This window comes from Blastococcus sp. SYSU D00820 (assembly GCF_054050695.1).
On record NZ_JBJGZW010000033.1, the window covers coordinates 1 to 47,971 of the forward strand.

46 protein-coding genes are annotated in these 47,971 nt (G+C 75.1%); 22 read left to right on the plus strand and 24 right to left on the minus strand.

The features are described 5' to 3' along the window. Window positions 1-381 precede the first annotated feature (381 nt). Together ACI79R_RS22280 and ACI79R_RS22285 are read right to left on the minus strand one after the other, a co-directional pair. Window positions 382-1,011 carry an alpha-ketoglutarate-dependent dioxygenase AlkB gene (locus ACI79R_RS22280; RefSeq protein WP_456575869.1) on the minus strand — a complete coding sequence of 210 codons (630 nt, stop codon included), beginning with the start codon at window positions 1,009-1,011 and terminating at the stop codon, window positions 382-384. Between the two features lie 39 nt (window positions 1,012-1,050). Then, on the minus strand, window positions 1,051-3,276 hold the full coding sequence (locus ACI79R_RS22285) for a RecQ family ATP-dependent DNA helicase (protein WP_456575870.1): 2,226 nt from the start codon (window positions 3,274-3,276) through the stop codon (window positions 1,051-1,053). A 67-nt stretch (window positions 3,277-3,343) separates the two neighbouring features. Between ACI79R_RS22285 and ACI79R_RS22290 the strand changes: the two genes are divergently transcribed. Beyond that, window positions 3,344-4,162 carry a PHP domain-containing protein gene (locus tag ACI79R_RS22290; RefSeq protein ID WP_456575871.1) on the plus strand — a complete coding sequence of 273 codons (819 nt, stop codon included), beginning with the start codon at window positions 3,344-3,346 and terminating at the stop codon, window positions 4,160-4,162. Between the two features lie 2 nt (window positions 4,163-4,164). Here the strand turns inward: ACI79R_RS22290 and ACI79R_RS22295 are convergent, their stop codons facing one another. Then, window positions 4,165-4,605, minus strand: coding sequence for a hypothetical protein (locus ACI79R_RS22295; RefSeq protein WP_456575872.1), 441 nt, complete (start codon window positions 4,603-4,605; stop codon window positions 4,165-4,167). Window positions 4,606-4,725: 120 nt separating this feature from the next. On the opposite strand from ACI79R_RS22295, the gene ACI79R_RS22300 reads away from it, so the two are divergent. The 3 genes from ACI79R_RS22300 to ACI79R_RS22310 all read left to right on the plus strand — a co-directional run bounded on the left by ACI79R_RS22300 (window position 4,726) and on the right by ACI79R_RS22310 (window position 7,788). Beyond that, window positions 4,726-5,679, plus strand: a complete 954-nt coding sequence (locus ACI79R_RS22300; protein ID WP_456575873.1) for a carbamate kinase — start codon at window positions 4,726-4,728, stop codon at window positions 5,677-5,679. Between the two features lie 11 nt (window positions 5,680-5,690). Continuing rightward, window positions 5,691-6,794, plus strand: a complete 1,104-nt coding sequence (gene bar, locus ACI79R_RS22305; RefSeq protein WP_456575874.1) for a barbiturase — start codon at window positions 5,691-5,693, stop codon at window positions 6,792-6,794. A gap of 184 nt (window positions 6,795-6,978) precedes the next feature. Next, window positions 6,979-7,788 carry a mycofactocin-coupled SDR family oxidoreductase gene (locus tag ACI79R_RS22310; protein WP_456575875.1) on the plus strand — a complete coding sequence of 270 codons (810 nt, stop codon included), beginning with the start codon at window positions 6,979-6,981 and terminating at the stop codon, window positions 7,786-7,788. Window positions 7,789-7,832: 44 nt separating this feature from the next. Here the strand turns inward: ACI79R_RS22310 and ACI79R_RS22315 are convergent, their stop codons facing one another. Then, window positions 7,833-8,255, minus strand: coding sequence for an organic hydroperoxide resistance protein (locus tag ACI79R_RS22315; RefSeq protein ID WP_456575876.1), 423 nt, complete (start codon window positions 8,253-8,255; stop codon window positions 7,833-7,835). 316 nt (window positions 8,256-8,571) lie between these two features. On the opposite strand from ACI79R_RS22315, the gene ACI79R_RS22320 reads away from it, so the two are divergent. Then, window positions 8,572-9,156, plus strand: a complete 585-nt coding sequence (locus tag ACI79R_RS22320) for a zinc-ribbon domain-containing protein (RefSeq protein WP_456575877.1) — start codon at window positions 8,572-8,574, stop codon at window positions 9,154-9,156. Here the strand turns inward: ACI79R_RS22320 and ACI79R_RS22325 are convergent. Genes ACI79R_RS22325 through rpsD form a run of 3 tightly spaced genes read right to left on the minus strand, consistent with a single transcriptional unit; the run spans window position 9,143 to window position 10,944 of the window. Continuing rightward, a complete protein-coding gene (locus tag ACI79R_RS22325; protein WP_456575878.1) occupies window positions 9,143-9,709 on the minus strand; it encodes an RNA 2'-phosphotransferase in 567 nt (188 codons plus the stop codon). The two genes, ACI79R_RS22320 and ACI79R_RS22325, sit on opposite strands and share 14 nt — an antisense overlap. After that, window positions 9,706-10,299 carry a hypothetical protein gene (locus ACI79R_RS22330; protein WP_456575879.1) on the minus strand — a complete coding sequence of 198 codons (594 nt, stop codon included), beginning with the start codon at window positions 10,297-10,299 and terminating at the stop codon, window positions 9,706-9,708. The genes ACI79R_RS22325 and ACI79R_RS22330 overlap by 4 nt, the downstream gene beginning before the upstream one ends. 42 nt (window positions 10,300-10,341) lie before the next feature. After that, entirely contained in the window at window positions 10,342-10,944 is a 603-nt protein-coding gene (gene rpsD / locus ACI79R_RS22335; RefSeq protein WP_456575880.1) for a 30S ribosomal protein S4, read from the minus strand. Window positions 10,945-11,013: 69 nt separating this feature from the next. Between rpsD and ACI79R_RS22340 the strand changes: the two genes are divergently transcribed. After that, a complete protein-coding gene (locus ACI79R_RS22340; protein WP_456575881.1) occupies window positions 11,014-11,766 on the plus strand; it encodes a DUF2470 domain-containing protein in 753 nt (250 codons plus the stop codon). 96 nt (window positions 11,767-11,862) lie between these two features. Beyond that, window positions 11,863-12,939 (plus strand): PP2C family protein-serine/threonine phosphatase, encoded by a 1,077-nt coding sequence (locus ACI79R_RS22345; protein ID WP_456575882.1) that lies wholly within the window; start codon window positions 11,863-11,865, stop codon window positions 12,937-12,939. A 6-nt stretch (window positions 12,940-12,945) separates the two neighbouring features. Here ACI79R_RS22345 and ACI79R_RS22350 read toward each other — a convergent pair whose 3' ends face one another. Together ACI79R_RS22350 and ACI79R_RS22355 are read right to left on the minus strand one after the other, a co-directional pair. Further along, window positions 12,946-14,361 (minus strand): DUF1116 domain-containing protein, encoded by a 1,416-nt coding sequence (locus ACI79R_RS22350; protein WP_456575883.1) that lies wholly within the window; start codon window positions 14,359-14,361, stop codon window positions 12,946-12,948. Next, window positions 14,358-15,854 carry an FdrA family protein gene (locus ACI79R_RS22355; RefSeq protein ID WP_456575884.1) on the minus strand — a complete coding sequence of 499 codons (1,497 nt, stop codon included), beginning with the start codon at window positions 15,852-15,854 and terminating at the stop codon, window positions 14,358-14,360. The genes ACI79R_RS22350 and ACI79R_RS22355 overlap by 4 nt, the downstream gene beginning before the upstream one ends. 174 nt (window positions 15,855-16,028) lie before the next feature. Here ACI79R_RS22355 and ACI79R_RS22360 point away from each other — a divergent pair, with 174 nt between their 5' ends. The 5 genes from ACI79R_RS22360 to ACI79R_RS22380 all read left to right on the plus strand — a co-directional run bounded on the left by ACI79R_RS22360 (window position 16,029) and on the right by ACI79R_RS22380 (window position 22,178). Beyond that, window positions 16,029-17,558 carry a uracil-xanthine permease family protein gene (locus ACI79R_RS22360; RefSeq protein ID WP_456575885.1) on the plus strand — a complete coding sequence of 510 codons (1,530 nt, stop codon included), beginning with the start codon at window positions 16,029-16,031 and terminating at the stop codon, window positions 17,556-17,558. Beyond that, window positions 17,555-18,448 carry an FAD binding domain-containing protein gene (locus tag ACI79R_RS22365; RefSeq protein ID WP_456575886.1) on the plus strand — a complete coding sequence of 298 codons (894 nt, stop codon included), beginning with the start codon at window positions 17,555-17,557 and terminating at the stop codon, window positions 18,446-18,448. Before ACI79R_RS22360 ends, ACI79R_RS22365 begins: the two co-directional genes overlap by 4 nt. Before the next feature lie 76 nt (window positions 18,449-18,524). Next, the gene (locus ACI79R_RS22370) at window positions 18,525-19,040 is read left to right on the plus strand and encodes a (2Fe-2S)-binding protein (protein ID WP_456575887.1); all 516 of its coding nucleotides are present in this window, start codon (window positions 18,525-18,527) and stop codon (window positions 19,038-19,040) included. Between the two features lie 40 nt (window positions 19,041-19,080). Next, entirely contained in the window at window positions 19,081-21,504 is a 2,424-nt protein-coding gene (gene cutA, locus ACI79R_RS22375) for an aerobic carbon-monoxide dehydrogenase large subunit (RefSeq protein WP_456575888.1), read from the plus strand. Further along, window positions 21,501-22,178: a CoxG family protein gene (locus ACI79R_RS22380; protein ID WP_456575889.1), complete on the plus strand. Its 678-nt coding sequence runs from the start codon at window positions 21,501-21,503 to the stop codon at window positions 22,176-22,178. Before cutA ends, ACI79R_RS22380 begins: the two co-directional genes overlap by 4 nt. A 4-nt stretch (window positions 22,179-22,182) precedes the next feature. Here ACI79R_RS22380 and ACI79R_RS22385 read toward each other — a convergent pair whose 3' ends face one another. Together ACI79R_RS22385 and ACI79R_RS22390 are read right to left on the minus strand one after the other, a co-directional pair. After that, window positions 22,183-22,575 (minus strand): VOC family protein, encoded by a 393-nt coding sequence (locus tag ACI79R_RS22385; protein ID WP_456575890.1) that lies wholly within the window; start codon window positions 22,573-22,575, stop codon window positions 22,183-22,185. Then, entirely contained in the window at window positions 22,572-22,865 is a 294-nt protein-coding gene (locus tag ACI79R_RS22390) for an ArsR/SmtB family transcription factor (RefSeq protein WP_456575891.1), read from the minus strand. Before ACI79R_RS22390 ends, ACI79R_RS22385 begins: the two co-directional genes overlap by 4 nt. Before the next feature lie 53 nt (window positions 22,866-22,918). Between ACI79R_RS22390 and ACI79R_RS22395 the strand changes: the two genes are divergently transcribed. Further along, window positions 22,919-23,842 (plus strand): SDR family NAD(P)-dependent oxidoreductase, encoded by a 924-nt coding sequence (locus ACI79R_RS22395; RefSeq protein WP_456575892.1) that lies wholly within the window; start codon window positions 22,919-22,921, stop codon window positions 23,840-23,842. 36 nt (window positions 23,843-23,878) lie between these two features. Next, window positions 23,879-24,529, plus strand: a complete 651-nt coding sequence (locus tag ACI79R_RS22400; RefSeq protein ID WP_456575893.1) for a maleylpyruvate isomerase family mycothiol-dependent enzyme — start codon at window positions 23,879-23,881, stop codon at window positions 24,527-24,529. Between the two features lie 19 nt (window positions 24,530-24,548). Here the strand turns inward: ACI79R_RS22400 and ACI79R_RS22405 are convergent, their stop codons facing one another. From ACI79R_RS22405 to ACI79R_RS22430, 6 genes are all read right to left on the minus strand, one after another. Beyond that, window positions 24,549-25,202, minus strand: a complete 654-nt coding sequence (locus ACI79R_RS22405; RefSeq protein ID WP_456575894.1) for a hypothetical protein — start codon at window positions 25,200-25,202, stop codon at window positions 24,549-24,551. Between the two features lie 216 nt (window positions 25,203-25,418). Then, window positions 25,419-26,495 (minus strand): alkene reductase, encoded by a 1,077-nt coding sequence (locus ACI79R_RS22410; RefSeq protein ID WP_456575895.1) that lies wholly within the window; start codon window positions 26,493-26,495, stop codon window positions 25,419-25,421. Between the two features lie 279 nt (window positions 26,496-26,774). After that, window positions 26,775-27,950, minus strand: coding sequence for a DUF222 domain-containing protein (locus ACI79R_RS22415; protein ID WP_456575896.1), 1,176 nt, complete (start codon window positions 27,948-27,950; stop codon window positions 26,775-26,777). Window positions 27,951-28,079: 129 nt separating this feature from the next. After that, complete coding sequence (locus tag ACI79R_RS22420) at window positions 28,080-29,519, minus strand: MFS transporter (protein WP_456575897.1); 1,440 nt, start codon at window positions 29,517-29,519, stop codon at window positions 28,080-28,082. 171 nt (window positions 29,520-29,690) lie between these two features. After that, the gene (locus tag ACI79R_RS22425) at window positions 29,691-30,452 is read right to left on the minus strand and encodes a hypothetical protein (RefSeq protein WP_456575898.1); all 762 of its coding nucleotides are present in this window, start codon (window positions 30,450-30,452) and stop codon (window positions 29,691-29,693) included. Window positions 30,453-30,479: 27 nt separating this feature from the next. Then, a complete protein-coding gene (locus tag ACI79R_RS22430) occupies window positions 30,480-31,349 on the minus strand; it encodes an ABC transporter ATP-binding protein (RefSeq protein WP_456575899.1) in 870 nt (289 codons plus the stop codon). A gap of 187 nt (window positions 31,350-31,536) precedes the next feature. Here ACI79R_RS22430 and ACI79R_RS22435 point away from each other — a divergent pair, with 187 nt between their 5' ends. The 3 genes from ACI79R_RS22435 to ACI79R_RS22445 all read left to right on the plus strand — a co-directional run bounded on the left by ACI79R_RS22435 (window position 31,537) and on the right by ACI79R_RS22445 (window position 34,688). Further along, complete coding sequence (locus ACI79R_RS22435; protein ID WP_456575900.1) at window positions 31,537-32,673, plus strand: sensor histidine kinase; 1,137 nt, start codon at window positions 31,537-31,539, stop codon at window positions 32,671-32,673. Window positions 32,674-32,749: 76 nt separating this feature from the next. Then, on the plus strand, window positions 32,750-33,421 hold the full coding sequence (locus ACI79R_RS22440) for a response regulator transcription factor (RefSeq protein WP_456575901.1): 672 nt from the start codon (window positions 32,750-32,752) through the stop codon (window positions 33,419-33,421). A gap of 79 nt (window positions 33,422-33,500) precedes the next feature. After that, complete coding sequence (locus ACI79R_RS22445) at window positions 33,501-34,688, plus strand: EAL domain-containing protein (protein WP_456575902.1); 1,188 nt, start codon at window positions 33,501-33,503, stop codon at window positions 34,686-34,688. 13 nt (window positions 34,689-34,701) lie between these two features. On the opposite strand, the gene ACI79R_RS22450 is transcribed toward ACI79R_RS22445, so the two are convergent. Then, window positions 34,702-35,253 (minus strand): GNAT family N-acetyltransferase, encoded by a 552-nt coding sequence (locus ACI79R_RS22450; RefSeq protein WP_456575903.1) that lies wholly within the window; start codon window positions 35,251-35,253, stop codon window positions 34,702-34,704. A 72-nt stretch (window positions 35,254-35,325) separates the two neighbouring features. Here ACI79R_RS22450 and ACI79R_RS22455 point away from each other — a divergent pair, with 72 nt between their 5' ends. Both ACI79R_RS22455 and ACI79R_RS22460 read left to right on the plus strand, forming a co-directional pair. Further along, window positions 35,326-36,150 (plus strand): SDR family oxidoreductase, encoded by an 825-nt coding sequence (locus ACI79R_RS22455; RefSeq protein WP_456575904.1) that lies wholly within the window; start codon window positions 35,326-35,328, stop codon window positions 36,148-36,150. Between the two features lie 55 nt (window positions 36,151-36,205). Then, window positions 36,206-37,294, plus strand: coding sequence for a winged helix DNA-binding domain-containing protein (locus ACI79R_RS22460; RefSeq protein WP_456575905.1), 1,089 nt, complete (start codon window positions 36,206-36,208; stop codon window positions 37,292-37,294). Window positions 37,295-37,304: 10 nt separating this feature from the next. Here the strand turns inward: ACI79R_RS22460 and ACI79R_RS22465 are convergent, their stop codons facing one another. After that, entirely contained in the window at window positions 37,305-39,038 is a 1,734-nt protein-coding gene (locus tag ACI79R_RS22465; RefSeq protein WP_456575906.1) for an ABC transporter ATP-binding protein, read from the minus strand. Between the two features lie 187 nt (window positions 39,039-39,225). Between ACI79R_RS22465 and ACI79R_RS22470 the strand changes: the two genes are divergently transcribed. Continuing rightward, window positions 39,226-39,636: a MarR family winged helix-turn-helix transcriptional regulator gene (locus ACI79R_RS22470; RefSeq protein WP_456575907.1), complete on the plus strand. Its 411-nt coding sequence runs from the start codon at window positions 39,226-39,228 to the stop codon at window positions 39,634-39,636. A gap of 49 nt (window positions 39,637-39,685) precedes the next feature. Here the strand turns inward: ACI79R_RS22470 and ACI79R_RS22475 are convergent, their stop codons facing one another. The 5 genes from ACI79R_RS22475 to ACI79R_RS22495 form a co-directional block, all read right to left on the minus strand. Continuing rightward, window positions 39,686-40,018, minus strand: coding sequence for a thioredoxin family protein (locus ACI79R_RS22475; RefSeq protein ID WP_456575908.1), 333 nt, complete (start codon window positions 40,016-40,018; stop codon window positions 39,686-39,688). Window positions 40,019-40,095: 77 nt separating this feature from the next. Then, on the minus strand, window positions 40,096-41,328 hold the full coding sequence (locus tag ACI79R_RS22480) for a hypothetical protein (protein WP_456575909.1): 1,233 nt from the start codon (window positions 41,326-41,328) through the stop codon (window positions 40,096-40,098). After that, complete coding sequence (locus ACI79R_RS22485) at window positions 41,325-42,293, minus strand: hypothetical protein (protein ID WP_456575910.1); 969 nt, start codon at window positions 42,291-42,293, stop codon at window positions 41,325-41,327. Before ACI79R_RS22485 ends, ACI79R_RS22480 begins: the two co-directional genes overlap by 4 nt. Beyond that, window positions 42,239-42,553: a hypothetical protein gene (locus ACI79R_RS22490; RefSeq protein WP_456575911.1), complete on the minus strand. Its 315-nt coding sequence runs from the start codon at window positions 42,551-42,553 to the stop codon at window positions 42,239-42,241. Before ACI79R_RS22490 ends, ACI79R_RS22485 begins: the two co-directional genes overlap by 55 nt. Next, window positions 42,550-43,803, minus strand: coding sequence for a hypothetical protein (locus tag ACI79R_RS22495; protein WP_456575912.1), 1,254 nt, complete (start codon window positions 43,801-43,803; stop codon window positions 42,550-42,552). Before ACI79R_RS22495 ends, ACI79R_RS22490 begins: the two co-directional genes overlap by 4 nt. Before the next feature lie 94 nt (window positions 43,804-43,897). Between ACI79R_RS22495 and ACI79R_RS22500 the strand changes: the two genes are divergently transcribed. Both ACI79R_RS22500 and ACI79R_RS22505 read left to right on the plus strand, forming a co-directional pair. Further along, window positions 43,898-45,982 carry a hydantoinase/oxoprolinase family protein gene (locus ACI79R_RS22500; RefSeq protein WP_456575913.1) on the plus strand — a complete coding sequence of 695 codons (2,085 nt, stop codon included), beginning with the start codon at window positions 43,898-43,900 and terminating at the stop codon, window positions 45,980-45,982. Then, entirely contained in the window at window positions 45,979-47,862 is a 1,884-nt protein-coding gene (locus ACI79R_RS22505) for a hydantoinase B/oxoprolinase family protein (protein WP_456575914.1), read from the plus strand. Before ACI79R_RS22500 ends, ACI79R_RS22505 begins: the two co-directional genes overlap by 4 nt. The last annotated feature ends 109 nt before the right edge of the window (window positions 47,863-47,971 follow it).

Sequence of the window (47,971 nt, forward strand, 5' to 3'; positions counted from 1 at the left end):
AGCCAGGATCAAACTCTCCGTAGATGAATTTGAAATCCATGGCCGAGAACCGAGAGCTGACACTCTCGATATCAATCAACCAAAGGAATCCCTCACCACAACCCCAAAAGGGCCACAGTGCGGGGGTTACATACTTGGCACTGACTTTCGGCACGCTGTTGAGTTCTCAAGGAGCGGACGCGCGGGAACTCCGGCCTTTCGGCCTTCGTTCGAGGCGGTTCCTCCAATGTACACCGTGCTCCGCAGCAGTCGACCTCGGGGGTCTGACCGGCGGTTGACCAGGCTGGCGGCCCGGTCCGTTCTCGCTCGGTGCAGGGAGAACATTACACGGCCTCCGGGGGGTCGTGCAGGGGGGGCCCCGTGGTCTCCGCCACGTCCCCCTCAGGCCACGCCGGCGGGCCGGAACTGCACGCTGACCCGCGGCCCCACGGGCTTCGAGGTCTTGGGGATGCAGTGCTCCCAGGTGCGCTGGCACGAGCCGCCCATGACCACGAGGTCTCCATGGCCCAGCGGGAAGCGCAGGCTCTCCCCGCCACCCACCGGCCGGAGCATGAGCGGGCGCGGGGAGCCGAACGAGACGATCGCGACCATCGTGTCCGCGCTCCGCGCGCGCCCCAGGCGGTCGCCGTGCCAGGCCACGCTGTCGCGGCCGTCCCGGTACAGGCACATGCCGGCGCTCACGAAGGGCTCGCCGAGCGCGGGGCCGTAGTACCGGTCGAGGGCCTCGCGCGCCTCGGTGAGCAGCGGGTGCGGCAGGGTCTCGCCGCGGCCGTACCAGCGCAGCAGCCGGGGCACCGCCACCTCGCGCTCGTACATCTGCCGGCGGTCGGCCCGCCAGCCGATGTCACCGAGCAGCACCTCGAGCACGGCGTCGGAACCGCTGACCCAGCCCGGCAGGTGATCCACCCAGGCGCCGCGGCTGAGGGAGTGCCGGACCACCCGCCCCGCCAGTGGCGTGAGCGTGGCCTCCTCGGCGAGGTCCCACATCGACGGCTGGTGCGCGAGCGACATGGGAGGAGGCTACGCCGGATCGAACGGGTGTTCGACCCCTCAGGCGGTGAGCGCCAGGGCGAACGGCAGCACCCGGGACGCGCCGGCCAGGCGGAGCTCGCGGCCGGCGACGGTCATCGTCCACCGGGAGTCCGCGAGGTCGTCGACCAGCAGCACGGGCACCGGACCGAGCTCGGCGAGGCGCTCGCGCAGCTCCGGGCCCACCACGATCCGCTGCCACACGCCGGCCAGCCGGAAGGCGCTGTTGCCGCCGGGCCCGCCGGTCGGCCCGCCGGACGCCGGCGACAGCTCGCCCAGGTACGGCAGCCGCCCCAGCCGGGCCAGCCCCTGTGCCACCCCGGTCACCAGCCGCGGCCGGCGCCGCGAGGGGACGGCGACCACGGCAGCCGGGCGCTCGGCCCAGTCCCAGGCGCCCAGCACGCGCGCGCACGCACGGAGGAGCTCGTCGTCCGGAGGGACGTCGGACACGGTGCGCTGCACGGGCACGTCGAAGGCGGCGTCCGGATCCTCCTCGATGCCGGGTGCCTCGAGGTCGAGGGTGACCGTGCCCCCCACGCCGTCGTCACCGAGCAGCGTGCGCAGGCGCTGCCCCCAGCCCAGGTCGGTGAGCCGGGCGACGGCCCGGCCCGGGTCGATCTGCTCGGCGGGCGCGATCTTGCCCTTGACCGCGACGCCGAGTCGGTCGGCACCGGTCGGCCACTGGGCGCGGGGCGCCAGCTCGACACCGGGCCGGTCGAGCGCGGCCGACGCCTTGTCGGCGGCCCCGGCCGGGATCTCCGTCGGGTACCAGGGCCCGGCGCAGACGTCGCAGCGGCCGCAGGGCGCGGCGGTCGGGTCGTCGAGGGCGGCCTGGAGGAAGGCCATGCGGCACTCGGCCTCGTCCACCGGCCGCGCGTAGGCGATCATCGCCCGCTGCTCGGCCTCGCGGGTGCGCGCGACCCGGGCGTAGCGGTCGGCGTCGTAGACCCACGGCCGGCCGGTGGAGCGCCAGCCGCCCTGGACCCGCTCCACCGCCCCGTCGACGGCGAGCACCTTGAGCAGCAGCTCCAGCCGCGACCGCCGCACGTCCGCGACGGTCTCCAGCCGCGCCACCGACCACGCCTGGCCGTCGGCCATCGCGGAGAGGACGGCGGCCGCGTGGTCCTCCCGGGGCATCGAGGAGGTGGCGAACCACTGCCAGATCGCGAGGTCCTCCGGGCCGGGGAGCAGCAGCACGTCGGCCTTCTCCACCGCGCGGCCGGCGCGGCCCACCTGCTGGTAGTAGCTGACCGGCGAGGACGGCGCCCCCAGATGGACGACGAACCCGAGGTCGGGCTTGTCGAACCCCATGCCCAGCGCGGAGGTGGCCACCAGTGCCTTGACCCGGTTCTCCCGCAGCGCCTCCTCGGCGTCCTTGCGGTCGGCGTCGTCGAGCCGGCCGGTGTAGGCACGCACCTCGTGGCCGGCGTCGCGCAGCAGCGCCGCGGTCTCCTCCGCGGCGGCCACGGTGAGCGTGTAGACGATGCCGCTGCCCGGCAGGTCGCCCAGGTGGGCGGCCAGCCAGGCCAGCCGGGCGCGGTCGGTGGGCAGCCGCAGCACGCCCAGGCGCAGCGAGTCGCGGGCCAGCGGGCCGCGGACGGTGGTCACCTCGACCCCGCCGGCGCCCAGCTGCTCGGCGACGTCGGCCACCACCCGCTCGTTGGCCGTCGCGGTGGTGGCGAGCACCGGCGTGCCCGCGGGCAGGGTGCCCAGCAGGTCGCGGATGCGGCGGTAGTCGGGGCGGAAGTCGTGCCCCCAGTCGGAGACGCAGTGCGCCTCGTCGACCACCAGCAGCCCGCAGCGGGCCACGAGCCCGGGCAGCTGCTCCTCGCGGAAGCGGGGGTTGGTCAGCCGCTCCGGAGAGACCAGCAGGACGTCGACGTCGTCGGCGGCCAGCCGCGCGGCGACGTCGTCCCACTCCGTGGCGTTGGCGCTGGAGATCTCGACGGCCTTGATGCCGGCCCTGGCCGCGGCCCCGACCTGGTCGCGCATGAGCGCGAGGAGGGGGCTGACCAGCAGGGTCGGCCCAGCGCCGCGGCGGCGCAGCAGCGCCGTGGAGACGAAGTAGACCGCCGACTTGCCCCATCCGGTGCGCTGCACGACCAGCGCCCGCTGCGAGCGCTCGACCAGCGCGGCGACCGCGGCGTCCTGCCCCTCGCGGAAGATTGCGTCGGGGCGGCCGGTGAGCTCGCGGAGGATCTGCAGCGCCTCGTCGGCGAGCGGGGACGGCGGCGCGGCGGTGCTCATGCCCCCGACAGTAGGCAGCGAGGGTGACAGGCGGCCCGCCCACGGCGAGGGGGAGGATGGGCCCACGATGCTGCCGCCCGACAACCACGTGCACACCGGCTGGTCCTGGGACACCCCGTCCACCGCGACGATGGCGAAGGCCTGCGAGCGGGCGGTGGCGCTGGGCCTGCCGGCCATCGCGTTCACCGAGCACCTGGACTTCACCGTCTGGGACCCCGACGACCGGGCCACCGACGAGGGCCTGGTCGAGCGGCACGCCTCACGGCACGCGGAGATCGACGTCCAGGGGTACTTCGCCGAGCTCGCCGAGGTGCGCGAGCGCTTCCCCGGACTCCGGATCTGGGCCGGGGTCGAGACCGGCGAGCCGCACCTGTTCGCCGCGAGCGTCGCGGCCCACCTGCGCGACGCCCCGGTCGACCGGGTCCTGGGCTCGCTGCACTCCCTCTCCCAGGACGGCCGGCTCTACGGCGTCGGACACCTGCTGTGGCAGGACGCCGACGGCACGATGCGCCGGTACCTGACCGAGCTGGTCGACATGATCGAGTCCAGCGACGTCTTCCAGGTGCTCGCGCACTGCGACTTCCCGCGCCGGTACTGGCCCGGCGGCACGCACCGGTACGTGGAGAAGGACTACGAGGAGGAGTACCGGGCGGTGTTCCGCGCGCTGGCCGGCACCGGCCGCGCGCTGGAGGTGAACACCAGCAGCCCGCTGGCCTCGGTGGACCAGGTGCGCTGGTTCCGCGAGGAGGGCGGGGAGGCGGTCAGCTTCGGCAGCGACGCGCACGCGCCGGCCGCGGTCGGGCAGCGGTTCGAGCTCGCCGTCGACGTCGTCGAGACCGCCGGCTTCCGGCCGGGGCGCGACCGGTTCGACTTCTGGCGGCGCTGAGGTCAGCCGGCCATCCGGTCGAGCGCGGCGCGCCACAGCCGCGGGAGCACGAAGGGGGCGACCAGCCCCTGCACCAGCAGCACGGCCCGGCCGCGCAGCCCCCGGCCGGCGGAGTGGTGCATCGACGTGTCGACCCGGCTGCCGCCGCCCTCCCGCGGGCGGATCCGGATCTCGCCGGCGCCCCGGTCGCAGTGGTCGCTGTCGAGCAGCGTCCAGGTGATCCGGTCCGGGGTCGGCCACTCGTAGCGCAGGAGCACCCAGAACGGCACCCCCGCGCTGCCCTCGCGGACGACGGCCCAGCCCTCCCCCTGCTCGCGGACCTCGTACTTCGCCGGGTCGAGGGTCTTCGACCACACCTCGAGCCGGCGGTCGCCGACGTCGGTGAACGCCTCGAGCACCTGTGCCGGGGTGGCCCGGGTGTCGAAGCCGAAGCGGACGCGCATCCGCGCCTCCTTCCACGGCCCCCGCTGCCCGGATGGTCCCGCCGACGCCCCCTTCGGGCGAGAGGCGCTCGACCCGGGCAACTACTTCACCGCTAAGAGAAACGCCGCTAGGGTCGCGCCGTGACCAGCCCGCGCCGCGTCGTCGTCGCCCTCGGGGGCAATGCGATGACCGGCCCCGACGGCTCGGCCACGCCCGGTGCCCAGCGGGCCGCGCTCGCGGTCGCCGCGGGGCACGTCGCCGAGCTGGTCGCCGCCGGCGTCGAGGTCGTGGTGACGCACGGCAACGGCCCCCAGGTGGGCAACCTGCTGGTCAAGAACGAGCTGGCCGCGCACGAGGTGCCGCCGGTGCCGCTGGACTGGTGCGTCGCCCAGACCCAGGCGACCATCGGCTTCACCCTCGCCGACGAGCTGGACGCCGCCCTCGCCGCCCTCGGCCTGCCGCAGCGCACCGCCCCGCTGATCACCCGCACGCTCGTCGACGCCGGCGACCCGGGCTTCACCCGCCCCACCAAGCCGGTCGGCCGCTACCTGCCCCGCGAGCAGGCCGAGCGGTTCACCGCCCTGGGCCAGGTCTGGGAGGACCGCGGACCCCGCGGCTGGCGCCGGGTGGTCGCCTCCCCCGAACCGCGGGCGGTCGTCGACAGCCCGGCGGTGCACGCGCTGGCCGCGGCCGGCTTCGTCGTCGTCTGCGCCGGGGGCGGCGGCATCCCGGTGGTGGACGACGGCAGCGGCGGCGCGCTGCGCGGCGTCGAGGCGGTCGTGGACAAGGACCTCACCGCGGCCGTCCTCGCCCGCGACGTCGAGGCCGACACGCTGGTCCTCGCCACCGACGTGCCGGCCGTGATGGTCGGCTTCGGCACGCCGTCGGCCCGACCGCTGGGCCGGGTCACCCCCGCCGAGCTGCGCGACCTCGCCGCGGCCGGCCAGTTCGCCAGCGGCAGCATGGGCCCCAAGGTGGAGGCCGCGCTGCGCTTCGTCGAGGGCGGCGGCACCCGCGCCGTCGTCACCACGCTCGAGAGCATCACCGACGCCGTCACCGGGGACGACGCCGGCACCGTTGTGTCCCGCCACTGAGAGGAAGCCCTGTGCCCGCACCGATCGAGGTCCGCAAGGTCCCGCTGCACAACGTCAGCGACGCCTCCGAGCTGGCCAAGCTCATCGACGAGGGCGTCATGGAGGCCGACCGGGTCGTCGCCGTCATCGGCAAGACCGAGGGCAACGGCGGCGTCAACGACTACACCCGGATCATCGCCGACCGGGCCTTCCGCGAGGTGCTGCTGGAGAAGGGCAGCCGCTCGAAGGAGGAGGTCGCGCAGGTCCCGATCGTGTGGTCCGGCGGCACCGACGGCGTCATCAGCCCGCACGCGACGATCTTCGCCACCCTGCCCGAGGACGCGGTCGAGAAGACCGACGAGCCGCGGCTGACCGTCGGCTACGCGATGAGCGACGTGATCCTGCCCGAGGACATCGGCCGCATCGCCATGGTCGAGAAGGTCGCCGAGGGCGTGCGGCGGGCGATGGAGGCCGCGGGCATCACCGACCCGGCCGACGTCCACTACGTGCAGACCAAGACGCCGCTGCTGACCATCGAGACCATCCGCGACGCCAAGGCCCGCGGCAAGGACACCTACTACGACGAGCCGCACGGCTCGATGGACCTCTCCAACGGCACCACCGCGCTGGGCATCGCCGTCGCGCTCGGCGAGATCGAGATGCCGCGGCAGGAGCAGGTCATGCGCGACCTGTCGCTCTACAGCGCCGTCGCCTCCTGCTCCTCGGGCGTGGAGCTCGACCGGGCGCAGATCGTCGTCGTCGGCAATGCCCGCGGGCACGGCGGCAACTACCGCATCGGCCACTCGGTGATGAAGGACGCGCTCGACCAGGACGGCATCTGGGACGCCATCCGCCAGGCCGGTCTCGACCTCCCCGAGCGGCCGCACGTCAGCGACCTCGGCGACCGGCTGGTCAACGTCTTCCTCAAGTGCGAGGCCGACCCGACCGGCTACGTCCGCGGCCGGCGCAACGCGATGCTCGACGACTCCGACGTCTTCTGGCACCGGCAGATCAAGGCCACCGTGGGCGGCGTCGCCGCCTCGGTGACCGGCGACCCCGCGGTGTTCGTGTCGGTGGCCGCGGTGCACCAGGGCCCGTCGGGCGGCGGTCCGGTGGCCGCGATCGTCAAGGCCTGAGGACGCCGGTGACCGGGTGGGCGCAGCGCACCGCCCGGTCACCGGAACGGCCCCCTCCCGGGAACCGCGCCGACGTGGTTGGGTGACCCACGCCACGATGCACCCAGTGCAACGTGCGCGCCCCGCCGTCCGGCCGGGGTGCCCACCGGCGCGCACGGCGCCGTGACCGACGGGAGATGAGCCGATGGCAGGCCGACTCGAGGGCAAGGTCGCCTTCATCACCGGTGCCGCGCGCGGGCAGGGCCGGGCGCACGCGGTCCGCATGGCCAGCGAAGGCGCGGACATCATCGCGCTGGACAACAACAAGCGCGCCGCGAGCACCGCGTACGACGGCCCCACCGCCGCCGACCTGGAGGAGACGGCGCGCCTGGTCGAGGCGCAGGGCCGCCGGATCGTCGCCCGCGAGGCCGACGTCCGTGACCTCGAGGCGCAGCAGGCGGTCGTCCGGGAGGGCGTGGCCGAGCTCGGCCGGCTCGACATCGTGGTCGCCAACGCCGGCATCTGCTCGGCCAACCCCTCGTGGGAGATCACCGTCGAGCAGTGGCAGGAGACGATCGACATCAACCTGACCGGCGTCTTCTACACGGCCAAGGCCACCGTGCCGCTGCTCATCGAGCAGGGCCAGGGCGGCTCGATCATCATCACCAGCTCGGTCGCCGGCCTGCGGGGCCTGCCGTTCCTCGGCCACTACGTGGCCAGCAAGCACGCCATCGTGGGCCTGGCCAAGACGATGGCCAACGAGCTGGGGCAGCACAACATCCGCGTGAACACGCTCCACCCGCACGGCGTCGCCACCGGCATGGACGTCTCCGACCTGCGGCCGTTCCTCGCCGAGCACGCGAGCACCCTGGCGCCGATCTTCATGCAGACCCTGCCCGAGCCGGTGTCGCAGCCGGAGGACATGGCCGCCGCCGTCGCGTGGCTGGCCTCCGACGACGCCCGGCACGTGACCGGCATCCAGCTGCCGGTCGACCTGGGGACGATGATCCGCTGACCGTCGCCGGCGCCGGGGTCAGGCCGCCCCCGGCGCCGAGCGGGTCAGCCGACGGTCGCCGAGAGCGTCACCGGCACGTTGCCGCGGGTCGCGTTGGAGTAGGGGCAGACCTGGTGGGCGGCCTCGACCAGCCGGTCGGCGGTCTCCTGGTCGACGCCGCCGAGCTCCACGTGCAGCGCGACCTCGAGGCCGAAGCCGCCGGCGTCGTTCCGGCCGATGCCCACCTCGGCCGTGACCGCGGAGTCGCTGATCGGCGCCTTCTGCTGGCCGGCGACGAGCTTCAGCGCCGAGTGGAAGCAGGCCGCGTACCCGGCGGCGAACAGCTGCTCCGGGTTCGTCGCGCCCCCGGCGCCGCCCATCTCCTCCGGAACGGCGAGGTCGAGGTCGACCAGCCCGTCGGAGCTGCGGGCGTGCCCGTTGCGGCCGTCACCGGCGGCGGTGGCGACGGCGGTGTAGATCGCGGCCATGCGAGGACCTCCAGGAGTCGGGAGAACGAACGTTCCGTCTGCAGCCGATCACAGGTGCTCGCAGCTCTTCCACGCCGAGGGGCTGCGCGGGGTCGGCGTCGACCGGATCGTCCCGGCGGCCGCCACCGCGCAGCTGCGCGACCTCGCCGCGGCGATCGGTGACGAGGTGTGCTCCGGCCGGTGCGGCGAGCACCCTGCGCGCCGGGGTCGAGGACCTGCTGCCGGGCTGACCGGCACCGCGTGTCGCCACGCGGCACCGGCCGGCGTCCCGGACCATCCGCCGTGCTGCCGTGTCACCGAGCGTGGAGGTCCCGCCGTGCCCTGTCCCGTCTGCGGCACGCCGGCTCCGCCCGGCGCCCGGTACTGCGCCCGCTGCGGAACCGGGCTGCCCCAGCCCGCGCCCGGCTTCCCGGCCACACCGGCGCCCCAGGTGAGCTGGGCGACGCCGGCGCCACCACCGGTGCCGGCCGCACCGCGCCGCCGCCTGTGGCCGTGGCTGGCCGCCGCCGCCGTCCTCCTCCTCCTCGCCGGCGGCGGGGTGACCGCCTGGCTGCTGCTGCGCTCCCCCGATCCGCTGCAGATCGCCCAGGACCTGGAGGCGCGGCGGGCCGAGGCGTGGGCTCGGCAGGACGTCGACCTGCTGCGGAACTACTACGCCGACCCGGTCGACGCCGAGTCCGAGGCGCAGGGCTTCTTCGACGGCGCGGTGGTGGAGGTGCTCTCCGTGCGCGTCGTGTCGGCCGACCACGACCGGATCGTGGCGCACGTGCGCAGCAACGAGCCCGGCACCGGGGACGGCGACCCGGTGCCCTACGAGGGCGACATCACCTACGAGCTCGTCCCCGTCGGAGGCGGGGAGGAGGACTGGCGGGTCACCGAGGTCGAGGTCACGGGCGAGTGAGCTCCGCCGCGGGCGTCAGGTAGCGCGGCGGCACGGCCGCGACGAGCCAGACCCCGTTCGCCGAGCGGGTGAAGGCGTGCCCGTCGGCGGCCATCGCGGCCGCGTCGACGACCAGCACGACCGGGCGGCCGCGGCGCGCGCCGACCCGGCGGGCGGTGTCGGCGTCCGGGCTCAGGTGCACGGCGTGCCGGTTCCCCGGCCGCAGCCCCTCGGCGAGGATCGCCGGCAGGTTCCGCTGCGGGGTGCCGTGGAACAGCCGCTCCGGCGGCGGCTCGGGGGCGTAGCCGAGCTCCACGGCGACGCTGTGCCCCTGGCTGGCCCGGATCCGGCGGCCGTCCGGATCGAGCTCGAAGCGCCGCTTGTCGTTGGTGGCGACGACGTGCTCGAGCTCCGCGCGGGTCACCGGCCGGCCGTGCGCGGCCAGGGCCGCCAGCAGGTCGTCGACGGCCACCCAGCCGGCCGGGTCCAGCGCCAGGCCGACGCTGTCCGGCGCGTGCCGGAGCACGTAGGACAGCCGCTTGCTCACCCGGACGACGTCCGGACCCCCGCTCACCGTCCCGCGAACCAGCTGTCGCCGGGGAGGTCCGGTGGCGGTGGCGGCCCGGCATCGGGCCGTCGCGGCGGGCTCCAGGGCCAGAGGACGACGACGTCCTCCACCGCCCGGGCGATCGCCGTCCCGTCGAGCTCGGCGACCGTCTCGTCGATGCCCAGGGCCGGGCAGCGGACGACGAAGCGCAGCGGCCCCGCCGGCGGCAGCGGGCTCAGCCACCAGGTCTGGTCCAGCGAGAACTCCCCGCCACTGCCGCTGCCCTGGGTGAAGACGACGTCGGCGGCCGCCTGGCGGGCGTTGTCCACCCGGGTGCCGTCGGCGAGCTCGACGCCCAGCAGGAACGCCGGGACGCCCGGGCCGTGCTGCCACAGCAGCCGGTGCAGCTCCTGCTCGGGCAGCGCGCCCGGGCGCACCCGGACCGCGAACTCCATCGAGACGCCGGTCGTGTGGACCCGCAGCGCCGTGAGCGCCACGGCGGCGTCCGGCGTCCGCGCCAGCAGCAGGGGAGCCGGGAGGGCGACGGGCAGCTCGTTCTCGGGCGGCGACATGCGCCGCTGGAACTCGTCGTCCTCGCCGGATCCCGCGAACCACATGCCGGGCAGCCTGTCGGCCGCGCGGACGCCGGGCAACCGCGATCAGCGGGAGTAGTACTCCACGACCAGCTGCTCCTCGCAGACGACCGGCACCTCGTCGCGGCCGGGCGTGCGCTCGACCCGGGCGACGAGGTCGGCCAGGCGCACCTCGAGGTAGGCCGGCGGGGTGGCGTGCGCCCCGGCGGCGGCGACCTGGAAGGGCTCCATCGGACGGGAGCGCTCGGCGATCGAGACGAAGTCGCCCGGCCGGAGCCGGTAGGAGGGACGGTCGACGCGGCGGCCGTTGACCAGCACGTGGCGGTGCACGACGAACTGGCGGGCCTGGTAGATGGTCCGCGCGAAGCCCGCCCGGAGCACCGTGGCGTCCAGCCGCGACTCGAGGTCCTGGATCAGCGCCTCGCCGGTCTTGCCCCCGGAGCGCCGGGCGCGGTCGAAGGCGCGCCGCAGCTGGGTCTCGCTGATGTCGTACTGGGCGCGCAGCCGCTGCTTCTCCAGCAGGCGGGTGGAGTAGTCGCTGGCCTGCTTGCGCTTGCGGCCGTGCTCGCCCGGCGGATACGGGCGGCGCTCGAAGTAGGCGACGGCCTTGGGGGTCAGCGGGAGGCCCAGCCGTCGGCTGAGCCGGACCTTGGGACGGGGAGTGTTCACGGGACCTCCGGTTTGGTTAGGCTCACCTTACTACCGCCCGAGCCCGGGCCACAGCCCCCGAGGAGAGCCATGACGGGACGCTCCAGCCGCGCACTCCGCCGTCGCGCGGATGCCCCGACCGCCGCCGAGCGCGCCCGCACGGTGGCCACCTGCCCGAGCGCCGAGGTGCACGCCGTGGGGGTCGGCCGCGGCCGGCTGCTCGCCGCGACGACGACGGCCACCGGGGAGGTGCTGCTCGTCGTGCCGCGGTCGGGCGACCTGGTCCGGGCCCTCACCGCCTCCCCGCTGGGCGACCTGCCCGCGCGGCTGACCGTCACGCGCAAGGCGCTCCTCCCGATGCGCGACCCGGTGCGGGCCCAGCTGGAGCTGCGCGGCTGGCTCACCCCCGTGCCCGCCGCCCAGGAGCCGGGGCTGGTGCTCGCCTTCGCCGAGACGTGCCCGGCCGACGTGCTGCTCGACGTCGGCCTCACCGCCCGGCTGCTGCGCCTGGACGTCGGCGAGGTGCTGCTCGACGAGGGCGGCAGCTGCCTGGGCATCGAGCCCGAGGACTACGCCGACGCCCGCCCGGACCCGCTGGCCGCCGACGAGGCCGACCTGCTCGCCGAGTGCGCCGCGGACCTCGCGGAGCTCTGCGGCCGGGTGCGGCACTGGGCCGGCGAGGACGACGGCGTCCAGCTGCTGGGCGTCGACCGGTTCGGCGTGCTGTTCCGGGTGGAGTGCCCGTCGTCCCACTACGACCTGCGGGTGCCCTTCACGGGGGCGGTGGCCGATGCCGCCGGCTTCGGCGACGCCCTGGCGGGGCTGCTGGCCTGCCGCGGCTGATCCCCCGCGGCTGCCGCCCGGCGCCACCTCCCGCCGGTACCCTGCCTGCGGGGGATCGGGTCGCGGTGCGCTGACTCGGCAGGGGGAGGCGCCGCGGTGGACCGGTCGACTCGCGTGGCACATGCGCTGCCGCTCGGGCTGCTCGCGCTCGTCGTGGCCGCGGACGTGTCCGTCGGCCCCGAGCAGGTGCTCCTGGGCACCACGGTGCTGGCCCCCATGGCCGCGGCGACCGTCCTCGGCCGGCGGGCGACCGCCGGCTACACCGCGCTCGCCCTGGTCACCGCCGCACTCCTGGGCTTCTACGACCGCCAGTACACCGGCGACGCCTGGATGGCCCAGCTGATCCGGCTCGGCCTGGTGCTGGTCGGCGGCGGGCTGGCCGTGACCGCGTGCACCCTGCGGCTGCGCCGGGAGGCCCAGCTGCGCCGGCTGGCCGCGCAGCGGGCCGGCGACCGCGCCGTGGTGGCGCTCGGGGAGACGCTGCAGCGCAGCCTTCTCACCGATCCGCCGCAGCTGCCCCGGCTGGAGGTCGCCGTCCGGTACGTGCCGGCCACGCGGTTCGCCCAGGTCGGCGGCGACTGGTACGACGCGTTCCGGCTGCCCGACGGCAGCACCATGCTGGTGATCGGCGACGCCGCGGGGCACGACGCCCCGGCGACGGCCACGATGTCGCAGGCCCGCGGCATGCTGCGCGGCCTCGGCCAGTCGATCGTCGGCTCGCCGGCCGCCGTCCTCACCACGCTGGACCGCGCCTTCACCGACCTCGAGATGCACACGCTGGTCACCGCGGTCGTCGCGACCGTGAGCGAGCAGCCCGACGGCGGCCTGGTCCTGCGGTGGTCGAACGCCGGGCACCCGCCGCCGGTCCTGGTGACCGCCGACGGCCGGGTCACGCTGCTCGAGCGGCGGGTCGACCGGCTGCTGGGCGCCGATCCGTGCACCACCCGCGCCGACCACGTGCTGCGGCTGGCTCCCGGCGACACCCTGGTGCTCTACACCGACGGGCTGGTCGAGCGGCGCGACGCCCCGCTCGACGTCGGGACGGCCGACCTCGTCGCCGCCCTCCAGGGCACGGCGGGCCGCCCGCTGGAGGCGCTCTGCGACGACCTGCTCACCGGCCTGGGCGGCCGCGCGGACGACGACGTGGCGCTGCTCGCCGTCCGCGCACGCTGACCTCCGTCAGACCCGCGCCTGCTCCGCCAGCGCCACCACGGCCTTCTCGAAGCACTCCTGCGGCGGCTGCACCAGCCCGGCCCCGACCTGGCCGGTGCCGGCGACGCGGCCGGCCATCCCGGTGTTGATCTGCGGCAGCCAGCCGGTGCGGGCCACCGACAGCACGTCGATCCCGGTGGGGGCGCCGCGGAAGCCCAGGATCGGGATCGCCATCGCCGGGTTCTCGGCGAGGGTGAGCTGGTACATCCGCTCGGTGGTGGCCAGCGCGTCGGGCACGGTGCCGCCGACGAACCGGACGATCGCCGGGGCCGCGGCCATCGAGAACCCGCCGACCCCGTAGGTCTCCATGATCGCGGAGTCGCCGATGTCGGGGTTGGCGTCCTCGGGGCCGTAGTCGCCGAGGAAGAGGCCGACCGGGGTCTGCGCCGGGCCGGTGAACCAGCGGTCGCCGGTGCCGGCGGTCTGGATGCCGAACTCGGTGCCGTTGCGGGCCATCACGGTCACCATCGACGAGCCCGGCACGTCGCGGGCGGCGTCCATCGCCAGCTTCGCCGTCGGCATGCCGAGGTTGAGGAAGAAGTGCTCGTTGCCGCCGATGAAGCGCAGCACCGCGGCGAGCTCGTCGGAGGCGCGACCGGACGACTCGGACAGCCCCACGATCGCCGGCGACAGCTCGCGCAGCGCCATCAGCGAGCCGGCGCGGTTGCGGTTGTGCCCCTCGTCGCCCATCTGCAGCATCTGCGCGAGCACGGCCTTCACGTCGAGCGGGTCGGGCATCGACCGCACGGCGTCGGCCAGCACCGGCCCGAGGACGTCGCGCATCCAGGCCAGCCGGGTGAGCACCTCCTCGTTGAAGGCGCCCATCCGCAGCACCTTGCCCAGGCCCTCGTTGAGGTTGCAGAAGGCCCGGCCGCCCTGCACCGGGTCCTCCAGGCACCACATCCACATCGACGGGCTGGTGATGCCGGCCATCGGGCCGACCGTGCGGTGGTGGTGGCAGGGGTCGAGGGTGATCTCGCCGGCGGCCAGGAGGCGCTCGGCCTCCTCGACGGTGTCGGCCCAGCCCTCGAACAGGCACGCGCCGATCAGCCCGCCGCGCAGGGGGCCGCTGGCGTCGGCCCACTCGATCGGCGGCCCGGCGTGCAGGATCGTGCGGTCGGGCAGGCCGAGGACGTCGCGGGCGGGGCGGACGTCGACCAGCTGCGAGCCGGCGGCCAGCACCCGCTCCACCGCGGTCCGGTTGGCCGCGGCCCGGCGCGGGTCGAGCGCGAGGGCGGTGAGGTCGGCCGGCTCGCCGAAGCCCGGGGGCCGCCAGTCGACGTCGGCGACGTCGGCGCCCTGGGCGCGCAGGGCGTCGGAGAACACCCCGACCCCGGCCGCGACGACCGCGGGCGGCCCTCCGAGCAGTCCACCGAGGGTCATGACCGGGCTCCCAGCAGGTCGAGGGCGTGGCGCGTGGCGGCGGCGTTGGAGGCGAAGACGGCCGCACCGGCGGCGGCGAGGGCGTCGGCCTGCCGGCTCCAGCCCTGCGGGTCGGCCTCGGTGCCGACCAGCGCGACCACGACCGGCAGCGGCCGGCGGGCACGGGCGGCGGTGAGCGCCGGCACGAGCGCGGCGGCCGGGTCGGCGTCCGCCCCGTGGCCGAGGACGACGTCGAGCAGCAGCACCGCCGGCTCGTCGCCGGCCGCGAGGGCGGCGATCGCCTCCAGCCGCAGCGTCGGATCGATCATCGGGTGCGCGCGGCCGACGGTGAGCGCGTCGTCGCCGAAGTCGACCACCACGTGCCCGGGGGCGGACAGGTCGGTGCCGAGGTCGAGCTCCGGGCGCAGCGGCGTGTTGGAGCGGACGTCGCCGAGCACCGGCGCGGCCAGGAGCATCGCCTCGTCGGCCAGCGTGCCGCCGGAGTAGAAGCCCTTGAGCACCGCACCGGGAGCCGCGGTCTCCGCGGGGCCGGGCCGGGACGGCCAGGCGGGAACGTCGACGCCCAGGTCGGCCAGCAGCGCCTCGACCGCGGCGGTGAGGTCGGGCGCCTCCGGGGAGAGCGCGGCCGAGCGGACCGGCACCGACAGCCCCTCGGCGGCCCGGGCGACCGCCTCGGCCACCGCCGGTGCGGGCGGCTTGGAGACCAGCAGCACCCGCTCGGTGGCGGGATCGGCGTCGAGCGCGGCCAGCGCGTCGAGGGTGGCCAGGCCACCCACGGCCTCCGACAGGTCGCGGCCGCCGACGCCGAGCACGTGCGAGACGCCGACGCCGGCCGCGTCGAGCAGGCAGGAGACCTGCTGGGCGCCGGTCCCCGACGCGGCGACCAGGCCGACCGGCCCGGGACGGACGACGTTGGCGAAGCCGAGCGCGACGCCGGAGACGATCGCGGTGCCGCAGTCGGGGCCCATGACGAGGACGCCGGCGTCGTGCGCGGCCCGCTTGAGCGCGACCTCCTGCTCGACCGGGACGCCGTCGGAGAAGACGAGCACGCTGCGGCCGGCGGCGATCGCATCGGCGGCCTCCAGCGCCGCGTACTGCCCGGGCACGCTGACGATCGCCAGTGCGGGGCCGTCGCCGGGGAGGGCGTCGAGGCCGGCGCCGATGGTGCGGGTCGGGACTTTCTGCGCGGTGCCGGTCGGGCGCTCGCGGGCGGCCAGCGCGGCGTCGACGGCGGTGACCGCGGCGGCCAGGGCGTCGTCGTCCTCGGCGCGGATCGCGATCAGCAGCTGCTCGGGCGCGGCCGGCCCGTCGGGGGCCAGGCCCAGGTTGCCGGCCAGCTCGAGGTTCAGCGGCGTGGCCATGGCGACCAGGACGGCCGAGACGCCGTCCCTCGTGCCGATGTCGCGGCTGACCTGCATCAACCGGACCGAGTCGGCGTACACGCCGCTGCGCAGCGAGACGTGGCGGACTCCGGACGACGGCGGGGCGGTCACCCGCGGAACCGTACCGCCGGAGATCTCTCAGTGGTGAGACATCCCGGCGATAACGATTTAACGCTGAGGTACTTCCGCCGCCCTCGCGACCCATGTCACATTGGCGCCTCCCTGGGCCGGTGAGCTGCGCCGGTTCCCGGGGCCCATCGGCAGGAGAGGTCGAGGAGGCCGTCAGTGGCGTTCGGCTGGAAGCTCTACGGAGACGGCAAGACACCGCCCCTCGGCGAGGCGGTCGCACCGGACGAGCGGCTGTCGTGGCCGCTCACGATCGGCATCGGCGCCCAGCACGTGGTCGCCATGTTCGGCGCCACGTTCGTCTTCCCGCTGATCATGGGGTTGGACGCCAACCTCGCGATCATGATGAGCGGGATCGCCACGATCATCTTCCTGCTGATCGTGAACGGGAAGGTGCCGAGCTACCTCGGGACGTCGGCGTCGTTCGTCGGCGCGGCCGCGGCGATCTCCGCCCAGGGCGGGGACGCCGGCGACATCGTCGGCGCGATCCTGGTCGCCGGCGTCGTCCTCGCGCTCGTCGGCGTCCTGATCCACTTCGCCGGCATCCGGGTGGTCAACCGGGTGCTGCCCCCGGCCGTGACCGGCGCGGTGGTCATGCTCATCGGTTTCAACCTGGCGCCGGTGGCCGCCTCCACGTACTGGCCGCAGGACCAGTGGGTCGCGCTGGCGACCATGACGTTCGTGATCGTCTGCGCCCTGGCGCTGCGCGGTTTCTGGGCCCGCATCTCGATCCTGCTGGGCCTGATTTTCGGCTACCTGCTGTCGATCCTGCTCGACGCCACCTCCGGCCCGATCACCTCGGTGCTGCCCGGCCAGAACCTGCTCGACGCCAACGGCGACCCGTGCACCGGCGGTCCGTACTGCGTGGCCACCGCCTTCCCGCACGACCGGATCAGCTTCCAGTCGGTCAGCGACGCCCCGTGGTTCGGCACCCCCGACTTCACCGCGCCGTCGTTCTCGGTGAACTTCGCGCTGCTGGCGCTGCCGGCGGTCATCGCCCTCGTCGCCGAGAACGCCGGGCACGTCAAGGCCGTCGGCGAGATGACCAAGCGCGACCTCGACCCGATGATCGGCCGGGCGGTCGCCGCCGACGGTGTCACCACCGTGCTCGCCAGCGCGGTCGGCGGCTCGCCGACCACCACCTACGCCGAGAACATCGGCGTCATGGCCGCCACCCGCGTGTACTCCACGGCGGCCTACTACGTGGCCGCGATCGTGGCGATCCTGCTCGGCCTGTGCCCCAAGTTCGGCGCGCTGATCAACATCGTCCCGGGCGGGGTGCTCGGCGGCATCACCGTCGTCCTCTACGGGATGATCGGCCTGCTCGGCGCCAAGATCTGGAAGGAGAACCGGGTCGACTTCGCCAACCCGATCAACCTGGTGCCGCTGGCCGCCGGGATCATCATCGGGATCGGCCCGGTCTCGCTGCAGATCACGGACAACTTCTCGCTCAGCGGCATCGCGCTCGGCTCGATCGTCGCCGTCGCGGGCTGGCACCTGGCCCGGGCCGTGGCCCCGGCCGACATGAAGGCCGCGCTCACCCGCGAGGGTGCGCACCCGGCCGCCGGCACCACCTTCGGCCACGTCTCGGGCGACGAGACCTCGCCCGACCCGTCGTCGGTCGACGAGGTCGGCCGCCCCGGCGTGACCGGGGGCCGCACGCCGAGGAAGGGCCAGCGCACCCGGTGAAGCCCGCCCCGTTCCGCTACGCCGACCCCGGCACCCTCGACGAGGCCGTCGACGTCCTCGCTGCCGAGGGTGCGGGCGCCAAGGTGCTCGCCGGTGGCCAGTCGCTGCTCCCGCTGCTCTCGATGCGGCTCGCGGCGCCGGCCACGCTGGTCGACATCAACCGGGTGCCCGGCCTCGACGCCGTCGAGGCCACCGGGGACGGCGTGCGGGTCGGGGCGCTGGTGCGCCACGCACGACTGCTGGGGGACTCCCCCCAGGCCATTGCCGCCGCCCGGGTCCAGCCGCTGCTGGCCCGGGCGACGGCGAACGTCGCCCACCCCGCGATCCGCAACCGCGGCACCACGGTCGGCTCGATCGCGCACGCCGACCCCTCCGGCGAGATGACGGCCGTCCTCGCCCTGACCGACGGCTCGGTGACCGTCGCGACGCCCGCCGGCCGGGAGGCCGTGGGCTGGCGCGACCTGTTCGTCGGGCCGCTGGAGACCTCGCTGTCCGGCCCCTCGGTGGTCGTGGACGCCTTCTTCCCCGCGCTGCCCGAGCGCTCCGGCACCGCCTTCGCCGAGATCGCCCGCCGAAAGGGCGACTACGCGGTGTGCGGCGCGGCCGTCGTCGTCACGCTCGACGCGGACCGCCGGGTGTCCGCGGCGCGCGCCGCCTACCTGTCGGTGGGGCTGGTGCCCGAGGTGCACGACCTGACCGAGGCCGTCGCCGGCCGGCCGGCCGACACCGCGGACTGGGCCGCCGCCGGCGCGCTGGCGCGCACCCTGGCGGACCCCGACGGCGACCTGCACGCGAGCGCGGACTACCGGAGGCTGCTGGTGGGGGTGCTCACGGAGCGGGCGCTGGCGGAGGCGGGCGCCGAGGCCGCCGCGAAGGTGACGGGTGAGTGAGCATCGCAGCGAGCGCCGGCGAGCGAGGAGCGGACCGAGCCCGGAACCGAGCCGTGGACTTCGAGAGGACTGCTGCATGACCTCGGTGGACACCGAGCGCACCATCACCGTCACCGTGAACGGCGTTCCGCGGCAGGCCACCGTGCCGGTCCGCCGGCTGCTGTCGGACGCGCTGCGGCACGACCTCGGGCTGACCGGCACGCACGTGGGCTGCGAGCACGGCGTCTGCGGGGCCTGCACCGTGCTGGTCGACGGCGAGCCGGTGCGCTCCTGCCTGGTGCTCGCCGTCCAGGTCGACGGCGGCGCGGTGACCACCGTCGAGGGGCTGGCCCGCGAGGACCACCGGGGCGGACAGGTGCTGCACCCCGTGCAGGAGGCGTTCCGGGAGTGCCACGCGCTGCAGTGCGGCTTCTGCACGCCGGGCTTCCTCGTGACCATCGCCGCCGGCCTCGACGGGCGCGACAACTCGGTGGAGATCACCGAGGAGGAGGTCGACGAGCTGGTCGGCGGCAACCTCTGCCGGTGCACGGGCTACGCGAACATCAAGAAGGCCGTGCGGCACGCCGCCGCGGCGATGCGGGACGTCCGATGACCGCCTTTCGCGCGCGGAAGGCGACGGGAGGGGGACGGCGATGACCACCAAGCTGTTCGGCGAACCGGTCCGCCGCCGCGAGGACGCCCGCCTCATCGTCGGGAAGGGCCGCTACCTCGACGACATCGGCGCCGACGCCCTGGCCGCGGCCTTCGTGCGCAGCCCGCACGCGCACGCCCGGATCGTCGACATCGACGTCGAGGGCGCGCTGGACGTCGACGGGGTCTGGGCGATCTACACCTACGAGGACCTCACCGGCCCGATGGCCGAGCCGCTGCCGGTGCTCATCCCGCACCCCCAGCTGCACGCGCCGCGCACCGGCTACCCGCTGGCCAACGGCGAGGTCAACCACGTCGGCGAGCCGGTGGTCATGGTGGTGGCCGCCGACCGGTACCTCGCCGAGGACGCCGCCGAGCGGATCGTGGTCACCTACGAGGAGCTGCCGACCGTCGTCGGGGTCGACGCCGCCCGGGCCGCCGAGCACGCCGTCCACGCGGAGATCCCCGACAACGTCGCCGCCCGGCACCACCAGGAGACCGGCGACGTCGAGCCGGCGCTGGCCGCCGCGCCGCACACGCTGTCGTTCACCCAGTACATCGAGCGCAGCGCCTGCATGCCCCTCGAGGGCAAGGGCGTGCACGCGCGGTGGGACCCGGCGGACTCCTCGCTACGGGTCTACTCGAGCACCCAGGCCTCGACGTCGGTGCGCGCGGCGATCGCCGCGAAGCTGGAGCTGTCGCTGGACGCCGTCGAGGTCATCGCGCCGGACGTCGGCGGCGGCTTCGGCGTGAAGATCGTGCACCCGTGGCCGGAGGAGCTGCTGGTGCCGATGGCGGCGATCGCGCTCGGCCGCGAGGTGAAGTGGGCCGAGGACCGGCGCGAGCACTTCATCGGCTCGGCGCACGAGCGCCAGCAGCGGCAGGAGATCACCGTCGGGTACGACGACGACGGCCGGATCACCGCGCTCGACGTCCACATCTGGCACGACAACGGCGCCTACACGCCCTACGGGATCATCGTGCCGATCGTGACGGCCACCCAGCTGGTCGGGCCGTACGCGCTGCCGGTGTACCGGGTGGTCGTGGAGAGCGTCTACACCAACACCGTCATCGTGACGCCCTACCGCGGCGCCGGGCGGCCGCAGGGTTGCTACGCGATGGAGCGGACCATGGACCGCATCGCCGACGCGCTGGGCCTGGACCGCGCCGTCGTCCGCGAGCGGAACCTGATCCAGCCCGACCAGTTCCCCTACGACCACCGGCTGACGTTCCAGGACGGCCGGCCGGTCATCTACGACTCGGGCGACTACCCGGGGCTGCTGGCCAAGCTCAAGGACCTCGTCGGCTGGGAGGCCGCGGAGCAGCTGCGGGCCGACGCCGAGGCGCGCGGGAAGCTGCTGGGCGTCGGCATGGCCCTGTACGTGGAGGGCACCGGGCCCGGCCCGTACGAGGGCGGGCACGTGCAGGTGCTGGGCAGCGGCAAGGTGCTGGTGTCGACCGGGCTGACCTCGCAGGGTCAGGGGCACGAGACGGTGTTCGCCCAGATCGTCGCCTCCGAGCTGGGGGTGCCGATCGAGGACGTCGAGGTCACCACCGGCGACACCCGGCGGTTCGGCTACGCGGTGGGGACGTTCGCCTCGCGGGCGGCGGTGATGAGCGGCAACGCGATCGCGCTGGCCGCGCGCGGGGTGCGGGAGAAGGCGCTGCGGATCGCCGCGGACGTGCTCGAGGCCGACCCCGGCGACCTGGAGATCGACGAGGGCGTGGTGCAGGTCAAGGGGACGCCGGGGGCGTCGATCCCGCTGCGCACGGTCGCCGTGCTGTCCAACCCGCTGCGGTACGCGTTCGACGAGGCCGCCAAGCAGGCCACCCAGTTCGCCGTCCAGGGGTCGGACGACAAGCCGCCGGTGGCCGAGGGCGACGCCCCCGGCCTGGAGCACCGCGACTACTACTCGCCGATCCGGTCGACGTTCGCGTCGGGCGCGCACGCGGCGGTCGTGGAGATCGACCCGGCGACGTGGGAGATCGACGTCGTGAAGTACGCGGTGGTGCACGACTGCGGCAACGTGGTGAACCCGATGATCGTCGAGGGCCAGGTGCACGGCGGGGTGGCCCAGGGCGTCGGCGGCGCGCTGTACGAGCGGATGGCCTACGACTCCGACGGGCAGCTGCAGAACGCCTCCTTCATGGACTTCCTGATGCCGTACGCGTCGGAGGTGCCCGACGTCGTCATCGACCACCAGCAGACGCCCTCGCCGCTGAACCCGCTGGGCCTCAAGGGCGCCGGCGAGGCCGGCGTCATCCCGGGGACGGCGGCGATCGCCTCGGCGATCGAGGACGCGACCGGACGCCGGATCGCCTCGATGCCGCTGTCCCCCACCGAGCTGTACGACCTGATGCGGTCCCCGGACACGGAACGGACGGCGGCCGCTGCGGGCCGCGCCGAGATCGGAGCAAGCGCGTGAACCTCGACGGCTCGGCGGTGCTGCACGGGACCCCCGACCAGGTGTGGTCGGTGATCACCGACCCGGCGGTGCTGGCGCGGACCATCCCGGGCTGCGAGTCGCTGGAGCAGGTCGGCGACGACTCCTACCGGATGAACGTCTCGGTCGGGGTCGGGGCGATCAAGGGCACCTACGCCGGCGAGGTGCGGCTGTCGGACCAGCAGCGGCCGACGTCCTACGTCATGCACGCCTCCGGGGCGGGCGCGCCGGGCAACGTGCGGGCGACGGTGACGATCACCCTGACGCCGTCGGACGAGGGGACCGCGCTGACCTACTCCGCCGACGCGGTGGTGGGCGGCCCGGTCGCCGGCGTGGGCCAGCGGATGATCACCGGCGTCGCCAAGCGGATGGCGGGGCAGTTCTTCTCCGCGATCGACCGGGAGCTGACCTCCCCGGTCGCCGCGGTGCCGGAGCCGCGGCCGTCGGCCGCGGCGGTCAGCGGGACGGCGGCGCCCTCGGCGGCCCCTGCTCCGGCTCCGGCTCCGGCTCCGCAGGTCTTCTCCGGCAGGGCCGCCCCGGTCGCCGCCGGCGCCCAGCTGGACCTGAACTCGTTCCTGCTGGGCGCGGCGTCGGGCGGGCTGTTCACCGCGCTCGGCGTGGTGCTGGGCTACCTGCTGGGGCGCCGCCGCTCCTGACCGGCTACGCCTTCAGCTGGGCGAGCTGGATCAGGTTGCCGCAGGTGTCGTCGAGGACGGCGGTGACCACCGGCCCGAAGTCGGTCGCCTCCTGGGTGAAGGTGACGCCGAGGCCCTTGAGCCGCTCGACCTCGGCGTGCACGTCGTCGACGGCGAACTGCGTGAACGGGATGCCGTCGGCCACCAGCGCCTCCTTGAAGGGGCGCGCCGCCGGGTGGCCGTCGGGCTCGAGCAGCAGCTCGACGCCGTCCGGGGCGGCCGGGGAGACCACGGTGAGCCAGCGGTACTCGCCGGCGGGCGCGTCGGTCTTCTTCTGGAAGCCGAGCTTCTCGGTGTAGAAGGCCAGCGCCTTGGCCTGGTCGTCGACGAACACGCTGGTGATGTTGATGCGGATCACGGGGGTGCCTCTCGCTCGATGGGCCACCGTTCGACGATCGACCGCAGCGGGCCCGTGTCGAGGTGGTGGAACTTGTACCGGCCCTGCCGCCGGGTGTGCACCAGACCGGCCTCCTCGAGCACCGCGAGGTGCTGCGAGATGGCCTGCCGCGAGGAGGACAGGCCGTGCTTCATGGTCAGCCGGGTGCAGATCTCGAACAGCGTCTGGCCGTCCTTCTCGGTCAGCTCGTCCAGGATCGTGCGACGGGTCGCGTCGCCCAGAGCCCGGAACAGCTCGGGATCGGCGTCCACGGCACAGGTATAGGCAAGTAGCCACTTGCCTGTCAAGGGGTCAGACTGTGCCCGTGCCGTGGACCTCCGCCGACATGCCCGATCTCACCGGCCGCGTCGCGGTGGTCACCGGCGGCAACGGCGGCCTGGGCCTGGTCACCGCCCACGAGCTGGCGCGGGCCGGGGCGCACGTGGTGATCGCCGCGCGGGACCAGGCCAAGGCGCGGACGGCGGACGGGCAGATCCACGCCCGCACGCCGCAGGCCTCGACGGAGGTCGTGCCGCTCGACCTGGGCTCCCTGGCCTCGGTCGCGGAGGCGGCCGGGCGGATCGGCCGTGCGCACCCGAGCGTCGACGTCCTGGTCAACAACGCCGGGATCATGGCGATGCCGGAGCGGCGGACCGCCGACGGCTTCGAGTCGCAGTTCGGGATCAACCACCTCGGGCACTTCGCCCTGACCGCACATCTGCTGCCGGCGCTGCTCCGAGCCGACGCCGCCCGCGTCGTCACCGTGACCAGCACCGCCCGCCTCCGGGGCCGCCCGGTCGACCCCGCCGACCCCGACCTGGCCCGCTACCGCCCCTGGCATGCCTACGCCCGCGCCAAGTGGGCCAACTACCACTTCGGCCTGGGCCTGCAGCAGCAGTTCTCGGGGGCCGGCGTCCGCGCGCAGAGCCTGATCGCGCATCCGGGGCTGACCAGCACCGACCTGATGGCCACCACCGTCCGCGAGGGCGGCGGCGGATGGATCGCCCCGGTGTTCGAGGCGTTCGCCGCCCGCGCCGGCATGTCACCGGCGGAGGGCGCCCGGCCGCAGCTGCGCGCGGCCACCGATCCGGCGGCCCGCGGCGGCGAGCTCTACGCCCCGCGCTACGGGTCCAACGGCCCCGCCGTCCGGCGGCCGCTGCTGCGCCGGTGGGACCTGCAGCGGCGGATCGACGAGCTGTGGGAACTGTCCGAGCGGCGGACCGGCGTGCTCCTGCGCGTCCCGGCCTGACCGATCAGTTCCGACGGCCGGCCCGGTCTGCCCCTCGTGCCCCGACATCCCCGGGTCGGCATGCTCGCCGACGTCGCCGCCGAGCGCTCCGACCTCTGCGACTTCCTGGAAAGCCTCGACGAGGCGGACTGGCAGGTCCGGTCGCTGTGCCCGGCGTGGACGGTGCACGACGTCCTCGCGCACCTGACGCTGTCGCACCGCCAGACCCTGCTGGCCACCCTGGTGCAGGTCGTGCGGGCGCGGGGCAGCTTCGACGCGGCGGAGGCGGCCTGGGCGCGCCGGCTCGCGGCGGCGCACCGGCCGGCCGAGCTGATCGCCCTGCTGCGCGCCACCGCGGACGTCGACCACCGGGTACCGCTGAGCGGTCCGCTGGACCCGCTGACCGACGTCCTCGTGCACGGGCAGGACATCGCCCGCCCGCTCGGCTGGCGCCGGGAGGTGCCCCCGGAACGCGCCGTCCCGGCGCTGCAGCACGTGTGGGGGAACGCCTTCTACGGGCGGGCCGACCGGCGGTTCGCCGGGCTGCGGTTCGTGGCCACCGACGCCGACTGGTCGGCCGGCGAGGGCCCGGTGGTGCGCGGGCCGGCCGGCAGCCTGCTGCTGGTGGCGACCGGCCGGGCCGCGGGGCTGGCCGAGCTCACCGGCCCGGGGCGGAACGACGTCGCCGCGCGGTTCGCCCAGCGCTGACCTCGGGGCTCCGTCGGGGTCAGCCGGCCGCGACCTCCTGCCGGCGCGTCGCCGGGCGGCCGGCCCGCACCAGCAGGACGACGCCGGTGGTGAGCGTCCACAGCATCATGAGGATGAACCCGCCGAAGCCGGTGTACTCGACGACACCGCCCTCGAGCTCCTCCTGGAAGACCCCGGCCAGGCTGACCAGCAGCAGCACGCACACGACGGCCGCCCACCAGCCCAGCCAGTTCGGCAGCGCGGAGGTGCTGACGATGCCCGCCGCCACCCCCAGGAACAGCGCCACGCCGGCGGCGAGCGTCACCGAGCCCGTCCAGTCGTTGAGCACCGCCAGCGTGGTGAAGACGGCGGGCTCGTCACCGACGTCGGCCGTCCCGGTCACCATGGCGAGGTAGATCCCCTCGGAGGCCATGATCGTCGAGACGAACACCGCGCCGGCGATCGCCACCAGCCCGCTGAACAGCCCGCCGTGTCCCTCGGCCCGGCGCAGCCTGCTGAAGAGGCCGGCCAGGAACACGAGGAACGTGATGTCGGAGAGGAAGGCCAGCAGCAGCGACCACTGGTGGCCGGCCCGGTCCTCCGCGATCGCGGCGGCGATGGCCGCTCCGCCGTCCTCCACACCGGGGGTGTCCGGCGTGAAGAAGCTGGCGACGATCAGGAGGAAGAAGAGCACCCCCGCCCCGCCCGCGATGCGGTCCCAGGTGCGGCTCCTCGGCGGTGCGTCCCCGTGCAGCTGCTCGCGCTCCGTGCCCCCCGTGGCAGTTCCCGTCCTGCGGTCCATGACCGTCCCCTTCCGTGCCGTCAGGACCCGCTCGCCGGTGGTCTCCGGCGGTGCCGAGTGTGGTCCCGCTGGACGGGAGTGGCGGCGATTCCTGCGCGCGGTCGGGGCTCAGCTCGCGCGCAGCTCCGGGTAGTCGGTGTAGCCCTCGGCACCGTCGGTGTAGAAGGTGCGCGGGTCGGGGGTGTTCTCCGGGTGCTGCCCGGCCCAGCGCGCCACCAGGTCGGGGTTGGCCAGCACCGGCCGCCCCACGGCGACGACGTCGGCGTGCGCGGCCTCGACCAGCGCGACCGCCTCCTCGCGGGTGGTGACGGGCCCGAAGCCGCTGTTGGCCATGAGCGGCCCGCCGAAGCGGCGGCGCAGCTCCTGCACCAGGTCGCCGGCCGGCTCGCGGTGCAGCACGGAGAGGTAGGCCAGGCCCAGCGGGCGCAGCCGGTCGACGAGGGAGCCGTAGGTGGCCAGGACGTCGCCGCGATCGGTCTCGAGCGCGCCCTGGATGTTGTGCTCCGGGGAGATCCGCAGGCCCACCCGGCCGGCGCCGATCGCGGCGGCCACCGCCTCGACCACCTCGGCGACGAAGCGTGCCCGGTTCTCCGGGGAGCCGCCGTAGCGGTCCTCGCGCCGGTTGGCCGCCGGTGACAGGAACTCGTGCAGCAGGTAGCCGTTGGCCGCGTGCAGCTCCACGCCGTCCAGCCCGGCGTCGACCGCCCGGCGGCAGGCGGCGACGAACTCGGCGACCGTCGTCGGCAGCTCCTCGGTGGTCAGCGCGTGCGGCACGGGGAAGGGCTGCTTGCCGCCGGCGGTGTGCACCTCGCCGTCGATCGCGATCGCGCTGGGCGCCTCCACCCGGAGGCCACCGTTGACGTCGGGGTGGGTCACCCGCCCGCCGTGCATCACCTGGACGACGATCCGGCCACCGCGCTCGTGCACCGCGTCGGCCACCCGGCGCCACCCGGCGGCCTGCTCGTCGGTGGCCAGCCCCGGCTGGCCGTCGAAGGCCTGCCCCTGCGGCGCGGGGAAGGTGCCCTCGGTGACGATCAGCCCGACGCCGGCCCGCTGGCGGTAGTGCTCGACGACGAGGTCCCCGGGCACGCCGGCGATACCGGAGCGCTTGCGGGTCAGGGGGGCCATGACGACGCGGTTGGCGAGCTCGAGGTCGCCGAGGGTCACCGGGGAGAACAGGTCCATGCCAGGTGCGACACGGGCACGGCGTCGCCCATTCCGGATCGCGACCGGCGTCACGCCGCGGACGTGCCTCGGACGGCGGACGCGCGGAGCGTTGCCGGCTGGAAGGCGGTCGCGGCGTGGCCGTGCACGAGCACTGTGCGGTGGGTGACCGTTCCCGCCGCGGAATGGTCAGGGAGCGCACGGTGCGCGCAGCACGGGGGCTGGACGTAGCGACCTCGCGCCTCCGGGCATACCGGTTGCGCCGCTCGCGCGGGCGCGGCGGCGGGGCGGCCGGTCTCGTCAGGCGGCGGTGGCGCGGAGGGGTGCGGGCGTGCGGATCTCGGTGCCGTCTGGCCGGTAGGTGCGCCATCGGCCGTCGGGTTGCCGTTCGATGCGGAAGCCGTGGTGCACCTTCGAGTGGTGCCGTTCGCACAGCAGCGCGGAGTTGTCCAGGCTGGTGGCGCCGCCGTCGATCCAGTGCACCAGGTGGTGGACGTCGCACCAGTGCGTCGGGGCGGTACACCCGGCGAACACGCAGGCCCCGTCCCGGGCCTCGACCGCCCGCCGCAGGTGCGGCGGCACGACGCGGGCGGTCCTGCCCACGTCCAGCGGCTGCCCCTCCGGGCCCATGACCAGGCGGGTGACCTCCCCGTCGCAGGCCAGCCAGCGGGCCCGTGCGGCGGAGATGGCGGCGCCGAACCCCATCCGCCCGGCGCCACGGCCGGTGTCGGGCGAGGCCAGGTCCGACAGGGGGATCGTGGCGACCACGTGCGGCTTGCGGGTGCGCAGCACCGGCAGCGACCCCGACGCCAGGGAGTTGTCGAAGACCTGCGCGAGCGCGTCCCCCCGCCGCTGCGCGCGGGTGCGGGTGTCGTCTGCGGGGCGGTCGGCCTGCTCGTGCGACGCCAGGGCGGCCTCGACCTTCTCGGCGGTCACCGGGTCGAGTTCGGCACGCAGGGTCATCGATCCGTCGGCGTGCCGCGTGGTGTGCGCCGACCGCTGCTCGGTCGGGTCGGGTTCCGGCCCGTCGGGGTCGAGATTGTCGACGTACTTCTGCACCGCTTGCACGAGGTTCTCGACCGGTTGGTCGACCGCGACCTGGGTGAGCACCGCGTCGATCACCGCCAGGTCTACCCCCTGCGCCGCCGCGGCGGCCAGCCGCGCGGGGGTCACGGCGTCGGCGACAACGTGCACCTGCTGCGCGCTGACCAGCCCGGCCGCGAACGCCTCCGCGAGCGCGGGGAGGTGCTCCAGCGCGCGGCCGTTGCGGACCAGCCGCAGCGCCTCGGACCTGGCCATCCGGCAGTGCCCGACCAGCCACGAGGTCATCGCCTTCAGCCCGTCGCGCTCGGCCGCCTGGGACAGTTCCGCCGCCCGCACCTGCCGGGTCAGCTCGGCGTCCCGCCGGTTGCGCTCGGCGACCCCGGCAGCGATCGCGTCGAGGACATCGCCTCCCGGATCAACCGTCGAACACATGTACGGAGTTTACTCGGATCCCGAACGCCGGACAAGATGAAAGCGCAGCTCAGAGCGGGCGCGACGCTCGTCGAGGACCGGACCGGGCAAGGGCCGGAAGCGCGATTCCGGCACCGCGCAGCATCTGGCTCAGGCCTCGTCGCCCACCAGCGACCCACCCGCCACCAGGCCCCCTGCCGGGTGCCGCAGCGGCACGTCGGGCTCCTCGCGCGAGACGGCGTCCCGCCGGACGGCGGGCACGAGCAACGCGGCGAACCAGGCCAGCACCAGCCCGCCGGTGAGCACGAGGAACCCGTTGACGTAGCCGGACTCGGTGGGCAGGCCGGTGGGCCCGGGGTGGCTGGTCACGACGGCGGCCATGACGGCGGAGCCGATGGAGCCGCCGATCGTGCGGATGTTGGCGTTCATCCCGCTGGCCACGCCCGTCTGCGACCGGGGCACCGCGGTGACGACGAGGTTCGACATCGAGGAGAAGATGACGCCGGACCCGCCACCCATCAGCGTGGTCAGCGCGACCACCTGCCAGGGCGTGTCGTGCAGCAGGGCGAACAGCACGTAGCCCAGCACCGACGTGGCGATCCCGGCGAGCAGCACGTTCTTGGAGCCGTAGTGCTGACCCAGCCGGCCGGCGACCAGCCCGACGAGGAAGGCGACCGCCGTCTGCGGCAGCACGAGCAGCCCCGACTCGGTCACGGTCGCGCCGAAGCCGTAGCCGGCCGACGGCGGCGTCTGGAGGAACTGGGAGAGGAAGGCGAACGACGCGTACATCGCCAGCCCGACCATGAGGGCCACCAAGTTGGTGGTCCACACCGCCCGCAGCCGCATCATCCGCATGTCGATCAGCGGGGAGCGCGACCGTGACTCCACGACGATCCAGGCGACGGCGAGCACCAGGGCGGCGGCGAGCAGGCCGAGCACCGCCGGCGACGTCCACCCCCACGACGAGCCCTGGCTGACCGGCAGCAGCAGCGCCACCAGCCAGGCCGACAGCAGCCCCGCCGCCGCCCAGTTGACCCGCCCGCCGGGCCGGCGCGGCGACTCCGACAGCACCGCCTGCGCCGCGACGCAGGCGACGACCAGCACGACGAACGGCGCCCAGAACAGCCAGTCCGGCCCGAGCGCGTCGACCAGCGGACCGGCCAGCACCAGCCCCACCCCGGAGCCGGCCGCGCCCATCGAGGCGATCACGCTGATCGCCGAGGGCACGTCCTCCTCGGCGAACCGGTCGCGGACGATGCCGAAGGCCAGCGGCATGACCCCGCCGCCGATGCCCTGGACGACGCGCCCGGCGATCATGACCGGCAGCGACGTGGCCAGCGCCGAGACCAGGCAGCCGACGGCGAGCGTGGCCAGGGCGAGGACGAACATGCGCTTCTTGCCCGTCATGTCGCCGAGCCGCCCGACGACGGGCGTGCAGATCGAGGCGGCGAGCAGGTAGGCGGTCAGCACCCAGGTGACGTCGGCCTGGGTGGTGCCGAGGGCGTGCTGGATGGTCGGCAGCACCGGGATGACCAGCGACTGGAGCAGCGCGAAGGCCAGCACCCCGGAGGCCAGGACGACGAAATCCACGCGTCCCCGGCGCACGCGGGGGCGCGGAGCCGTGCCCACGATCGCGCCCACGTTCCCTCTTCCTGCCGGCACGTCGTTGTAGCACGCAACGGCCGCCGTCCCCGACCGCTCTCCGGCTCAGCGGGACGTCCCCGCCGGCGCGCGGCCGGCGGGGACGGAGGGAAGCGGGGTTCAGGCGACGGCGCGGCGGCGCGTGACGACCGCTCCGGCCACCAGGGCGAGCACGGTCCAGGCGGAGAGGACGAGCACCGACTGCGTCTGCGCGTGCCCCTGGGCGAGCGCCACGACGGCCTCGACCGGGTCGACCTTCGTGCCGATCTCCGGCTTGAACCCGCGCAGCACCGGCATGACGCCGAGGACCACCAGGTACAGCGTGGTCAGCGCGGCGGGTGTGTTGGCCAGGGCCGCGCCGGCACCGGCGCCGATCACCGCGAAGACCGCGCCGGCGGCCGTGGCCACGACCATCGCCCGGCCGGCGCCGTCCCAGCCGGCGCCGCTCTCGAGGAGGGCCAGCACACCGGCGGTGAGGGCGGTCGACACCGCGGCGAGGGCGGCGGCCAGCACCGCGACGGCGACGGTCTTGGTGGCCAGCACCTGCCCGCGGCGGGGGGTGAGCAGGAACGTCGTCTGCACCGTGCGGTGGCTCCACTCGCCGGCGGTCGACAGGACGCCCACCGCCAGGAGGACCAGCGAAGTGAGCATGCCGACCACCCCGAGCGGGCCGGCGACGCCGCTGAGCGGCTCGCTGCTGGCGCTGCTCACCACCGCCACGGCCGCGGGCGCCAGCAGGGCCGCGACCCCTGCCAGCGCCTTGCCGGAGCGGGTGGACAGCGACGAGCGGATCTCGATGCCGACCAGGGTGGCCAGGGGCGCGGCCCCGGCTCGGACGGCGGGACGGACGGGAGTGGGGACGGCGGCGGTCGTGGTGGTCATGGCGGGCTCCTGAGGAGAGAGGGGCGATCAGGCGGTGAGGGAGAAGAAGACGTCCTCGAGACGCCGGGCGACCGGGCGCAGGTCGACCAGGGCGATCCCGGCGGCCGCGGCGACGGCACCCACCGCGGCGGGCTCGGCGCCGGGCACGTGCAGGGCGCCGGCGTCGTGTTGCACGTGGAACCCCGCCCGCTCGAGGGCGGTCGCCAGCGCGGCGGGGTCGGTGGCCACGACCGCCGTCCCGTCGCCGCCGAGCAGCGAGGCGACCGGGCCGTCGGCCACGATCCGGCCGTTGCCGATGACCAGCAGCCGGTCGACGGTGTGCTCCACCTCGCCGAGCAGGTGGGAGGAGAGCAGCACCGTGCCGCCGCGGACGGCGTGGCCGCGGAGCAGGTCGCGCATCCAGCGGATGCCCTCGGGGTCCAGCCCGTTGGCCGGCTCGTCGAAGACGAGCACCGGCGGGTCGGTCAGCAGCGCCGCGGCGATGCCCAGCCGCTGGCGCATGCCGAGGGAGTAGCCGCCGATCCGCCGTCCGGCGGCGCCGGCCAGGCCGACCTGCCCGAGCACCTCCTCGACCCGCGCGGCCGGCACCCCGACGCGGGCGGCCAGCAGGCGCAGGTGGGCCCGTCCGGTGCGGCCCGGGTGGACGGCGGAGGCGTCGAGCAGCGTGCCGACGACGGCACCGGGGTTCGGCAGGTCGACGTAGGGCCGGCCGTCGACGGTCGCCGTGCCGGCGCTGGCCGGCACCAGGCCGGTCATCATCCGCATGGTCGTGGTCTTGCCGGCGCCGTTCGGCCCGAGGAAGCCGGTCACCGTGCCCGGCTCCAGGACGAACGAGACGTCGTCGACGACGGTGCGGGGTCCGTACCGCTTGGTCAGTCCGCTGACCGAGATCATCATGGCCTCCTCGACCGACCGGCTCGTCCGGTCACGGCGACGAATCTGCTCGCTGGAGGCGGGTCCCCGCGTCGGCCGGGCGGCTGGACCTGCGGTCGACGGACGTCGCGGCCGTGTCATCCGGAAGTCGATCCGCGGGCAGCCGATCGGCCGACCCGCGGCGGGGCCAGGGGGAAATACGCTTCGCCGCATGAGGCTCCGGGACCGCGTCTGGCCCGGCCTCGGCGCGCGCAGCCTCTGGTTCGAGGCCCTGGTCGCCCTGCTGGGCACCGGCACCGTCGCCATCGGGGTCGTTACCCCGGAGGCCCGGCTGGTGGCCGACGCGACGCTGGTCGGCGGCGGCGTGGTGCTGGTGGTGAGCCTCTTCCTCTTCCGTCGCTCCACGCCGCTGGTGCCCTTCGCCGTCAGCGCCGTCCTGGGTGCGCTGGTGCCGGCCCTGACCGTCGCGATGCTGCTGACCGCCTACGCGGTCTGCCGGTACGTCGGGCGGTGGTCGGTGCGGATCGGCGCGGGGGTGGTCGGGGCGGTCGCCCTCACCCGGCCGTGGACGCTCGGCACGCGCGACGAGGCCGTCGGCGCGCTCGGCGCGATCGCGCTGGTGCTGGTGCTGCCCGGGGCCATCGGGGTCTGGCAGCGCACCCGCGCGCTGCTGCTCGCGGCGCTGCGCGACCGGGCGGAGCGGGCCGAGGCCGAGCGCGAGCTCATGGCCCGGGAGGCGGTGCACACCGAGCGGACCCGGATCGCCCGGGAGATGCACGACGCCGTCGGCCACCGGGTGAGCCTCATGGTGCTGCAGGCCGGCGCCATCGAGGTCGCCGCCGCCGACCGCGACCGGGTGGAGCAGCTGGCCGCGCAGGTGCAGACCGCCGGCCGGCAGGCGCTGGAGGAGCTGCGCCAGATGGTCGGCGTGCTGCGGGAGGCGGAGATCGACGAGGCCGCGCCGCTGGGCCCGCAGCCGGGCCTGGCCGACCTGCCGCGGCTGGTCGCCGCGGCGCGCGAGGCCGGCATGGCCGTCGAGCTGCGCGACCTGCCCGGCGAGCCGGTGGACCCCACCGTCGGCCGGGCGGCCTACCGGATCGTGCAGGAGGCGCTGACCAACGCCGGCAAGCACGCGCCCGGGGCGCCGGTCTGCGTGACCGTCGAGCGGGCCGGCGGCGAGCTGACCGTGCGCGTGGTCAACGGCGCCGGGAAGACGGCGGCCGCCCCGCCCAGCGGCGGGTACGGCCTGGTGGGGTTGAGTGAGCGGGTGCGCACCCTGGACGGCCGGCTGACGGCGGAGCCGCGGCTGGACGGCGGGTTCGCCGTCGAGGCGGTGCTGCCCTCGTGAGCGGACAGGGGCGTGAGCATCGCAGCGAGGGACGAGCGAGGAGCGGAGCGCCCCGCGGTAGCGAACCGGGGACACCATGACCGACGCCGGTCCGATCCGCGTGCTGCTGGTCGACGACGAGGAGCTGGTCCGCTTCGGGCTGCGCACCGTGCTCGAGGCGACCGGCGGCTTCGAGGTGGTCGGCGAGGCGGGGGACGGGCGGGCCGCGGTGGCCGCCGCCGAGCAGCTGCGACCCGACGTCGTCCTCACCGACATCCGGATGCCGGTCATGGACGGGCTGGAGGCGACCCGGCGGATCCTCGCGCTGCCGCACCCGCCACAGGTCGCCGTCCTCACGACCTTCCACGTGGACGAGTACGTGTACGCGGCGCTGGCCGCCGGGGCCGCCGGCTTCCTGCTCAAGGACACCCCGCCCCGGGAGATCGCCGCGGCGGTGCGTGCGGTCGCCGACGGCACCGCGACGCTGTCGCCCAAGGTCACCGCGACGCTCATCGAGTCCTACGTCGACCGGCGGACCGCACCCCGCCGGGCCGCCGCGCTGCAGCGGATCGCCGAGCTGTCCGAGCGCGAGCGCGAGGTGCTCGTGCTGCTGGGCGGCGGCGGCTCGAACGCGGAGCTGGCCCGGGAACTGTTCGTCAGCGAGGCGACGGTGAAGACCTACGTCAGCCGGCTGCTCACCAAGCTGGGCCTGGCCAACCGCACGCAGGCGGCGATCCTCGCCCACGAGGCCGGCCTGCTGGAGGGCTGAGCCAGCGCCGCCACCGGCACCGGCACTCCCTCCGGGTGAGGCCGCTCCAGTCGTGCACAACCGATGTCGATGACGCCGCATGCGCCGACAGCGTTCCGCCGCCGACCAGCAGATCGCCGACCTGCTGCGCACGGCCAAGAGGTCCCTGCGACTGAGCGTGGCCTTCCTGAGCCGGCTCGACGGCACCACCCAGCACCTCGAGGTGGTCGAGTCCTCGCTCCCGGTGCCGGTGCGCGAGGGCGCCGCGGTTCCCCAGCGGACGTCGTTCTGCCAGGCCATCCTCGACGGCCGGCTGCCCGCCGTGATCCCGGACGTGAAGCGCTTCCCGGCCGCCATGGCGCTGCCCTCCGCGCGCATCCCGCGCATCCGCAGCTACGTCTCCGCGCCCGTGCGGCTCAGCGACGGCAGCCTCTACGGCACGCTGTGCGCCTTCGGCCTCACCTCCGACCACGAGCTCGCCGAGCGCGACAAGGCGCTCATGGACGTGCTGGCCGCGGCCGCCGCGGTGATCGTCGAGCCCCAGGTGCGGGAGCAGCAGCGACGGACCGAGATCGAGGGCCGGCTGCTGCCGGTCATGGGCGACGGCGGGCCGGTGGTCGCCCTGCAGCCGATCGTCGACCTCGTCACCGGCCGGCGGGTCGGCGCGGAGGCGCTCAGCCGCTTCCCCGCCCCGTGGGAACGGGCGCCGGACACCGTCTTCGCCGAGGCGCACAGCGTCGGCCTCGGTCATGCACTGGAGCTGCTGGCCCTGGAGCGCGCGGCCGCGCACCTCCCTGCCATCGACGGCTACCTGGCCGTGAACGTCTCCCCCGCGACCCTGCTCACCGACGGCTGCGCGCGGCTGCTCCAGCAGCTGCCGCTCCCCCGGGTGGTGCTGGAGCTCTCGGAGCACGACGCCGTCGAGGACTACGCCGCCCTCTCGGCCGTCCTCGGCCCCCTCCGCGCAGCCGGGCTCCGGCTGGCCGTCGACGACGTCGGCGCCGGCTTCTCGTCGCTGCGGCACATCGTGGTCACCCAGCCCGACGTCGTGAAGATCGACCGCAGCGTCGTGACGGGCCTGGCCGGCGACCACGTCCTGCGCACGCTCGTCGGCTCGCTGGTCACCTTCGGCCACGGCTGCGGCGCCCGGGTGGTCGCCGAGGGCGTGGAGACGGCGGACGACGCCTCGGCGCTGCGCGACCTGGGCGTCGACTGCGGGCAGGGGTGGTACTTCGGCCGCCCCGGCCCCGCGGAGGCGCTGGCCGCCGGGGCGGCCGTCCCGGCCTGACCACCTCGGTACCTCATCCCGCGCGCGGCCCCGGCCGGCGGATCCGGTAGACGACGTGGTCGGGCGGGTCGATCGGGTTGTCCGGCGTCAGCGGCCCCTCGGCGATCCGCTCGAAGCCGGCCTTCTCCAGCGCCCGCCACGACGCGACGTTGCCCAGCGCGACCGGGACGACGACGTCGCGGGCGTCGGGATAGCGCGCCCAGCAGCCGGCCACCGCCGCGGCGATCATCCGGCTCCCCCCGCCACCGCGCGCCGCCGGCTCGCCGATCAGGTAGTCGATGCTCAGCGCCCCGGGCGGCAGCTCCACCAGGGGCGAGAGCTCCTCGACGTACTCCGGATAGGCGGCGATCGGATAGCGCTGCACCAGGCCGAAGGGGACGTCGCCGGAGCAGGCGAGCAGCATCTCCGTGGCGTCGGCGCCGTCGACGCTCGGCCCGAAGTCGGCCTCGACCGCCGCCGGGTCGTGCGCCCACCAGCGGGCGACCAGGGGCTCGGCCAGCCACCGGGCCAGCAGGTCGAAGTCGGACCGGCGCAGCGGGCGGAACGTCGGCGTCCCGTCGGGCACCGCGCCAGGTTAGCGCCGGAACACACCGCTGCCGGTGTTCATTGACCGGAGCAGACGGACAGAGAGGACACCATGCCCAAGACCTGGTTCATCACCGGCGCCTCCCGCGGCTTCGGCCGCGAGTGGGCGACCGCCGCCCTCGAGCGCGGCGACTCCGTGGCGGCCACCGCCCGCGACACCGCCACCCTCGACGAGCTGGTCACCCGCTTCGGCGACCGCTTCCTGCCCCTGCAGCTCGACGTCACCGATCGCGAGGGCGGCATCGCCGCGGTGCGGGCGGCGCACGAGCGGTTCGGCCGGCTGGACGTCGTCGTCAACAACGCCGGGTACGGCCAGTTCGGGATGATCGAGGAGATCAGCGAGGCCGAGGCGCGCGCCCAGTTCGACACCAACGTGTTCGGCGCGCTCTGGATCACCCAGGCGGCCCTGCCGTTCATGCGCGAGCAGGGCAGCGGGCACATCCTGCAGGTCAGCTCGATCGGCGGCATCGTGGCGCTGCCCAACATCGGCATCTACAACGCCTCGAAGTGGGCCCTGGAGGCCTTCAGCCAGTCGCTGGCCCGCGAGGTCGCCGGCTTCGGCATCAAGGTCACGATCATCGAGCCGGCCGGCTACGACACCGACTGGGCCGGCTCGTCGGCCAGGCACGCCACGCCGAACCCCGCCTACGACGCCTACCGGGAGAAGGTCATGGCCGCCCGGGCCCGTGGTGGCGCCTCCGCCGGCGACCCGGTGGCCACGCGCGACGCCGTCCTCCAGTTGGTCGACGCCGAGGAGCCGCCGCTGCGGGTCTTCTTCGGCAAGGCGCCGCTGGCCATGGCGACCAAGGAGTACGAGTCGCGGCTGGCGACCTGGCGGGAGTGGGAGCAGCTCTCGATCGCCGCGCACGGCGGCTGATCCGCGGCGCCCGGGGACGGCGGGACCGTCGTCCCCGGGCCCTACGGTGCAGTTCATGGTCCCGACGGTGACCCGCGAGCAGGTCCTCGGCTTCCGCGTGCGGGCCCAGCAGCTCGACCGCGACACCGGCACGGTGGCCGACACCGCCGTCCTCGACCTGGGCGCGCAGGACACCGGCCCGGACCGCGGCCGCTGGGCCCTGGCGATCCGCGGGCTGCACCCGGTCGACCCCGCCGAGCTGGCGATCGCCTGGACGCTGCGCGGCGCGCCGCACCTCTACCGCCGCGCCGACCTGCCGGGCGTCGCCGCCGCCACCGCGCCGTTCTCCGAGGCCGACGCCGCCAAGCGGATCTTCGACGCCGCCAAGCCGCTGGTCGCCGCCGGCATCCCGGTCATGACCGCGCTCGACACGATCGCCGACGCCATGCGGTCGCTGGTCACCGGGCCGATGGTCAAGGGCGAGCTGTCGGGCCGGCTGAACGCGCTGCTGCCCGAGCCCTACCTGCGGTACTGCCGGCCGTGCGACGCGATCCACCTCTACGAGCAGCCGTTCCGGCTGGCGGCGCTGCGCGCCGGGCTCGAGCTCCAGCCCGACACCTCCCCGCCGGTGCTGCAGCCGGTCCCGGGGCTGGCCCCGGCCCCCGAGGTGCCGGCACACCTGGACGTCGTCCGAGGGGTGCTGCGGTTCCTCGGCCCGGTCACCCCGCAGCACGTGGCCGGCTTCCTCGACTCCCCGGTCAAGGACGTGAAGGCGCACTGGCCCGAGGACGCCGTCGAGGTCGAGGTCGACGGCCAGCGGCGCTGGCTGCTCGCCGGCGACGCCGACCGGCTCGACGCCGGTCCGCCGCGCGGCACCCGCCTGCTGGGCCCGTTCGACCTCCTCCTGCAGGGCCGCGACCGCGACCTCCTGGTCGGCGCCGACCGGGTCAAGCAGGTCTTCCCGGTGCTGGGCCGTCCCGGCGTGGTGCTGGCCGACGGCGACCTCGTCGGGGTGTGGCGCCCCCGCAGGTCCGGGTCCGCCCTGACGGTGACCGTGGAGCTGTGGCAGCGGGCCGGCACGGACGCGCGGGCCGCGATCGAGGCGGAGGCCGAGCGGCTCGCCGCCTTCCGCGGCGCCCGGCTCAAGGCCGTCGAGTTCGGCTGACCCCCCGGCGTCAGGCCGCCAGGACGGCGTCCCGCTCGCCGGCCGCGACGAGGTCCGCGTAGCGGCCGCCCGCGGCGACCAGCTCGTCGTGGGTGCCGCTCTCGGCCACCCGGCCGGCGTCGAGGACGGCGATCCGGTCGGCATCGCGCACGGTGGACAGCCGGTGCGCGATGGTGATCGTCGTGCGGCCGCGGCGGGCCTCGTCGAGCGCCGCCTGCACCGCGCGCTCGGTGCGGGTGTCGAGGGCACTGGTCGCCTCGTCGAGCACGAGCACCCGCGGATCGCGCAGCAGCGTGCGGGCGATGGCCAGCCGCTGCTTCTCGCCGCCGGAGAACCGGTGCCCGCGGGCGCCGACCACCGTGTCGTAGCCGGCCGGCAGCGCGGCGATCACGTCGTGGATCTGCGCCCGCCGGGTGGCGGTCTCGATCTCGGCGTCCGTGGCGTCGGGCCGGGCGTGCCGCAGGTTCTCGCGCACGGTCGTGTGCAGGAGGTAGGTCTCCTGCGAGACGACGCCGACGACGGCCGCCACGGTGGACAGCCGCAGGTCGCGCAGGTCCACGCCGTCGAGGGTGACCCGGCCGGTGGTCGGGTCGGCCAGCCGTGCGACCAGGGATGCCAGCGTGCTCTTGCCCGAGCCGGTCTCCCCCACCAGCGCCAGCGTGCTGCCGGCCGGCACGGTGAGGTCGACGCCGGTCAGGGCCGGGCGGGCGCCGTCGGGATAGGTGAAGCCGACCGCCTCGAAGCGGACCTCGCCGCGCACGCGGGCCGGGTCGAGCTCGACCGGGGACGCCGGGTCGTCGATCTCGACCGGCAGGTCGAGGTACTCGAACACCCGGCTGAACAGCGCCATCGAGCTGGTGACCGAGACGCCGACGTCCAGCAGACCCATCAGCGGGCGGAACAGCGCGCCCTGCAGCGTGGTGAAGGCGACCAGCGTGCCGATCGTCATGCCGCCGGAGGTGACCGGCAGGCCGGCGAACAGGTAGATCAGCGCCGGGATGCCGGCGAAGACGATGCTCATGGTGGCCATGCGCCAGCGGCCGGCCAGCTGCGACCGGACCTCCAGCCCGACCAGGTGCTCGGACGTGGCGGAGAACCGCCGGGACTGCGCCGGTCCGGCGCCGAGGGTCTTGCCCAGCAGCACGCCGCTGACCGACAGCCCCTCCTCCACCTGCCCGTGCAGCTCGGCCAGCGAGCGCTGCCGCTCGGCGGTGACCGCGCGGCGCATGCGCGCCACCTTGCGGGTCAGCGCGATCGCGGGCGGGAGCACCAGCAGGGACAGCAGCGACAGCCGCCACGACAGCGCGACCATCGCGACCACCGTGCCGACCACGGTCGTGGCGTTCGCGGCCAGCGAGGTGGCGGTCGACGTGACCACCGACTGCATGCCGCCGATGTCGTTGGTCAGGCGCGACTGCACCTCACCGCCGCGCGTGCGGGTGAAGAAGCCGAGCGACTGCCGCTGCAGGTGGCCGAAGACCTCCGTCCGGAGGCGGTGCATGACCCGCTGGCCGACCGTGGTGGACAGCCACGTCTGCACCACGCCGAGGACGGCGGTGATGCCGGTGACGGCGACCATGCCGGCGACCGCCCAGACCAGCAGCGGCACGTCCTGCCGGGGGAGGGCCTCGTCGATGACCAGCCGGACGAGGAACGGGGTGGCCAGGGCGACGGCGGAGGAGGTGACGATCAGCGCCACCACGGTCGCGACCTGCCAGCGGAAGGGCCGGAAGAGCGCCGTCACGCGGCGCAGGGGGACGGGCGCTCGCTCGAGCTGCGCCCGGTCCGCGGGATCGACGGTGCGGCCGGCCCGGCCGCTCCCGCCTCCTCTGCCGTTCATGTCGTCGACGACGACCACCTCCGGATGTCGAGAGGTTGCTGAGGCTACCTCATCATCCGGTAACCGCAGGATCGTCGGTACGATTCCCGCCGTGTCCGATCCCGCCACCCTCGGCGACCTGCTCATGCGGGTGGCCCGCGCCCAGCGGCGGCGGTGGCGCGACGTGCTGGCCCCGTGGGAGCTCTCCCCCCACCATGCCCGCGCCCTGCGGGTCGTGGGCAGCAGGGACGGGATGCGGCTGTCCGACCTCGCCGAGGCGCTGCACATCGCGCCGCGCTCGGCGACCGAGGTGGCCGACGCCCTGCAGGCCCGGGGGCTGGTCGAGCGCACCGCCGATCCGGCCGACCGGCGCGCCGTTGTCCTGCGGGTCACCGAGGCCGGCCGGCGGGTGCAGGAGGAGGTGTCCGCGGCACGCGACGCCGACAGCCGGGAGCTGTTCGGCCGGCTGGCCCCGGAGGACCGCGCCGAGCTGGCCCGGCTGCTGCGCGCGCTGGCCGACTGAGCTCCGGCGCAGGCTCCCGCCGCGAGCGGGCGAGCGCTGGGAGCCTGCCTCAGGCCGGCACGGCCAGGTACGGCTCGAGGGCCTCCATGATCGCCCAGCCCGGGCGCCCGCCGACCAGCGTGGTCACCAGCTCCCCGCGCACGAACAGCCCCATGGTCGGCATGCCCATCACCTGGTAGCGACGGGTGGTCTCGGGGTTCTCGTCGACGTCGAGGGTGACCACCCGCAGCCGCGCGGCCTGGTCGTCGGCCAGCCGGTCGATCGTCGGCGCCAGCATCCGGCAGGGCGCGCACCAGCTGGCGCTGAAGTCGACGAGCACCGGCAGCGGGCTGGCCAGCACGTCCTGGGCGAAGGTGGCGTCGGTGGTCGGAGCGGCGGGCATCGGGGCCTCCTCGGGTCAGCGGGGGTGTGCGGCTCCAGCTTCCGCGCGCCACTTGCGACCCACTTGCAACGAACACCTCACCGCAGCACGTACACCCCGAGCGGCCCGCCGCAGTCGCCGACGGCGACCGCGCCCGCGGCGGTGAGCAGCAGGTGGTCGAGGTCGGCGTCGTCCGGGCAGAGCGGCCCGGTCTCGGTCGCCTCCCCGGCAGCGAGGTCCGCCGAGAGGAGCGTGGGTTCCAGGACGGCGCCCCCGACCACGTACGCCCATCCGCCGGCCTCGTCGACCGCCAGGGGGTCGAAGTAGGCGGCGCCGGCGGTCCGCGCCAGCACGGTGGGCACGGCGTCGCCCGGCGAGACGCGCAGCAGCGCGGCGGCGTTGCTGTCCTCCTCCACCACGACCAGCAGGACGCTGCCGTCGGCCAGCACGTGCCGGTCGGCGACCACCGCGCTGACCTGCGACAGCGGCACCTGCGGCCCGACCGGCGCGCCGTCGGGCGTGCGGTACTGCACCCACGGCAGCCGCACCTCGTAGGAGGGGAAGTCCACCGGCGGCACCTCGTCGCTCACCCGCGTGGTGTCCACGCCCACGACCAGCCGCAGCCGGCCGTCGTCGACCGGCACGCCGGGCAGGTCCTCGTCCGGCGGCTCCTCGGCCACGACCTCCCCGGTCGCGACGTCGACGACGACGTCGGCCTCCGCGCCGTTGCCGTCCCTGAGCCGCGCGACGCAGATGCCCTCGTCGTCACACTCCAGCGAGGAGGAGAACAGCAGGCTGTCGTCCCCCGCGAACGGCCAGGGCACGTCCAGCGGCAGGCGGGTGACCTCGCCGGCGGCCGGGTCGAACCGGAGCAGCGCGAGCTCTTGGAGCCCCTCGTCGATGCCGCTGTCGTCGGCCAGCTCCACCAGGTAGACCGCGTCGCCGTCCGGAGCCACGGCCAGGGAGCCGGCCAGCGCGTCCGTGGTGCGCGGATAGTCCTCCCCCTCGGTGAACACGACCGGCTCGCCGAGCCCGCCGGCGGTGACCGGGTAGCTGATCAGCACGTCGGCCGGGCGGGGCAGCTCGTCGCGGTCGATGTCGAACGGGTACTCGCCGAGGACGTGCACCACGCCGTCGTCCCCGACCACCTGCTCCGGGTCCAGGTCGCCGTCGACGACGTCCCGGAAGGCGGCCGAGTCGGTCACCTCGGTGTACGGGCCGGCCGGGACGGCGCCCCCGGCGTCGGCCGGCCAGGCGTTGCCCGCCGCGGCGGGCGCGCAGGCGGTCACCAGCAGCGCGGCGGCGCCCAGGAGCGTGCACCGGCCCCTCATGCCGGCCCCACCAGCCAGAGCCCGTCGTGCCCGCAGGCCGCCTGCACCACGGCGCCGGCGCCGGTGAGCACCAGGTCGTACGCGTTCCCCGGCTGGGTGCAGAGGTCGGTCGTCGTCCGCTCGCCGGTCTCCGGGTCCACGCTCACCAGCTGCGGGCGCTCCAGATCGACGACGGCGAGCACGTGCAGCCAGCCGGTGGCCGGATCGGCCGCGACCCCGTGGACGCCCGGCACCTCCGCCAGCCGCAGCACGACCTCCCGCGGGCCCCCCGGCGCGACGCGCACGACCTCGGCGGGGGCATCCGCGGTCTCACGCAGGGCGAGCACCGTGCCGTCGTCGAGCAGGTGGACGTCGGACACCCTCGCGTGCCCCTCGGCGAGCGGCACCGGCGCGCCGACGGGCGCGAGGGTCGACCCGTCGCGGCGCTCCAGGGCCGGCCGCCCGGGCGACTCGCCCGACGGGTCCGGCGGCAGGGACCCGTCGACGGTGAGCAGCACGAGCTGCCGGCCGTCCGCGGTCAGCCACGGCCCCTGGACGTCGGCGTCCTCGTCCCGGCGCACGTCCGCGCGGGCCAGCACCTGCCCGGTCGCCGCGTCGATGGTGACCAGCACGGTGCTGGCGAGCTCCCCGTCGCCGACCACCGCCGCGCACACCCCGGTCTCGCTGCAGTCCAGCCCCACCACGCCGAGCACGGTGTCCGGCCGGGGCGGGAAGTCCTCGATGCGGACCTCGACGGTGGTCACCTCCCCGGTCTGCACGTCGACGTGCACGAGCGCCAGCGTGCCGGTCGGCCGGTACTCCTCGGGGGTGTCGACGGCCTGCTCGACCAGCAGCCAGGCGTCACCGTCGGCGGTCGTGGTGAGCGCGGCCTGGCCGGCCCCGGTGGTGGCCGGGTAGTCCTCTCCCTCGGTCAGCACCACCGGCTCGCCGAGCCCCTCGTCGCCGACCGGGTAGGAGACCAGCACGCCGGAGGCGGGTCCTCCCCGTCGTAGTCGAAGTCCAGCCGGCCGAGCACGTGCACCGCGCCGGGGCCGCCCGCCAGCCGGACGACGATCAGCCCCTCGGCGGCGTCGTCGAGCGCGGCGTCGTCCAGCACCGCGGCGAACGGCCCGGCCGGCACGGGGCCGCCGTCCCCGGTCAGGGCGCGGTCGTCCGGAGCGGCGGGAGCGCCGCACGCGGTGAGCAGCAGCCCGGCGGCCAGAGCGACCGTGCGCCGGCCGTTCATGCCGGCCCCACCAGCCACAGGCCGTCGTGCCGGCACGCGGTCTCCACCACCGCGCCGGCTCCGGTGAGCACCAGCCCGTAGACGTTGCCCTGCGGGCAGATCTCGGCCGTCGTCCGCTCGCCCGTCGCGGGGTCGACACCCACCAGCCGGGGGCGCTCGGGGTGGGCGACCGACAGCACGTGGAGCCAGCCGGTGGCCGGGTCCACGGCCAGGCCACGGATGCCGGGCACGTCGGTCAGCCGCAGGTCCACGGTGGGCGCGGCCGCCCCGGGGGCCAGCCGGACCACCTCCGGGACGGTCGCGCCCTCGGCCACCCGCAGCGCCACCAGCGTGCCGTCGTCCAGCAGCTGGACGTCGGTCACCGTGGCGTTCCCCTCCGCCAGGGGCACCGGCGCCCCCACGGGGGCGAGGGTGTCCGCGTCGCGGACCTCCAGCGCCGGGCGCTCCAGCCGCTCGGAGGGCGCGCCCGGCGGGGTGGGCGCCCACGACTCGTCGACGGTCATCACCAGCACCTGCTCGCCGTCCGGGGTGAGCCACGGACCGACGAGGTCGTGGTCCTCGTCGTGCGGCACCTCGCTGCGCGCCAGCACCCGGCCGGTCGAGGTCTCGATCGTGATCAGCAGCGTGTTCCACCACCCGTCGCTGACCACGGCGGCGCACACCCCGTCCTCCCCGCAGTCCAGGCCCTCCACGTCCACCCCGCCCTCGGGGTCCGGCGGGTAGTCCGCGATCGGGACGTCGACGCTGGTGACCTCCCCGGTCTGCACGTCGACGTGCACGAGCACCAGCGTGCCCGTGCCGGGGCGCTCGGCGACGCCGTCGTCGGCCCGCTCGGCCAGCAGCCAGGCGTCGCCGTCGGCCGTCGTGGTCAGCCGGCTCCACGGGGCGCCCGTGGTCGCCGGGTAGTCCTCCTCCTCGCGCGTCACCACCGGATCGCCGAGGTCTCCGTCGCCGACGGGATAGGACAGCAGCAGGTCGGGGGGCGGGGGCGGGTCCTCCGCGTCGGAGTCCCAGGGGATCTCGGCCAGCACGTGCACCACGCCGGGGCCGCCGGCCAGGTGGTGGATGTTCAGGTACGGGACGTCGCCGGGCGCCGCGTCGTCGATCGCGGCGTCGTCCAGCACCGTCGTGAACGGCCCGTCGGGCACGGGGCCGCCGGTCAGGTCGGGGGCGCCCGGTGCGGTGGTGCTCCCGCAGGCGGCCAGCAGGAGCACGGCCGCGGCGGCGGACGCGCGGAGGGTGGGGCTCACCTGCCCCACGGTCCGGGGGGCTCTTGCACGGCACTTGCGGCAGGGTGGCAGCGAGGCTTCCTCCGCCAGATCTCTCACCTCTAAGGTATCGCCCATGAGCGCTCCCGCCCCGGCTCGGCGGATCCGGATCGGCATCGACACCGGGGGGACGTTCACCGACGTCGTCGCGGTCGACGAGCTGACCGGGCAGACGACGACCACCAAGACGCCCTCCACCCCGGCCGACCCGGCAGAGGGCTTCCTGGCCGGGGTCCGCAAGGTGCTCGACCGGATGGGGCTGACCGGCGAGGCGGTCACCGCGGTCAGCCACGGGACGACGGTCGCCACCAACCAGCTGCTCGAGGGCAAGCTGGACCGGCTGGGGTTCATCACCACCGAGGGCTACGAGTCGGTGCTGGAGATCGCCCGGCAGTCGGTGCCCGACGGGTACGGCAACAGCTACTTCTGGGTCAAGCCGCCGCGGATCGTGCCGGCCGACCTGGTGCGCACGGTGCGCGGCCGGCTGGACCACAGGGGCGCGGAGGTGCGCCCGTTCGACCGGGACGACGCCGTCGCCGCCGCCCGGTTCTTCCGCGACGCGGGGATCACCACGATCGGCGTCTGCTTCCTGCACGCCTACGCCGACGACGCCCACGAGCGGGCCATGCTCGAGGTGCTGCGCGCCGAGCACCCGGACGCCGTCGTCTCCCTCAGCTCGCAGGTGCTGCGCGAGTACCGCGAGTACGAGCGCTCGGTGACCACGCTGGTCGACGCGGCGGTCAAGCCGCGGGTCGGGGCCTACGTCACCAACATCCGCACCCGGCTCGACGAGATCGCGCCGGGCGTGCCGTTCTACGTGATGAAGAGCAACGGCGGCGTCCTGTCGGCCCAGGAGGTCGTGCACCAGCCGATCACCACGATGCTGTCCGGGCCGGCGGCCGGGGCGCTGGGCGCCGCGCTGATCGCCGGCACCGCCGGGTTCGACCGGGTGCTCACCTGCGACGGCGGCGGCACCTCCACCGACGTCACCGTGGTCATCGACGGCGAGCCGACGCTCACCACCGAGGGCTCGGTCGGCGACTACCCCAGCAAGATCCCGATGATCGACGTCGTCACCGTGGGCGCCGGCGGCGGCTCGATCGCCTGGCTCTCCCCCGAGGGCACGCTCAAGGTGGGCCCGAAGTCGGCCGGCGCCGACCCCGGCCCGATGTGCTACCCGTCGGGCGGCGACCAGCCGACGGTCACCGACGCGCACGTCGTCCTCGGCCGGATCCCCCCGCACCTGCTGGGCGGGGAGATCCCGCTGTCGGTGGCGGCCGCCCGCGCCGGGCTCGAGCGCCTGGGCGCCACCCTCGACCTCTCCCTGGAGCGCACCGCCACCGGGATCCTCGAGATCTCCGCGTGGAACCAGGCCAACGCGCTGCGCCAGGTCACCGTCGCCCGCGGCCTGGACGTCCGCGACTTCACGCTGACCACCTTCGGCGGCTCGGGCTCGCTGCTGGCCTGCCGGCTCATGGACGTGCTGGGCCTGCCGCGCACGCTGGTGCCGCCCAACCCGGGCAACGTCAGCGCGTTCGGCCTGCTCACCGTCGACGTCCGCAACGACTACGTGCAGACGGTGGTCAGCCGGCACGCCGACCTCGACCTGGACCGGGTCCGGTCGGTCTACGCCGACCTGGAGGGCCAGGCGCAGCGGGCGCTGGACGGCGAGGGCTTCGACCGCGCCGAGCAGCGCATGCAGCGGACGGCGGACCTGCGCTACGTCGGCCAGGCGTTCGAGGTGCGGGTGCCGGTCGCCGAGGGCGACCTCGACGCCGGGGCAGCCGAGGACGTCGCGCAGGCGTTCCACGCCGCGCACCGCCAGCTGTACGGCTACGACTTCGCCACCGATCCGCGGCAGGCCGTGGAGTGGGTGAACCTGCGGGTGAGCGGCATCGGGCCGATCCGCCGTCCCGACCTGGTGGAGCTGCCCCCCGGCGAGGGCGGGACGGACCGGGCCGTCACGGGCTCCCGGCGGGTGTTCTTCGACGACTGGGTGGACACCCCGACCTACGACCGGCCGCGCCTGGCGCCGGGCGACGTCGTCCCCGGCCCGGCGGTGATCGAGGAGTTCGGCTCGACGGTGCCGGTGCATCCCGGCTTCGTCGCGACCGTCGACGGCTACGGCAACCTGCTGCTCACCAAGGAGGACGGCCAGTGACCACGAGCCTGCAGGGCGGGAAGGTCGACGCCGACCCGGTGCTGGTGGAGATCGTGGCCGGCACGCTGGCCGCGATCGAGAAGGAGGTCGAGACCTCCATCGGGCGCACCTCCCGGTCGCCGATGATCCGGGACGCGCACGACTTCCGGGCCGGCATCCACGACCGGCTGCTGCGCAAGCTGACGGGCCGCTCCTACTCGGCGCTGGTGCACCCCGTGGTGCGCGACTACCCGATCGAGACGATGAACGTCGGCGACGTCTTCTTCCACAACGACGTCTACCTCTCCGAGGGCGGCATCGGCCACCTGCCCGACCTGTGCGTGACCGTGCCGGTGTTCGCCGCGTCGGTCGAGACCGGCGAACCGGAGGTCGTCGCCTTCATCCAGGCCTTCGGCCACCACGACGACATCGGCGGCGCGGTGCCGGGCTCGATGCCCAGCGCGGCCACCAGCGTCTACGAGGAGGGCCTGATGGTCCCCCCGATCAAGCTGTGGGACCGGGGCGTGCCCAACGAGAGCGCGCTGAAGATCATGACCCGCAACTCGCGGATGCCCGACTCGCTGGCCGCCGACCTCGACGCCGAGTGCTCGGCCTGCCTGGCCGGCGCCCGCCGGCTGGGCGAGCTGTTCGACCGCTACGGCGTGGCCGCCGTCGAGGCCTGCTTCGACGCGATCCTCGCCAACTCCACCGAGGTCTACCGGCGGGAGATCCTCAGCCAGATCCCCGACGGCACCTACGTCTGGGAGGACTACGCCGAGCACGACGGCGTGGAGGAGCCGAAGCTCCACCGGCAGCGGATCACGCTGACCATGGACTCCTCGGCCGAGACGCCGCTGGTCATCGACTTCACCGGCACGGGCCCGCAGGCCAAGGGGCCGATCAACCACTGCGGCGACTACGCCGACGGCAACTTCCTCAAGAAGTGGCTCGCGCCGATCCTGCGCAACCTGGCCGGGACGCCGGAGCGGATGGCCCAGCTCGACGTCAACGAGGGCGTCGTGCCTTTGATCGAGATGCGCTTCCCCGAGAAGGGCACGCTGCTCACCCCGATCTTCCCGGCGCCGACCAACGCGCGGACCTTCGTCATCCTGCGGCTGCTCGGCGTGCTCGCCGGCGTGCTGGCCAAGGCCACCGGCGGCCGGATGCCCGCCGACCAGGAGACGATCCGCTACACCGGCGTCTACGGCACCGACGCCGAGGGCCAGCCCTACCTCATGCGCGAGGTGCTCGGCGGCGGCTCGGGCGGGCGGTACTACGCCGACGGCGAGGACACCATCCACGTCGTCCCGGACTCGCGGAACCTGCCCACCGAGTTCACCGAGGGCCGCTTCCCGCTGCGGGTGGAGCGGCTCGGCCTGGCCGTGGACTCCGGCGGTCCCGGCCGCTACCGGGGCGGCTGCGGCTACGAGAAGCACATCCGGGTGCTGCGCGACGCCCACTTCATGTCGATCGCCGACCGCTCGATCCTCGCCTGCTGGGGCGTCCACGGCGGCCGGGCCGGGCGGCCGTTCCAGATCACCGTCGACCCGGGCGGTCCGGACGAGCACGACGTCGACGCGCTCGCCGACGCCGAACCGCTGGCCGCCGGCACCGTGGTGCGCATCCGCACCACCGGCGGCGGGGGCTGGGGCGATCCGCTGGACCGCCCGGTCGAGGAGGTGCTGCGCGACATCGCGTGGCGCAAGGTGTCGGTGCGCGGCGCCCGGGAGGACTACGGCGTCGTCGTCGGGGACGACGGCGCGGCGGACGTCGCCGCCACCGAGGCCCTGCGGGCGGAGCTGCGCGCGGCCCGGCCGGAGACCCGGCCGTTCTTCGACCGGGGCCCGGGCTACGCCACCCTCTCCGGCGGGGCCGCGTTCAACGAGTTCGACCTGCTGTAGCGGGGGGGGGGGGGGGGGGGGGGGGGGGGGGGGGGGGGGGGGGGGGGGGGGGGGGGGGGGCGGGCCCGCCGCCCCCCCCCCCCCCCCCACCCCTCCCCCAAACACAAGC

Excerpts from the sequence above, each read along its gene's own strand:
- ACI79R_RS22280 (WP_456575869.1), bottom strand. The coding sequence starts at position 1,011 with ATGTCGCTCGCGCACCAGCCGTCGATGTGGGACCTCGCCGAGGAGGCC.
- ACI79R_RS22285 (WP_456575870.1), bottom strand. The coding sequence starts at position 3,276 with ATGAGCACCGCCGCGCCGCCGTCCCCGCTCGCCGACGAGGCGCTGCAG.
- ACI79R_RS22290 (WP_456575871.1), top strand. The coding sequence starts at position 3,344 with ATGCTGCCGCCCGACAACCACGTGCACACCGGCTGGTCCTGGGACACC.
- ACI79R_RS22295 (WP_456575872.1), bottom strand. The coding sequence starts at position 4,605 with ATGCGCGTCCGCTTCGGCTTCGACACCCGGGCCACCCCGGCACAGGTG.
- ACI79R_RS22310 (WP_456575875.1), top strand. The coding sequence starts at position 6,979 with ATGGCAGGCCGACTCGAGGGCAAGGTCGCCTTCATCACCGGTGCCGCG.
- ACI79R_RS22315 (WP_456575876.1), bottom strand. The coding sequence starts at position 8,255 with ATGGCCGCGATCTACACCGCCGTCGCCACCGCCGCCGGTGACGGCCGC.
- ACI79R_RS22330 (WP_456575879.1), bottom strand. The coding sequence starts at position 10,299 with ATGTGGTTCGCGGGATCCGGCGAGGACGACGAGTTCCAGCGGCGCATG.
- ACI79R_RS22340 (WP_456575881.1), top strand. The coding sequence starts at position 11,014 with ATGACGGGACGCTCCAGCCGCGCACTCCGCCGTCGCGCGGATGCCCCG.
- ACI79R_RS22350 (WP_456575883.1), bottom strand. The coding sequence starts at position 14,361 with ATGACCCTCGGTGGACTGCTCGGAGGGCCGCCCGCGGTCGTCGCGGCC.
- ACI79R_RS22370 (WP_456575887.1), top strand. The coding sequence starts at position 18,525 with ATGACCTCGGTGGACACCGAGCGCACCATCACCGTCACCGTGAACGGC.
- cutA (WP_456575888.1), top strand. The coding sequence starts at position 19,081 with ATGACCACCAAGCTGTTCGGCGAACCGGTCCGCCGCCGCGAGGACGCC.
- ACI79R_RS22410 (WP_456575895.1), bottom strand. The coding sequence starts at position 26,495 with ATGGACCTGTTCTCCCCGGTGACCCTCGGCGACCTCGAGCTCGCCAAC.
- ACI79R_RS22415 (WP_456575896.1), bottom strand. The coding sequence starts at position 27,950 with ATGTGTTCGACGGTTGATCCGGGAGGCGATGTCCTCGACGCGATCGCT.
- ACI79R_RS22425 (WP_456575898.1), bottom strand. The coding sequence starts at position 30,452 with ATGACCACCACGACCGCCGCCGTCCCCACTCCCGTCCGTCCCGCCGTC.
- ACI79R_RS22430 (WP_456575899.1), bottom strand. The coding sequence starts at position 31,349 with ATGATGATCTCGGTCAGCGGACTGACCAAGCGGTACGGACCCCGCACC.
- ACI79R_RS22435 (WP_456575900.1), top strand. The coding sequence starts at position 31,537 with ATGAGGCTCCGGGACCGCGTCTGGCCCGGCCTCGGCGCGCGCAGCCTC.
- ACI79R_RS22440 (WP_456575901.1), top strand. The coding sequence starts at position 32,750 with ATGACCGACGCCGGTCCGATCCGCGTGCTGCTGGTCGACGACGAGGAG.
- ACI79R_RS22445 (WP_456575902.1), top strand. The coding sequence starts at position 33,501 with ATGCGCCGACAGCGTTCCGCCGCCGACCAGCAGATCGCCGACCTGCTG.
- ACI79R_RS22455 (WP_456575904.1), top strand. The coding sequence starts at position 35,326 with ATGCCCAAGACCTGGTTCATCACCGGCGCCTCCCGCGGCTTCGGCCGC.
- ACI79R_RS22460 (WP_456575905.1), top strand. The coding sequence starts at position 36,206 with ATGGTCCCGACGGTGACCCGCGAGCAGGTCCTCGGCTTCCGCGTGCGG.
- ACI79R_RS22475 (WP_456575908.1), bottom strand. The coding sequence starts at position 40,018 with ATGCCCGCCGCTCCGACCACCGACGCCACCTTCGCCCAGGACGTGCTG.
- ACI79R_RS22480 (WP_456575909.1), bottom strand. The coding sequence starts at position 41,328 with ATGAGGGGCCGGTGCACGCTCCTGGGCGCCGCCGCGCTGCTGGTGACC.
- ACI79R_RS22490 (WP_456575911.1), bottom strand. The coding sequence starts at position 42,553 with ATGAACGGCCGGCGCACGGTCGCTCTGGCCGCCGGGCTGCTGCTCACC.
- ACI79R_RS22500 (WP_456575913.1), top strand. The coding sequence starts at position 43,898 with ATGAGCGCTCCCGCCCCGGCTCGGCGGATCCGGATCGGCATCGACACC.